We start from the raw sequence: 54,584 nt of genomic DNA on the forward strand, positions 1-54,584 counted from the left end.
GTTCGACAGCGGCGACAGGAACTGGTGCAGAAGATAGCCATGCGCGCCGTGCAGCTGGACCGCGTCGATGCCAAGTCGCGCGGCGCGTACCGCTGCAGCGGCGAAGGCATCCCGAACCCGCGCCAGTCCATCTCGATCGAGCGCATTCGGGGCATGCTCGCCCGTGGCGAAGGCCAGTGGCGAGGGGGCCACTGTCTGCCAGCCGTTGGCGTGCTCGGGAGCGAGCTGCGCGCCGCCCTTCCATGGCAGATCGGTGGAAGCCTTGCGGCCGGCATGCGCCAACTGGATCGCGATCGGCATGTCGGAGTGGCGGCGTATCGACTCGAGCACGCGCGCCATGGCCGCCTCGGTGCGATCGTCCCAGAGACCGACGTCGGCGTAGGTGATCCGTCCCTCAGGTACGACCGCGGTGGCTTCGATCGTCAGCAGCGCCGCGCCCGACAAAGCGAGCTGGCCGAGATGGATCAGGTGCCAATCGGTCATACAGCCGTCCTCGGCCGAATATTGGCACATTGGTGCGATGACGATCCGGTTGGGCAGCGACAATCCGCCTACCTCAAACCGCTGGAATAAGACGGGTCCGCTCACGCGACGCTCCTCGAATGGTGAGCCGGGGATACGCATCACCGTGGCGATGGTGCCACCTGGCGGGGAACAGAGAAAATTTACCCTGATGTGCGATTAACCACATCCATCACGACCACCTCCGGGACGACGAACGATGATCATCACGCTCGGCTATGCGCTCGGCGCCAGCTTTACGCTCGCGGCGGTGGCGCGCACCTGTTTGCGTCTGCGCCGCCGCCCGGCGCTGATCCTCGCCTGACACAGCAACGGCCGCGCCCCACATGCGAGGCGCGGCCGCGGCACTTATGTCTCGGGTGTGATCAGGCGCGACCGGTCGCGGCGCGATCGAGCATCGCGACTTCCACCGGGGTTAGACCGGCGCGCGGATCGTCGTTGAGGCGCTTGGTCGCGCTCGCTGCAGACTTGTTGCGAAACAGGCTCAGCGTCGTGGTCTTCATGGCTACCTCGAAACGGGACAGACCATCTGTCGTTCGTTGCGCATCGCACAACACGACAAATCCTGCTTTGTTCCCGCAGAGCCGTGCGGACGCTGGTCGGTTCAGCTCGGGTGCGCCTCGACCTCCTCGCTGTCGCTCGAGCGCTCGATCGGCATGTCGTCGCTCGCCGGTGAGGACGGCGTCGCCTCGGGCGTTTCCTGGAAGTTGCTCGGCTTGGGTTCGTTCGGCGTGTGATCGGTCATACGGGTTCTCCTGCGGATCGGTCGCGCAACGCACGACCACGCAGAACGACGCGCCGGCCGCGTCGCACGCCTGAACCTGGATTTTCTCGGCTGACCTCGCGCCAGGCGCAGAGGATGATTGGTCGGGGAAAGAGGATTCGAACCTCCGGCCCCTGCGTCCCGAACACAGTGCTCTACCAGGCTGAGCTATTCCCCGACCAGGGTGTCGACCAGCCGATCGGCCGGCGACAGGGCGCGGCTTATATCAGCGGTTCGCCGACGCGCAAGCGGCTAATCGCACCGCCGTGCCGATTGCGGCACGACGCGCCGCGCAAGCCTCTTGGCGGCGTTGCTCGAGCATGGCTAGACGGACGCCATGTCGCTGATCGAATGGATCGCCACCCTGCTTGGCATCGCCTGCGTCGCGCTTGCGGCACGGCGCAGCGTGTGGACGTTCCCTACCGCGATCGGATCGGTGACGCTGCTCGGCGCGGTGGTGTTCGCGGCACGACTCTATTCCGACGCCTTGCTCCAGCTCTTCTTCGTCGCAGCGAACGTCTATGGGTGGGTCACGTGGCAGCATGCGCGGTCACGCGATGGCGCGATCGCGGTCGAACAACTGGCCGGGCCTGTGCGATGGGCCTGGGCGGGGGCGATCGCCGCGGTAGCGATCCTGTGGGGCTCGGCGATGCACCGGCTCACCGACGCCGCCTTCCCCTGGTGGGATGCGGCCATCGCGGCCGCCAGCGTGGCGGCGCAGCTGCTGATGGCGCGTCGCAAGGTCGAGAATTGGTGGCTCTGGATTGCGGTCGATCTCGCCTCGATCCCGCTCTACCTCGTCAAGCAGCTCTACCTCTTCGCTGCGTTGTATCTCGTCTATCTCGCGCTCGCGGTGCTCGGCCTGCTGGAATGGCGGCGTGCGCTGATCCGGCCGAATCCGGCGGTGATGCCGGCATGACGCTGCGGACGATCTGCCTCCACGGGCCGGAGAGCACCGGCAAGTCGACCATGGCGCCGCGGCTCGCGCGCCACTTCGATACGACCTGTGTCGCGGAGTTCGGACGGACCTATTGCGAGCGCTACGGCACCGATCTGACGATGGCGGATCTGGTGGTGATCGCGCACACGCAGGACATGAAGGCGCGCAAGGCGGTCGATGCCGGTGCCCATCCCGTGATCCTCGACACAGACCCGCTGATGAGCGCGGTATGGGCGGACATGATGTTCGGCCGCCGCGATCCCTGGTTCGATCGCTGGAACAACGTCGCGGACCTGTACCTGCTGTTTGACATCGACCTGCCGTGGCAGTCCGATGGCACGCGCCTCTTCGGCAATCGCGAGGCGCGGCGCCGCTTCTTCGATCTGTCGCGGCTCGAGCTCGAGCGCCGCGGCGTGCGTTGGGTGCTGGTGAGCGGGCAGGGGAGCCGGCGCTACCTCAACGCGCTTGAAGCAATTCACCGCGCCGGCTGAGCGCCGCGACCCTGCCGCGAATGGCTGGCGCCACACGAGCGGCTGCGCTAGGCACCCGCGCATCATGGCCACCCCGCTCGACACGATCCGCAATTTCTCCATCATCGCCCATATCGATCACGGCAAGTCGACGCTCGCCGACCGCCTGATCCAGGCCACCGGCGGGCTCTCCGACCGCGAGATGAGCGAGCAGGTGCTCGACAATATGGAGATCGAGAAGGAGCGCGGGATAACGATCAAGGCGCAGACGGTGCGCCTATCTTATCAGGCGCAGGACGGGGCGACCTACACGCTCAACCTGATGGACACGCCCGGGCACGTCGATTTCGCCTATGAGGTAAGCCGCAGCCTCGCCGCGTGCGAAGGCGCGCTGCTGGTGGTCGATGCCGCGCAGGGGGTCGAGGCGCAGACGCTCGCCAACGTGTATCAGTCGATCGAGCACGACCATGAGATCGTGCCCGTGATCAACAAGATCGATCTTCCCGCCGCGGAGCCCGAGCAGGTGCGCCAAGAGATTGAGGACGTGATCGGTATCGACGCGTCGGAGGCGGTGCTCGCCAGCGCCAAGTCCGGCATCGGCATTGCCGACATCCTCGAGGCGATCGTGCGCAAGATCCCGCCACCCAAGGGCGACGCGGACGCACCGCTCAAGGCGATGCTGGTCGACAGCTGGTATGATCCGTATCTCGGCGTCGTGATCCTGGTGCGCGTGATCGACGGCACGCTGAGGAAGGGCCAGCAGGTTACCTTCATGCAAGCGGGAACGCAGCATCTGGTCGACCGGGTCGGCTGCTTCCGCCCCAAGATCGAGCAGCTGACCGATCTCGGCCCGGGCGAGATCGGCTTCATCACCGCGCAGATCAAGGACGTGGCGATGGCCCGCGTCGGCGACACGCTGACCGACGCCAAACGCCCCGCGGCCGAAGCGCTGCCCGGCTTCAAGGAGGTCCAGCCGGTCGTGTTCTGCGGCCTGTTTCCGGTCGACGCCAACGACTTCGAGAAGCTGCGGGAGAGCATCTCCAAGCTGCGGCTCAACGACGCCTCGTTCAGCTTCGAGATGGAGACCAGCGCGGCGCTCGGCTTTGGCTTCCGCTGCGGTTTCCTCGGGCTGCTCCACCTCGAGATCATCCAGGAGCGGCTGACGCGCGAGTATGACCTCGACCTGATCACCACCGCGCCCTCGGTGGTCTACCAGATCGAGCTCACCCATCCCGACCCGGCCGGCATCACGCAGATCGATCTGCACAACCCGGCCGACATGCCCGACGTGAACAAGATCAAGACGATCAGCGAGCCGTGGATCAACGCGACGATCTACGTGCCCGACGAATATCTCGGCTCGATCCTGAAGCTCTGTCAGGATCGCCGCGGCATCCAGAAGAACCTGACCTATGTCGGCGGTCGCGCGCAGGCGACCTACGAACTGCCGCTCAACGAGGTGGTGTTCGACTTCTACGATCGGCTCAAGTCGCTGTCGAAGGGCTATGCCAGCTTCGACTATACGCAGATCGGCTATCGCGAGGGCGATCTGGTCAAGATGAGCATCTTGGTCAACGAGGAGCCGGTCGACGCGCTGTCGATGATCGTCCACCGCGGCACCGCCGAGGTGCGCGGTCGCGGCATGGTCGAGCGGCTCAAGGAACTGATCCCCCGCCACCTGTTCAAGATCCCGATCCAGGCGGCGATCGGCGGTAAGGTGATCGCGCGCGAGACGATCAGCGCGATGCGCAAGGACGTCACGGCGAAATGCTATGGTGGTGATGCCACCCGTAAGCGCAAGCTGCTCGAGAAGCAGAAGAAGGGCAAAGCCAAGATGCGCGAATATGGCAGCGTCAGCATCCCGCAGGAGGCGTTCATCGCCGCGCTGCGGATGGGCGACGAGAACTGACGCTCAGGCGGCGTGCTCGTCGAGCGGGTAGCGTCGACGTCCGTCCGCCGGCGCGCATGCATAACGACCGCGGATCGCGTCATTGAAATAGGCCCCGGTCGAACGGGCGGTCACCAGCGCGTCATAAGCCGCCCGCGGCACGTCGCGGTAGAGGTACCGGCGCCCGCTGCGGAACGTGACCAGCAACGTGCGCGCGGCATCGTCGTAGACGATGCGGTCGATCAGCGACGAGGCGGGGCGGTGCGCGCGCATGCCACCGGAGCGCCCTGCGCGGCCCGGCGTTCCCGGCTACGCGGCAGGCCGAGTCGGTCGCGCGCCGGATCGAATCGTGCGGGCGCGATTGTATCCCGGCGGCGACGATGCGATGGCGCGGTCATGCGCTTCCTGTCTTCGTTGCTGCTGCTGTTGATCGCCGTGCCCGCGCTTGCGCAGGAGCGCGCCGCCCCGCTGGTGCTCGCCGCGGCGAGCCTGCAGGAGTCGATGACTGACGCCGCCGAGGCCTGGGCGCGTCGCGGTCACCCGCGACCCGTGCTGTCGTTCGCGGCCTCGTCGGCGCTGGCGCGGCAGATCGTCGCAGGAGGACGCGCGGACCTGTTCGCCTCCGCCGACGTCGACTGGATGGACGAGGTGGAGCGCCGCGGTCGCGTGGTGCCCGGCACGCGTGCGGTGCTCGCGCACAATCGCCTGGTGGTGGTGGCTCGCCCCGATGCGGCGGCGGTGAGCGCCACGCGCGGCGCTGTGCTCGCGCGCCGGCTCGGCGCCGCGCCGCTCGCGATGGCGGATCCGGACGCGGTGCCCGCGGGCAAATATGGCGAAGCGGCGCTACGCCGGCTCGGCGCCTGGGACCCGGTGAGCGTGCGTGTCGTGCGCGCGGAGAACGTCCGTGCCGCGCTGGCGTTGGTCGAGCGCGGTGCGGCGCCATACGGCATCGTCTATGCCACCGACGCGCAGGCGTCCTCCGCGGTGCGCATCGCCGGCGTCTTCCCGCAGGCGAGCCACGCCCCAATCGTCTACCCGATCGCGCGTCTCACCGACGGCGCCTCGCCCGGCGAGGCCGAGGGCTTTCGTCACTTCCTGCTGTCGCGCGCGGGCCAGGCGATCCTACGCCAACGCGGCTTTGTGCCGCGTTGAGCGACCTTGCCGCCATCGTCCGGCTGACATTGCTGGTCGGCGGCACAGCTACTTGTGCGGCGCTGCCGATCGCCTTTGCGCTCGCCTGGATGCTGGCGCGCTGGCGCTTCCCGGGCAAGGTGCTGCTGGACGGGCTGGTCCACCTGCCGCTCGTGGTGCCTCCTGTTGTGACCGGCTGGCTGCTGCTGCTCGTCTTTGCCCCCACCGGGCTTGCCGGCGCGTGGCTCGAGCGCTGGTTCGGCGCCACCGTGCTGTTCCGCTGGACCGGCGCGGCGATTGCAGCGGGGGTGATGGCGCTGCCGCTGATGGTGCGCGCCATCCGGCTGTCGCTCGAGGCGGTGGACCGCCGGCTCGAACAGGCGGCGCGGACGCTCGGCGCGGGGCGCTGGCGCACCTATGCGACGGTGACGCTGCCGCTCGCCGCGCCCGGGATCGCCGCCGCGGCGGTGCTCGGCTTTGCGCGCTCGATCGGCGAGTTCGGCGCCACAATCACCTTCGTCTCGAACGTCCCCGGCGAAACGCAGACGCTGCCGCTAGCCATCTATGCCGCGCTGCAACGCCCCGGCGGCGAGGCGGCCGTGTGGCGCCTGGCGGGCGCCTCGGTGGCGCTGTCGTTAATCGCGCTGATCGCGGCGGAGTGGCTGGTGCGACGCGCAGGGCGGGGCATCCGTGTCCTTTGACATCGACGTGAGCGTGGCGCGCGGCGACGCGCGGGTCACCGCCTGCTTCGCGGTCGGGGAAGGGCTCACCGCGCTGGTCGGGCCCTCGGGGATCGGCAAGACCAGTCTGCTCGACATGGTCGCCGGGTTGCTCCGCCCCGCGCGCGGTCACGTTCTCGTCGGAGGCCGAACACTTTATGATTCGGCGGCCGGGATCGATGTCCCGCCCGAGCGACGCCGCGCCGGATATGTGTTTCAGGACATGCGACTTTTCCCGCACCGCCGCGTGCGCGGCAACCTGTGCTACGCGGCGCGCGATGCCGCGCGGCTCGACGAAGTGGCCCGCATGCTCGACATCGCGCACCTGCTAAATCGCTGGCCGCGCTCGCTCTCCGGCGGCGAGGCACGGCGGGTAGCGATCGGGCGCGCCTTGCTCAGCGACCCCGCCTTCCTCCTGCTCGACGAGCCGCTGTCGTCGCTTGATCCCGCGCGACGCGAGGAGGCGAGCCGCGCGATCGAGCGCGTGCGGGATGCGCGCGCGGTTCCGATCCTGATGGTGACGCACGATCGCGGCGAGGCCGAGCGGCTCGGTAATCGCATCGTCGCGATCGGCTGAGCCGGGCGCGTCCCCAACGCGTCAGGCGGCGGCGGATTGTTCGTCGAGCAGCGCCAGCGTCGCGCGCAGCCGGTCGGCCATGTCCTGCAGCGTTACCGCATCGATATCGGCACGCGTCGGGCCGTCGACGCGGAGCAGGCTGACCACCGCGAGCTGGATCTGCGTGACATAGTCGATCCGCTGGATGCTCGCCATGTGGCGCCGCAGCGTCTCCCCGTTGCTGCCCAGATCGAAGGCGAGCTCGTTGAGCATGTTCGAGGCGACGACGAGTTCGTCGGCGAGCGCCAGCGCAAGCGTGCGCGGCAACGCTCCCTCGTCCGCGCTCACTTCGAGCACATCTTGAGCACGCCACCGACGAGCGCCTCGCCGGCTACCGGTTGGGACACCATGCCGCGCGTCAGCGTGTAGCCGCCGTCGGCCGGCGCGAAGGCATAGCCGCCCGCGGCGTTGAGCGCCTTGAGCCCGCCGGCGCCGTCCTCGTTCGAGTCGAGCAGCAGCACGCCCACCGCGTTGCTCGTCGCCGCCTTGGCGGCCGAGGCGAACAGCAGCGAGATCGACGGCCGCTCGCCCGCGACCGGATCGCGCGGGAGCAGTCGGAGCGTGCCGTCCGGCCAGCTGTCGATCACCAGATGCGCGTCGCCCGCGGGCGCGAGATAGATCGTGCCCTGCTCGGCCTTCATCCCGTCCGCCGCGACCACCACCTTGGGCGCGACCTGCTCGGCAAGCTTCGCGGCCATGCTCTCGACCAAACCAGGGCCGAGATGCTGCACCACCACGGTCGGCGGGCAATTGGCCGGGAAGCCCGAGAACAGGTCGAAGATCGTCTTGGTGCTCGATGCGTCGCCGCCGACCAGCAGCAGACGGCCGTTCCAGTCAATCGGCGGCGCCTTGGCGGTCTTGGGCGGGGCCTTGGGCTTGATGTCGGCCTTCTTGGCCGCCTTGAGCCGCTTGGCCAGTTTGGCGATAATCGCGTCCAGCTCCGCCGGGGCGGCGACGCGCGGCTTGGGGAAGCAATCGATCGCGCCGAGCCGCAGCGCCTCGATCGACTCCGCCGCACCGTCCTGGGTGCGGGTGGAGAACATGATCACCGGCATCGGCTTGGTGTCCATGATCTCGGCGAGATACTCGAGCCCGCTCATCCCGGGCATCTCGACGTCGAGCGTCATCACGTCGGGGCGCGAGGAGGCGACCAACTCCCGCGCCTCGGCCGCGCCGTCGGCCATGCCGACGACCTCCACGCCCGGGATCCGCTCCAACGCACCCGAGATCAGGGCACGCATGGTCAACGAATCGTCGACCACCAATACTTTCGTTCCAGCCATGTCCCCGTCCTAGGCGAAAATCGTAAACGTACCTTTTATTACATCGATCAGGCCGCGTCCGCCATCGCGCTGCGCTCCACCAGCCGCTCGAGCGCGAGCACCAGGATCAGACGCTGGTCGATCGTCGCCAGGCCGTCGAGGAACTGCGCCGCGGCAGCATCGCCCATGTCGGGCAGCGGCTGCATGTCCTCGGTCGAGACCGTCACGATGTCGTTCACCGCATCGACGATGATGCCCTGGAGCTGCTCGCCGATCCGCACGACGATGATCACGTGGCGGGCGGTCGGGTCGGTCACGCCCCAGCCGAGGCGGTGGCGCAGGTCGAGCACCGGCAGCACCACGCCGCGCAGGTTGACCACGCCGCGCACGTGGCTCGGCACGTTGGGCAGCGGGGTGGCCGGCGACCAGGCGCGGATCTCGCGGATCGCCATGATGTCGACGCCCAGATGCTGGTCGCCGAGCTGGAAGGTGATGAGCTGACGGGACATGGACTGGCTCCTCGGATACGCGGGGGATTAGTGCAGCACGCGACGGATCGCGGCGGCGAGTTTCTCGGGGTGGAACGGCTTGACGATCCATCCGGTGGCACCGGCGTCGCGCGCACGCTGCTTCTTCTCGTCGGAACTCTCGGTGGTGAGCACGAGAATCGGCAGCGAGCGGCGGCCGTCGGCGCGGACCTGCTCAATCAGGCCGAAGCCATCCATTCGCGGCATGTTGATATCGGTGATGAGGAGATCGGGCTCCTCATCCGGATCGAAGTTCTGCAGCGTCTCGAGCGCATGCACGCCGTCCTCGGCCTCGACGACGTTGTAGCCGAGATCGGTCAACGCCGCGCGCAGCAGCATCCGCATGCTGGGCGAATCGTCCACAGTCATGATCGTCTTGGTCACGGGAAACGGCTCCTGGGCAGATCGGGGGTCATTAGAAGAATTCGACGTTGCCGATGTCGGACACGGCAGCGGGGGCGACGGTAGGGATGGCGCGGATCACCGCGGGCGGGGCGCCCTCGGTCACGACGCGGCAGCGCGCGAGGCCTAGCGCGGGGCGGAACTCGACGCGCCGCGCGCCATTGCCACCGACATCCTCGCCGACGAGCGGGATCTTCTCGTCGCGCAGAAAGCGTCGTGCGAACACGATATTGTCGCCGCCGATGTCGCGGAAACCGGCGCGCATCGTCGCGCCGCCGAAGATCCGCGCCTTCAGCCGCGAGCGCGCCGCGCCCATCGAGAGCATGGCGTTGATCAGCACTTCCATGGCGTACACACCATAGCGCTGCATCGAGGCGGGATCCGAAACATTCCCCTCGGCTAACAGGTAATGGTTAAGACCTCCCACCTTCGCGATGGGATCGTAGAAGCAGGCGGCGACGCAGCTACCCAGAACGGTGGTTAGCACCACGTCTTCCTGATCGCTGACCTTGGTCTCGCCCTGGGCGACGGTGAGGCGACGAAAGCCGTCGCGCAGCATGATGCTCATGCACGACACTCCTGCAGCAGGCGCGCCGCGATCCGGCGCAGCGGCAGCTGCTGCACGACAGCGCCGATGCGATGCGCCACCGCGGGCATGCCGTAGACCACGCTGCTCGCTTCGTCCTGGCCGATCGTCACCGCGCCGGTGCCGCGCATCGCGAGCATGCCCTCCGCACCGTCGGCGCCCATGCCGGTGAGCAGCGCGCCGACCGCATCCGCGCCAGCGCAACGCGCCACCGAGTGGAACAAGGTGTCGACCGAGGGCTGGTGCCCGCTCACCTTGGGTCCCTGGATCAGGCGGCAGTGGCGCTTGCCATGGCTTCCCGCGATTTCGAGATGGCGGTCGCCGCCGGGGGCGAGATAGACCTTGCCCGGCAGCAGCGGCGCGCCGGCGCGCGCTTCCTCGACGCTCGGCTTGCACAGCCGGTCGAGCCGCGCGGCGAAGCTGGCGGTGAAACTCGCCGGCATATGCTGCACGATCACCGTCGGGGGGCAGTTGACCGGGAAACCCGAGAGCAGCTCGATCAGCGCCTCGACCCCACCGGTCGACGCGCCCACCGCGATCAGCGCCTGGTCGCGCGGGCGATAGTCGCCGTCCACCGACTCGGCCCGGGTCGGCACCGCCGCGGCGAGCCGCCGCCGCGTTCCCGACGCGGCGCGCACCAGCGCGGGCAGGCGGATCGCGTCACCTTCGCGACGCAGCGACAGCTTGTCGAAACATTCGAACGCGCCGAGTTCGAGCGCGGCGATGCTCGCCTCCGCTCCATCCGAGGTGAGCGTCGACAGCATCACCACCGGGGTGGGACGCAGCCGCATCAGGCGTTCGAGAAAGTCGAGCCCGTTCATGCCCGGCATCTCGATGTCGAGCGTGACCACGTCGGGATCGAGCTCCTTGATCTTGGCGCGTGCCTCTTCCGCGCTGGCAGCGGTGCCGACCACCTCGATCGCGGGATCCGCGGCGAGCGTACGCCGGATCAGCGCCTGCATGGTCAGCGAATCGTCGACGACGAGGGTCCGGACGCTCATGCCGCCACCTTCAGATAAGCGGTGCGACCCACGCTTTCGAAGCGGTGTGCCACCTCGTCGGCGAGCCGCTCGGAATGGCCGATGTACAGCATGCCCCCCGTCTCCAGATGATCGGCGAGCCGTGCCTGCAGCCGCGCCTTTGTTGGTTCGTCGAAATAGATCATGACGTTGCGGCAGCAGATCGCGTCGAAGCGACCACGCATCGGCCATGCCCCGAGCAGATTGAGCGGACGGAAGGCGATGGCCTCGCGCAGCATCGCGTCCACCGTCTGCCGCTCGCTCGGGCCGCTCAGCCAGGCGCTCCGCAGCGCGGTCGGTACCGTCCGCAGCGTCGCCGCGGGGTAGGTGCCCGCGCGCGCGGTCGCGAGCACGCTGGGCGACACGTCGGTAGCGAGCAGCTTGAAGTCGGCGCGGAGCACACGCTGCGCCAAGTTACGATCGGTGCCGAACGCGGCCATCAGCCAGCTATACGGTTCCTCGCCGCTGGAGCAGGCCGCCGACCATAGCCGCACCCGCCCGCCGCCCAGCACGCGCTGCGACAATTTGGGCCACAGCCGCTCGACAAAATCCTCGAAGTGATGCGCCTCGCGGAAGAAAGCGGTGTGATTGGTGGTGATGGCGTCGAACATGCGGAGCCGCTCGTCCGCGTCGTCCTCAATCAGCTTCACATAAGCGCCGACGCTGTCGAGCCCGCACGCGCGCACCCGCGGCGCGACGCGACCGTAGACGAGCTGCGCCTTGCCATCGGGCAGCAGGATGCCGAGTTCGTCATACACCAGCCGCGCGATCGCCTGATGGTCGGCGGGCACGAAGTGGAACTCGCGCTTGAGCGACGATTCCGCCGGAAGAGCGGGGGCGTTGCTCATGCCGCGTGCGCCAGCGCGGGCGCGCGCGCGGTGCGGACGCGCTGCGCCGTAAGCGCGTCGACGTCGATGATCAGCGCCACGCGCCCGTCACCCAGGATGGTCGCGCCGGCGAGCCCGTTGATGGCCTGATAATTGGCTTCCAGACTCTTCACCACGACCTGGCGCTGATCCTGGATCGAGTCGACCAGCAGCGCGGCCTGGCCATGATCAGCCTCCACCACGATCAGCACCGCATGAGCCGGATCGCGCTCGCCGCCGCCCAGCCCGAGCTGCTCCGCGACGGGGTAGATCGGCACATACGAGCCGCGCACGTCGAGCACCGCGCCATCGACGCCGATCGCGGTCACCGCGCCGTCCGTGGGGCGAAGGCTCTCGACGATGTGGCTGAGCGGGATCACGAAGGTCTGATCACCCACGGTGACGATCATCCCGTCGACCACTGCAAGCGTCAGCGGCAGGCTGAGCGAGAAGCTCGATCCCGAGCCGAACTTCGACTGGATGCCAATGCGTCCGCCGAGCGCCTGAACGTTCTTGCGCACCACGTCCATGCCGACGCCGCGACCCGAGATGTTCGACACCGTCGCCGCGGTGGAGAAGCCCGGAGCGAAGATGAGGTTGTCGATCTCCTCGTCGCTGAGCACCGCATCCGGCAGAATGATGCCGCGCTCCACTGCCTTGGCGCGCACCCGTGCGCGATCGATGCCACGTCCGTCGTCGCTGACGGTGATGACGATCCGGCCAGAGTGATGCGCCGCGGACAGCGTCACGACGCCCTCGGCCGGCTTGCCGGCCGCGAGGCGCTCCTCGGGCGTCTCCAGCCCGTGATCGACCGCATTGCGGATGAGATGGGTCAGCGGCTCGCCGATGCGCTCGACCACAGTCTTGTCGACCTCGGTCATCTCCCCCTCGATCTCGAGCCGGACGCGCTTGCCGGTCTCGCCCTCGAGCTCGCGGATGATGCGCGGCACGCGGCTGAACACCGTCTTCATCGGCTGCGCGCGGATCGCCATCGTCGATTCCTGCAGCTCGCGCGTCAGGTGATCGAGATCCGTCAGCTCCGAAATCCCGGCCATGTTGTTCTCGGACAGACGCTGCGCGAGCATCGCCTGCGTGATCACCAGCTCGCCGACGAGGTTGACCAGGCGATCGAGCTTGTCGAGGTCGACCCGGATCGTCTGCGCCACGGCGGTGGGTGCGGGAGCGGCGATCGGCGCCGGCGCGACGCGGGCGGGCGCGGGTGCTGGCGCGGCTTCCACGATGGCGACGGGTGGCGCGATGATTTCCGCTGCCGCGACGGGCGTCGGCGTGCTTGGCACGGGCGTCACGTCGGTCGGGGGAGCGAGCGGTGCGGCAGCGGCTGGCGCGTCAAGCGTCGGCGCGCCGCGCGAGAGCGTCACCGGGCACCCGTCGGTGAACTCGAACACCGAGCGGATATCATCCTCCTCGACGCTCGCCGGCACCGCGATCTCCCATGCGAGATAGGCGACTTCAGGGTCGATCGAGGCGAGCGGCGGCAGCGCGGACGTGTCGCACGACAGCACGCGGCCACCCATGCGCACCAGCTCACGCAGCAGCAGCAGCGGCTCGCCGCCATTGTCGAGCGCGTTGGGCGTGGGGCGGAACGTCACCAGCCAGTCTTGCGGCGCGTCCTGTGCCGGTTCCGCCGCCTCGGTCGGCGCGGGCGCGACATCGTCCAGCATCGCCATCAGATCGTCGAAGTCATTGGCCAGGTCGATCGGCGCGACGGTAAAGGTGATCTCGTCATCGCCAGCGGACGGCGCGGGTGCGGCCGTTGCGGGCGCGGCCGGAGGCGGCGTGGGAGCGGCGGGCGCCGCGGCCTCTTCACCGTTGGCCGCGGCGATCAGCCGCGCGAGCATCACCGCGTCGTCGGGCACCTCACCCGAGTCGCGCGCGGCGGCGACATGGTCGGCGAGCATGTCGAAAGCGGCGACGATCAGGTTGGTCAGCGCTGGAGTGAGCGTCAGCGCATTGCTGCGCAGCAGATCGAGCAGCGTCTCATATTGGTGAGTATAGGCCTGCAGCCGCTCATGGCCGAACGCGCCAGCGCCGCCCTTGATCGAGTGCACCGCGCGGAAGATGCCGTTGATCGTTTCGGCATCATATTGTTCGGACCGGAGCGCGGCGAACGCGCTCTCCATACCGGCCAATCCTTCTTCGCATTCCTGAAAGAAGATTTGCTGGATTGCGTCGAGATCCAAGGCTTCTGCTCCTGTGAACCGGGCGCGCGCGCTCAGGCGGCGGTGAGATCGATCGCGGCGAGCGCGACCGTGTCGGCGAGTGGCGCGCTGGCGACCGTCAGCGTGAACGGCAGCCCCTGCTGCGTTGCCGCCGTACGGGCCGCCACCAGCACCTGCAGGCACGCCTGTCCGGCCTGCTCCACCGCGCTGCCGTCGATCGCGAGCGGCTGCGACTGCTCGATCAGCTTCTTAAGCGCGAGCCGGAGCGGCGGCGCCGCGGCAGTGTCGAGACGGGAAGGGAGCACATACGCCATCGTCGAGTCCTGGTCAGTCGAACGGGCAGACGAATGACGCCATCGTCGCATCACCGCGACGCAGAGCCACAAACCTGTCCATCCCCTCATATAGGCGCGTTGCGCGGCCGGGTTCGCGAAGACCGGCAACGCAGCGCAGTCTCTCTCCTGAACCCGGCCCTCCTAAAATGACGTTAATCACCGATCGCGCTAATGCGATTGCACCGCCTTGCGAGAACTGGCACGGCGCGCCGCGGTAAGTTGGGCGGAAGCGTCGGCCAAGTCGCGTGGTAGCATTCACTCGCTACGCTGATGACGGCGTCCAAGGCCGTTGCTCAAGCGGATAGACTTCGGCGTGATTGATCAACTTGTTGAGTTAGATAGGGAGCGTGATGAGCTTCTGCGTCAGGCACGGATTGCTCGGACGATCGGCTCACCTTTCGTCGCCGCCGTGCTCGAAGCGGTGGCGCGGCACCTGAGTCGCGCGCCGCATACTGCTGGATTGCTCGCACATTGGCCGGGTGACCGCGCGGCTGCTGCGCTGGCGATGCGGCTCAATGCAGCGCTGCACGCGCTGGCGCGACGCGATACGCCGGCTCGGCTCGGCGCGCTGTACCGCGGCGAGCATGAGGATGTCGACGGTGCGGTGGCGGAGGCACTCGCCGAGCATGACGACTTCATCGCCGCGTGGATGCGCCACACGCCGCAGACCAATGAGGTGGGTCGGTCGGCCGCGATCATCGCGGCGCTCCATGTCACGCAGACGCGTTTCGACCGGCCGGTGGAGGTCCTCGAGATTGGCTCCAGCGCCGGGCTCAACCTCAACTTGCATCGTTACCGTCACGATCTCGGCGGCGTGATCCTGGGCGATCCGACCTCGCCCGTTCTCGTCGCGCCCGAATGGCGCGGCACGCCGCCGCCCGCCGCCAGGATCGACATTGCGGCGGCGTGTGGGGTCGACCTTTCGCCGCTGGACGCCACGGACCCCGCTACGTGTGAGCGGCTGATGGCCTATGTGTTCGCCGATCAACCCGCGCGCTCGCAGCGGCTCGAACGTGCGCTCGATCTGGCGCGGCGCCATCCGCCGGACGTGGCGCGAGGCGACGCGATCGACTGGCTGCGCGAGCGGCTCAATGCCGCTGAGCGCCCCCCGCGGTGCCGCGTCGTGGCGCACTCGATGGTGATCCAATATCTCGACGGGACCGCTCGTGCCCAGCTCGACTCGCTCGTGGCGGCGGCGGGAGCGGCGGCGACGATGGAACGGCCACTCGCGCGCATCGCTTTCGAGTGGACCGGGGATCGCGCCGAAGTGCAGCTGCGTCTCACCTGTTACCCGCCGGGCGAGACGCTGATCCTCGCCACGTGCCATCCCTACGGTGCCTGGGTCGATTGGCGCGGCGAATAGCCGCTGCGTCAGCGAGCGGGCGAGGTTGGCGTCCTTCCGCGCGGTCGTTGCTGAAGTGCGGCTGAGTGACGATCGATCTTATCGATTCATCGTGTTGCCAGGGCGCCCAATAGCAAAGTCTTGCTATAAAGGGCTTAGATGTGTCGGCAAGATTGAATTGGCAAAATGGGCCAAGTAATAGCGGGTGGAATGACCCTCTTCGATCATCGGACGGGCTAGGTTTGCTTGTCCGCCGCGCGGCGAAACAACGCTGCGCAGTTCTCGTGATCGGAGGAAAGCGTGAAGATAGTCAAGAGCTTGCTCGCAGGGACTGTGCTCTCGGCAGCGATCTGCCTCGGTGGCGCCGCGGTCGCGGCGCCCGGCGCCGATGTGGCCGCGGACAGCGATAACGTCAGCACGGGTGTCGCACGCGAGCGGGACCGGCTCGACAGCGCTACCTCCACCAGCGTCCTGCACGAGCGTGATGTCGAGCGGCTCGGCGCGCGGTCCGCGGCGGACCTGCTGCGCGACGTGCCAGGGCTGCGCTCGGACGCGGCGAGCGGTGACGGCAACGGCACGCTCACCGTGCGCGGTTTGCCCGCGGCTTCCAGCGGTGCGAAGTTCATTCAAGTGCAGGAAGACGGACTTCCGGTACTCGAGTTCGGGGACATCTTCGGCGTGGGAGCGCTGGACCTCGTTCGCACCGATCTCAACCTTTCGCAGGTCGAGGTGATCCGCGGGGGCTCGGCCTCCACCTTCGCGTCCAACTCGCCCGGCGGTGCGATCAACTTCCGTTCGAAGACGGGCGAGGTACAGGGCGGCGCAGTGGCGCTGAGCAACGGGCTCGACTATCGCTCGTCCCGCGAGGATTTTACCTACGGTGGCGCCGTCACCGACTCGCTCCGCTTCCAGGCGGGCGGCTTCGTCCGACAGGGTGAGGGGCCGCGCCGTACCGGCTATGATGCGCAGAAGGGTGGCCAATTTCGCTTCAACGTGACCCGCGACGTGAGCGGCGGCTATGTCCGACTGTACGGCAAGTATCTGAACGAGCGCACGCCTTACTACGACGTCGTGCCGTTCTTTTACGGCGGCACCGAGGCGAGACCGAACTTTGACCGCACCAAAGGCTTTGACGCGCTGCACGACGCGCTGGCGTCACGGTATTTACGCGATCTGCTCGTACTAGATCGTCACAACGGCGTGGCGGCGGGTGATCTGGGCAACGGTCAGCATCTGCTCGAGCGCTCGATTGGACTCGAAGCGCAGTTCGACGTCAGCGGCTGGCTGGTGCAGGAGCGGCTTCGCTACTCCGGCGTATCGGGCGTGCTCACCGTTCCGTTTGACAGCGCGTACAGCGAGATCAACGATGGCGTGCGCGAGATCGTCGGCGCGGGCGGCGTCGCCACCTATGCCAGCGGTCCGCGCGCCGGCCAAGCGCTGGTGTCCAGCCGTAAGAGCCCGCTCAACGGTAACGGGCTGAGCGCCGCGGTCGTCATGCTCGACCTGCCGATACACAGCTATGACGATATGACCAATGAAGTGCGCGTTAGTCGCGTGTTCGATCTGGGAGGTGGCGAGCTGACGACCACCGGCGGCGTTTACTCTGCGCGCCAGACGATCGACCGCGACTCGGCCTGGGTTACGGTGCTCACCGACCTGAACGGCAGCGGCGACACTGCGCTGATCGACTTCACCACAGCGACGAAGATCAAGGTCACCGACCATGGAGTGGTCACCTACGGCAACGGCTTCAACCATCGGCTGCGCCGCTCCGTGCAGACAGACAACGCGATCAACGCTCCCTTCGCCTCGCTCAACTATCACGCGGGCAAGGTCTCGATTGGCGGCAGCGTCCGCTACGACGACGGCAGCGTGGTGGGGCGCACCTGGGGACCTGCCGGCAGCGGCGCCCCGGTGCCAACCATCGCGCTCGACCTGAACCGCGACGGCGCCATCTCCATACCCGAGCAGAGTGTCGAGACCACGCCGTTCCAATCGCCTGAACCGGTGCACTACCACTACCATTATCTGTCATATTCCAGCGGGATCACCTATCGTGTGATTGAATCGCTGGCGCTGTTCGGCCGGTACAGCCGCGGTGCGCGCACGCCTGCCGATCGATTGTTGTTCCATGGGGAGCTGACCGCATCCGGCGCGCTGCGCGACAAGAACGCGGCGGTCGACTCCGTCCGTCAGGCGGAGGTCGGCGCTAAATTCCGGACGGACGATCTGTCGCTGAACCTCACTGGCTTCTGGGCGACCACGTTCGACAGCAACTATGACCCGATCCGTGAGCGGCCCATCCTCCGCGACTATTCGGCCAAGGGAATCGAGTTCGAGGGCGTCGCCCAATTTGGCGTGTTCGGGCTGCGCGGCGGAGCAACCTATACCGACCCGAAGATCGAAAAGGATTATCTCAACTCCAAGTTGACCGGCCACGCACCGCGCGCGCAGCCCAAGCTACTTTTCCAGGCGTCCCCCGACATCACCTTCTCGCACGTCGCCTTCGGGGCGACCTTCATCGGGCAAACAAAAAGCTTCGCGCAGGACGAGAACAAGCTGGTGATCCCGGCCTTCGTCACCACCAACGCCTTTATCGAGATCCGGCCCGCCGAACGGCTGCGGCTGATTGTCAACGCCAACAACCTGTTCAATCGCGTCGCCATGACCGGCCTTGATGCGCCGACGGAGCCCGACGCGAACAGTCAGGGTTCCGAGGGGACGCCGCTGATCGGCGCGCGCCCACTCACCGGTCGTACCGTGTCCGCAACGTTGCGGCTCGATTTCTAAGCGAGGCGGCCGCCACGCTTCACCGCCGTGGCGGCGCTTCATGACGTAGTGAAGGAATGAACAGTGAGCCATCGCGTACAACTCGGCACGGGGGCGGGCCGATGATCGCCCGATTGAGCATCCCCAGGAAGCTCGCGATGGCCTTCCTCGTGATGATCGTTACCGCGGCGATCACGCTGGCGGTCTTCTTCTCGAACATCTGGATGATCCGCGACGCCACCGAGGACAACAATCGCGCCCAAGCCATTTGTGCCGAGGTGCTGACACTCGAGACCTCGTTGCTGCGCGAGAACAGCCAGCTGCGCGGTTATCTGGTGACGGGCGACGCAAGCTATCTGAAATCCTACAACGAGGCGCGCGTGGCCTATGATCGCGCTGCCGGCACGTTGAGCCCGATGCTGACCGACCCGGCCGAACATCGACTGTTCGAGACCGCGCACGCGGAAGCCTTGAAGTGGCGCCGCACCTGGAGCGACCGTCTCGTGGCGATGGTGAAGGCGGGGCGGCGCGAAGCGGCCGAGCAGGTGGTGCGAGACGCCGGCAAGGCGGTGCTGACCAGCGCCGCGATCCTGCCTCTGCGTGACGTGCGCGATCGCGAGACCGAGGCGATGAAGCGCAACGCCGCCCGGCAGGCGGACGCACTCTCCCGCGCTACGGTTGGGCTGGTGATCGGCGGCCTGCTATTGATCGCGGTGGCGGTGTTGCTGGCGGTGGTGCTCAGCCGCAGCATCGCGCTGCCAATCGCGTCGCTGACCAGACGAATGGCGGATCTCGCCGCGGGCAAGCTCGACATCAGCGTTGCCGCGAATCGTGCGGATGAACTCGGCGACATGGCGCGGGCGGTAATCGTGTTCCGCGACGCCGCTCGCGCCAAGCTGATCGCGGATACCGAGCGCGAGCAGGCGATGCGCGCAATCGGCGAAGGGCTACGCCGGCTTGCGGATGCGGACCTGACGGTGCGGCTGACCAACGTGCCGCGCTCGTTCGAGCAGATCGCGCACGACTTCAACAACGCGGTCGGCAAATTGTCCGATCTGACCATGAACGTCCGCGGTAGCGTCCACACGATCAAGCGCAACGCGGACGAAATCAGCCAATCCGCACGGGCGCTGTCGGGGCGCAGCGAACAGCAGGCGGCGAGCCTGCGCCAGACCGCCGCGGCGATGGACGAAATCACCGCGACGGTGCGCACCGGCGCGGCGAATGCGGCCAGCGCCAACGGCGCGATGGCGGATGCACGGATCGAGGCGGAGCAGGGCGGTGCGGTGGTCCGCAAGTCGGTCGAGGCGATGAACGGTATTGACCAGGCCAGCCGCGAAATCGCTGACATCATCAGCGTGATCGACGGGATCTCGTTTCAGACCAATCTGCTGGCGCTCAATGCCGGGGTGGAGGCGGCGCGCGCCGGCGATGCCGGCAAGGGCTTCGCGGTGGTCGCCTCCGAGGTGCGCGCGCTGGCGCAGCGTTCGGCCGAGGCGGCGTCCGACGTCAAGACGCGGATCCTGTCAGCAATAGAGCATGTGCAATCCGGCGTCGAATTGGTGGATGCGACCGGAAAGGCGCTCGATCGGATCATCGAACGCGTGACCAGCGTCAGCGCGATCATGTCGATGATCGCACGCTCGGCCGACGATCAGGCGCAGAGCCTCGGGCAGGTCAATATCGCGATCGGCGAGATGGACTCGGTGACTCAACAGAATGCTGCCATGGTGGAGGAGTCCACCGCGGCCTCGCAGATGCTGGCGCACGAGGCGGAGCAACTCGCCGGCGCGGTCGCGATGTTCACGGTGGAGGCGAGCGCGGCGACTAATGCGGAGGCTGGCACGACCGCAAGTGCGGCACGTCGAAGCGGCGCAGTGGCGCCGACGCGCGCCGCCCGTGGCCCCATCCGGTTGGTCGGCAGGAGTGCAGCGGGACCGCGCGAGGAGGATTGGTCGTCCTTCTGATCGCGCCATCGCGCTGAGGGCAACAGGAATGACTGGCCGGCGGAAGATCACGCCGCGCCAGCCGGCAGTAGGGCGAGTCGCGGATCGCCTTTACTCTGCGTGGTCAATCGCTGGGCGCGCCGCTGCTCGATCCGCATGGGCCGCTGCCGACGATTATCGCACCTCGCTTCGTCGGCAGGAGCGCACCGGCATGAATTGTCGACGGCTACACCTAGAAGTCGCCCTTGAGCGCGAGGTTGCCGGCGACCAGCGCACGCGCAGGGCGACGTGCCTCCACTGCCGCCTGCTCGCGCCCGGCGCCGTGAGCCGCCTCAAGCCGAAAACTCGACACCCGGCGGGTGAGCGCCTCTGCCTCGTCGGCGAGGCTGCGCGCGGCGGCGGTGGCCTGCTCGACCATCGCCGCATTCTGCTGCGTCACGCCGTCCATCTCGGCGACCGCAAGATTGACCTGCTGCAACCCCCCCGCCTGCTGCTCCGCCGAGTCCGCGATGGTGCCGACCAGCGTGCTGATCTCACTGATACGGGCGATGATCCGCTCGAGCGCCTTGCCGGTGTCGCTGACCAGACCCACCCCAGCGTCGACCTGATCGGTGGAGGCGGTGATCTTCGTCTTCACGTCGCGCGCCGCATCGGCGGAGCGCTGCGCGAGCGCGCGTACCTCGGATGCGACCACCGCGAAGCCCTTGCCTGCCTCGCCGGCGCGCGCGGCCTCGACCCCGGCATTGAGTGCGAGCAGGTTGGTCTGGAAGGCGATACCGTCAATGACGCTGATGATCTCGCTGATTTCGTTCGACGAGCGCTCGATCCCGCCCATTGCCTCCACCGCGCGGCGCACGACCGCGCCTGATTGCTCCGCCTCGCTCCGCGTCTCACTCACCACCGCATTGGCGCGCGACGCGCCACTGGCGGTTTCGCGTACGGTGGCCGTGATCTGCTCCATCGCCGCCGCGGTCTCGCCCAGGCTCGCCGCCTGTTGTTCGGTGCGGCGCGACAGATCGTCGGATGCTGAATTGATCTCGCCCGAGCCAGTCGCGATCCGTGCCGCGGCGCCGGTCACCTCCGCAAGGGTGGCACAGACGCGACGTCGCATTTCCTCGAAATTGTTGGCGAGAGCGCGATAGTCGTCGGGCAGCGGCTCCAATGGCGTGGTGAAATCACCGCGCGCGAGCGCGTCGAGCGCGCGTCCGAGCTTGTCGGTGACGTCCTGCCGCGCGGCCTGCTCTGCGGCGAAATAGGCGGCGAGCGCGACGTCCATGTCGAGCAGCGCAGTGCGCACGAGCAGCGCCGCGGCCGCACGCCGGCGCGCGAACGGACGCAGCGGCGACCAGCGCATCACCCTCGGCATCAGATAGTCGAGCACGCGCGCGTAGCTGCTGATATACCAGGTCGGCGAGAGGCCGATCCGCGCGTGAACATGGCCGATCTGGGTAGCGCGCGCCTCGTAGCGCGCATCGGGCTCGCCCGAGAACAGCCCTTGCCAATGCTCGAGCTGTTTGGCGCGGGCATGGTCCATCATCGCGGTCGAGCCGAACATGGCCGCTGCCGCCGGCTCGGCCCGGATCCGCTGGTACAGCTGGTCCAGCGCGGTCGGCGCATGGGCATCGATCGCGCGGCGCAGTGTCGGGAAGCGGCGATAATCGCCCCGGGTGAAGCCAAACCGCGCGAGTTTATCAGCGAATGAAGGGGCGGGGGACGACATCACCGAATCTCCAGAGGGGCTTGGCGCACACCCTAGCCTCACAAGAGTAAACGCCTGATTAGCCTAGTCTTCGATTTAGATCTGCGCGGAGGGACGACGGGTCAGAACTCTGACCAATCGTCCTGCACCACCGCCAGCGCGGTGCCGCTGGTGCCGGTCACCCCGCGCCGCGCGGTGCGCGCGACCTCGCGACCGGCGGTGGCGGCGCGCGCCTGCAGTTCGCGCACGGGCGAGGCAGCGCTCGCGGCCTGCGGCTTGCTCAGCGAGAAGCGCGCCACCTGCGTCGCCAGCTGGCTCGCCTCGTCGGCAAGGCTGCGCGCCGCCGCGGTGGCCTCTTCCACCATCGCGGCATTCTGCTGGGTCACCCCGTCCATCTCGGAGACGGCGGTATTGATCTGCTGCAGCCCGGTCGCCTGATGCTTGGCCGAATCGGCGATGGTGGCCACCAGCGTGCTGATCTCGCCGATGCGGGCGATGATCCGCTCCAGCGCGCTGCCGGTCTCGCTCACCAGCCCGACCCCCGCGTCGACCTGCTCGGTGGAGGCGGTGATCTTCGCCTTCACGTCACGCGCCGCGTCTGCCGAGCGCTGCGCCAGCGCACGCACCTCGGAGGCGACCACCGCGAAGCCCTTGCCGGCATCGCCCGCGCGCGCCGCCTCGACGCCCGCGTTGAGCGCGAGCAGATTGGTCTGGAAGGCGATGCCGTCGATGACGCTGATGATCTCACTGATCTCGCCCGATGCGCGCTCGATCCCGCTCATCGCCTCGACAGCGCGACGCACCACCTTGCCGGAATGCTCGGCTTCTTCCCGCGCGCCGCTGACTTCGCGGTGCGCGCGCTGCGCACCGTCCGCGGTCTCGCGGACGGTGGAGGTGATCTGCTCCATCGCGGCGGCGGTCTCTTCCAGGCTGGCAGCCTGCTGCTCGGTCCGCTGCGACAGTTCGTCGGAGGCGCCGCGGATGTCGGCGGCGCCATTGTCGATGCCCTGGCTTGCTGCGGTGACCGCGCTGAGCACGTCCGACATCGCGTCCATCGCACGATTATAGTCGAGCCGAAGGCGGTCGTAATCGGCGTAGAAGGGCGTATCGATGCGGAAGGTGAGATCGTTGGCGGCGAGGCGCTCCAGCCCGGTGCCGAGCGAGGTGACGACGACGCGCTGTGCCGCCGACGATTCCTCGAGCGCGACGCCGTTCTTGCGGAACACGTCCATTGCCTTGGTCATGCGCCCGACGCAGTCGCCATGGTCGGTGTAGCGGATCGGCGTCGCGAAATCACCTTTGGCAAGCGCCTCCATCCGAACGACGGTGTCGACATAGGGGTCGCAGATGAGTTTGCGCGCGCCCAACGTGACGACGACAACGGCGAGAAGCGCGGCAACGGCCGCGCCGATCAGCGTGACGTCGGTCGTGGCGGCGGCGGTGGTCGCCACCGGCACCGCGGCGATTACGGTGTAGACGATCAACAAGGCGTTGAACTTGGTGCGGATCGGCGCCTGCCTCTTGATCCAGTGGATCATCCTGTCTTTCCTTCCACGCACACGCGGGTCCGCTGGACACGCGGCACAACCATGCGGGACGGGTACGGCAATTTGACTAAACATAGGTAAATCGCGCGTTGGGCCTGTCGTAGCGCTAAGTACAACGCGCAGTCATGAAGCGGATAGATGCTCGCGGGCGCAGGCGATCGCAGGTTCGAACAGGCGTCTTCACAAGAAGACCCGCAAAATCCATGTTATCGCGAGCTGACGGCCGTCTCTCATCATTGATTGAATTTGGTTAAGGCACATCAACCATACTAGTAGACTTATGATGTTAGGTTATGTTCGTGCCGCCGCTCGGGGCGAGTAGTGAAAGAGGGTGGCGCGCCCGGAGGGACTCGAACCCCCGACCAAGGAGGTAGAAGCTCCTTGCTCTATCCAGCTGAGCTACGGGCGCCCGCCGCAGCGCCTAGCGCGGATTGAAGCCGGAAGGAATGGCCGGCATGATCGCGCGCATGGCCGAGCCCTTGCGTACCCTGCCGCCGACCGACGCCGCGCGCGTCACGGCGACGCCTTTCCGCTACTATGACCTGGTGATGGCGGCCTTTGTCGCGATCCTGTTGCTCTCCAACGTGCTCGGCGCGGGCAAGGTCGCGCGGGTGGCGCTGCCCGGGATCGGCGATTGGCCGTTTGGCGCGGGAATCCTGTTCTTCCCGGTGAGCTATATCATCGGCGACGTGCTCACCGAGGTGTACGGCTATGCGCACGCGCGGCGCGTTATCTGGGTCGGCTTCGCGGCCACCGTCTTCATGGCGGCGATGGCCTGGGTGGTGGTGGCGCTGCCGCCCGCGCCCGACTGGGGCAACCAGGCCGCTTATGAGGCGGTGTTCGGCCAAGTCCCGCGGATCGTTTTCGCCAGCATGTGCGCCTTCTGGGCGGGCGAGTTCGTCAACTCCTACGTGCTCGCGCGCATGAAGGTGATGACGGAGGGACGCCACCTGTGGATGCGCACGATCGGCTCGACGATTGCGGGGCAGGGCGTGGACAGCCTCATCTTCTACCCGCTCGCCTTCCTTGGTGCGCCGGGCTGGACGCCGCATCTGGTGGTGGTCGTGCTGTTCACGCAATGGGGGCTGAAGACGAGCTGGGAGGCGGCGCTGACGCCGCTGACCTATCTGGTGGTCGGCTGGCTGAAGCGGGTCGAGGGCGTAGACGTCTATGACCGCGACACGAAGTTCACTCCGTTTCGCGCGCGGGTGTGAGCCGGCGCACGCTTCACCAAAAGCGCCGCTCAGGCGCCGACCGTCTCGATCAGTCCCTCGAACAGCCGCCGACCGTCGTCGCCGCCGTGCGCGGGCTCGACCCGCCGCTCGGGGTGCGGCATCAAACCGAGGACGTTGCCTCGCGCGCTCAGCACGCCCGCGATGTCGCGCGCGCTGCCGTTCACCGGCTCGGCGTAGCGGAACGCGACTCGGCCCTCGCCCTCGAGTCGGTCGAGCGTCTCCGCGTCGGCGACGTAATTGCCGTCATGATGCGCCACCGGGAACACCACCCGTTCGCCCGCGGCATAGCGGCTGGTGAAGGCGCTCTGCGCGTTGTCGACCGCCAGCGTCACGTCGCGGCAGACAAAGTTGAGCCCGGCGTTGCGCATCAGCGCGCCCGGCAGCAGCCCTGCCTCGGTCAGCACCTGGAAGCCGTTGCACACGCCCAGCACGGGCAGGCCCCGCTCGGCCCCGTTCGCCACCGCGCGCATGATCGGCGACCGCGCCGCCATCGCGCCGGAGCGCAGATAATCGCCGTAGGAGAAGCCTCCCGGCACCGCGACAAGGCCGACCGCCTCGGGCAACTCGGTGTCGCGATGCCACACCATTTCTGGCGCGCGCCCGGTCACCCGCTCGAGCGCGACCGCGATATCGCGATCGCAGTTGGAGCCCGGAAAGACGATGACCGCTGTCTTCACGCGCGCTCGATCCGGTAATTCTCGATCACGGTATTGGCGAGCAGCTGCCGGCACATCGCGTCAATGTCCGCGTCGGCGGTCCCCTCGGCGACGTCGAGCTCGATCAGCTTGCCGACGCGCGCGCCGGCCACGCCCTGGAAGCCGAGCCCGGCGAGCGCGTGCTCGATCGCCTTGCCCTGGGGGTCGAGCACGCCGGGCTTGAGCGTGACATAGATGCGGAGTTTCATGGTCGCGCGCTATGCCGCGCCGCGCCGCGCGGGGCAACCTCCCACCGCGGTGCGGACGCGATCACTTGCCGCGGCGCTTGCGATGGCTTTCCATGTCGAGCACCGCGGTCTCGCCGCCCTCGGGGAACAGGCCGAGCCGGCGCGCGACCTCCTGATAGGCCTCGACCTCGCCGCCCAGGTCGCGGCGGAAGCGATCCTTGTCGAGCTTCTCATTCGATTCCATGTCCCACAGTCGGCAGCCGTCGGGGCTGATCTCGTCCGCCAGGATGATGCGGCTGTAATCATTGTCCCAGATGCGGCCGAACTCGAGCTTGAAGTCGACCAGCCGGATGCCAACGCCGGCGAACAGGCCGCTGAGGAAGTCGTTCACGCGGATCGCCAGGTCGGCGATGTCGTGCATCTCGTCCTGGCTGGCCCAGCCGAAGGCGGCGATATGCTCGTCCGAGATCATCGGATCGCCGAGCGCGTCATCCTTGTAATAATATTCGAGGATCGTGCGGGGCAGCTTGACGCCTTCCTCGATGCCGAGCCGCTTCGACAGCGAGCCTGCGGCGACGTTGCGCACCACCACCTCAATCGGGACGATCTCGACCTGGCGGATCAGCTGCTCGCGCATGTTGAGGCGGCGGATGAAGTGCGTCGGCACGCCGATATGGTCGAGCAAAGTAAAGATATGCTCGCTGATGCGGTTGTTGAGCACGCCCTTGCCGTTGATCGTGCCCTTCTTCTGCGCGTTGAAGGCGGTGGCGTCGTCCTTGAAATATTGGATCAACGTGCCGGGCTCGGGACCCTCGTAGAGGATTTTCGCCTTGCCCTCGTAGATCTGCCGCCGCCGTGCCATCGCTCACCCTCGAAAAGGAACGCCCCGGCGGAGCAGATCGCACAGCCGGGGCGGGAATCATCCGGCCTATAGGGTAACGGGTGGGGCGCTGCAAATCGCCTTAGCGCGCGAAGGCCCGTGCCAGCAGGCGCTTGGTCTCAGCCCAGGCGGCGCTCTCGGGTGCGATCAGCTCGACATGGCCCGTCGCCGGCACGGTGTGGAGCGTCACCCGGTCGCCCGCGGTTCGCGCCCGCGCGACGTAATCGGTGGCGAGACGATAGGGGATGATGCGATCCTCGCGCCCGTTGACGAGGTCCTGCGACACATCGAGCGGCAGGAGTCGGGTGACCGACGTGTCGGCATAGGGATCGGCGCGGCCGCCCTCGACCAGCCGCCCCACCACCGCGGTGCCGCAGCCGTTGTCGGGACTGGCGCCGGTCGCCTCCAGGTCCGGCAGGCCGCCGAGGCTGATGACGTGCGCGATCGGCAACGGGTCGGCGCGGCGCAGCGTGCTATCGGCCGGCAGCCGCGCGCGCCCTGCCAGCCACAAGGCGAGATGGCCGCCGGCGGAATGGCCGACCGCAACGACGCGGTTGAGGTCGAGACCGAGTGCCGGTCCTTCCGCGCGCAACAGGTCGGTTGCGGCGGCGGCGTCCGCGAACGTGCCGGGGTAGCCGCCGCCGGCGCGGTCGACGCCGCGATAGTCGATGTTCCACACCGCGTAGCCCGCCCCGCGCAGGTCGTCGGCGACCCAGTTCATCAGCTTCCGGTCGGCGATCTCGGTCTGCCAGCAGCCGCCGTGAACCATGATCACGGTGCGATAGGGCCGAGCGCCGCGCGGCAGCCACACGTCCACCTTCTGCATCGAGTCGCTGCCGTAGGAGAAGGTGCGGTCGGGCGACGGGCGCGGGCGCGCGGTCAGGTCGGCCCAGGTCAACGGTCGGTGCGGCGCGCTCGGGGCTGTCATCGTCGACGAGCATGACGCGAGCAGCAGCGCGGCGGCAAGTGCCGCGCGGCTCACGAGCGCGCCTCGCTCGGCAAGCGCTGGGGCTCGGCGGCGGCGGGCCTGCCGCGCTCGCGCCAGAGCGCGGGCAGGGTCAGCAGCGCCACGCCAACCACCGCGGCCAGCGTCCGCGCCCACACGGGAAAAGGGCCGTACAGCTGGTCGACATAGTAGACGCCGTACACGATCGCGACGTGCCAGACGTAGACGTAAAGCGAGTGGCGTCCGAGCAGGCGGAGGAAGGGCAGCGAGAACAGCCCGCGCACCGCACCGGCGACCTGCCGCACCCAGGCGCGCGCATGGTCCGGGCCGGCAATCACCAGCCATGCCAACCCGATCGCCACCGCGATGAAATTGACGAGATAGACCAGGCTGAAGTCGGCGCGGACCTCAAGTACCTCGATCCGCTTGATCGCCACGTCCGGCAGGATGCCGCGCGCGGTGAGCAGGCGGACGGGCAAGAAGAACAGGCACACTGCGAGAGCGATTTTGGCCGCCCCGCTCGCCTCGGGACGGAACAGCCGGTACCAGTCGATCCGCCCGGACGCTGTCAGCGCCCCCGCGATCATCCCGGAAAAGAAGACGATCTGCCAGCCAAGCAGGTTGAAGCCGGCGCGTAGTCCCTGGCCGTCCGAGGCGGTGAACCAGCGCCCGAGCGGATCGGTCAGCGCGTGCTGGAAGCCGAGCTGCCCGGCGAGCCATAGCAGCCCCGAGACGGTGGCCACCAGCGCGACCCGCCCGTCGAGGCACAGCTTCAGCACCGAGGGCGCGACCAGCATGTACAGGACATATTGTGGCAGAATGTCCATCACGGTGGGCTGGAACACGAAGGTGGCGATCGCGAAGAGTCGCAGCGGCTCGCCGGTGAGGCTGGTATGACCAAGCCAATTGCCCCACAGCCGCGCCGCGTCAGGCAGCACCAGCCGCGCGAGCAGCACCGCCATGACGATCCCGATGGCATAGCGATACAGCTCGAACGCGCGCGCCCACACCAGCCGGCTCGCCGCGGGCGCGCCCAGCCTAAGCATCTTGCGACCGTAGACCAGCCCGATCATCAGCCCGGACAGGAAGACGAAGCCCTGCGCATCCTCGACATAGGCGAATTGATTGTGATTGACGCGCTGCAGCCAGAGCTCGCCCTGGAAGACGAGATGGTTGATCAGCATGAACACGAGGAAGAAGCCGCGCAGTCCGTCGATCATCCCGTAACGTGGCAAACAGCGGCTCCCGTGCGTGGCGTGATGCGCGGCGGCCCGAGGCGCACCGGCGCACCGGCGTGTAGCGCACGATCCGCGCTGATCGATCCCGCCGCGCCTCCGCTCGTCCCGGAAAGCGCGGCGGTGATCGCTCAGCGCATCCGCCGCGGCGCCGCCCGCCAGGGTGCGGCGAAGCGCCGGCGCTGCAGCGCCGTGATGCCCGCGAGCAATGTCTCGACGAAAGTGTGGATACCGCCCGACAGCGTTTCATGATGGCGGGCAAAAGCTTCGCTCTCGAAATCCATGTTCATGATGACCTCCATCGCTGGAGCCTAGTAGGTGCGCCTCGCGGCCGAGGCGCGCCAACAAAGAGCTGTTCACCGTCGATAAGCCACGCTTATGATGAAGGGATGCGTCAGCTCCCGCCGCTCGCCGCCGTTCGTGTGTTCGAGGCCGCCGCGCGCCACGAGAATTTCACCGCGGCCGCGGGCGAGCTGGGGATGACCCAAGCAGCGGTGAGCTATCAGATCCGGCTACTCGAGCAGCGGCTTGGCGTTCCGCTTTTCCGCCGTGACCGACGCCGCGTAACGCTCACCGAGGCAGGGCGCCGCGCCAGCGCGCAGCTGACCGCCGCGTTCGACTCGATCGATGCCGCCTTTGCCGGGCTGCGCGCCGAGGACGAGGCGGTGCTGACCGTCTCGGTCACCAACACCTTCGCCAACACGTGGCTGGCGTGGCGACTCGGCGGCTTCCACCTCGCGCACCCGTCCACCGCGGTGCGCTTGTGGACCAGCAACGCGCTCGCCGATTTCGCCGCCGATGAGGTGGACGTGGCGATCCGCTCGGGGCCGGGCGGCTGGGCCGGGCTGGCCCAGCATGAGCTCCTGCCGCTCGATTTCACGCCGATGTGCTCGCCCGACTTCCTGGCGGCGCACGGCGGCCGGCTGACCGCCGCCGACTTGCTCCACCTCCCACTGATCAGCGCGCAGGACCCGTGGTGGGCGCATTGGCTGCGCGAAGCGGGGCTGGACGTGGTCGAGGCGAAGCGCACCGGGATGCGGCTCGACTCGCAGGCGCACGAAGGTCATGCCGCCATCGCCGGACAGGGCGTGGCGATGCTGACGCCGTTCTTCTGGCATAACGACCTGACTAGGGGGCGCCTGGTGCGCCCGTTCGCGCAAGTGTCGTCGATGCGCGAGGCCTATTGGCTGGTCTATCCGGAGGCACGTGCCAAAGTGCTCAAGATCCGCCGGTTCCGTGAGTGGCTGACGGAAGCGCTGGCGCGTGATCGGGTCACCGCCGCGGGTTGACGCGCGCGCGGAACGGTTGTGGAACGCCGCCTCGCGCTGCTAGCAGCGGGAGCCATGGCGACCGACGCAACCGCTCTCCCTCCCGACAACCCGCCGGTCGGCGTGTTTGACGCACCGTTCGACAGCGCGCTGTCGGAGCGTTATCTCGTCTACGCGCTGTCGACGATCACGGCGCGATCGCTGCCGGACGTGCGTGACGGACTCAAGCCGGTGCATCGTCGATTGCTGTGGGCGATGCGGCTGCTGCGTCTCGATCCCGCTGCAGGCTACAAGAAATGCGCGCGCGTCGTCGGCGACGTGATCGGTAAGTATCACCCGCACGGCGACCAGTCGGTCTATGACGCGATGGTGCGGCTCGCGCAGGATTTCGCGCTGCGCTATCCGCTGGTCGATGGCCAGGGCAATTTCGGCAACATCGACGGCGATAACGCCGCCGCCTATCGCTATACCGAGGCGCGGCTGACGCAGGTCGCGATCGACCTGATGGACGGGCTCGACGAGGACGCCGCCGAGTTCCGCCCGACCTATAACGGCGAGGAGCAGGAGCCCGAGCTGTTTCCCGGCGCTTTCCCCAATCTGCTCGCCAACGGCGCGGCGGGGATCGCGGTGGGCATGGCGACCAGCGTGCCGCCGCACAACGCTGCCGAGCTGCTCGAGGCCGCGATCCTGCTGGTTGACAAGCCCGACGCAGACGACGCCGCCATCCTCGCGCATGTCCGCGGCCCCGACTTTCCCACCGGCGGTCTGTTGGTGGACGCGCCTGCGATCATCGCCGAGGCCTATGCCACCGGGCGCGGCGCCTTCCGCGTTCGCGCGCGCTGGGCAGTCGAGCGCGAGAAGGGCGGCGGCTGGACGATCGTCGTCAGCGAGATCCCGTACGGCGTGCAGAAGGGCAAGCTGATCGAGCAGATCGCCGCGCTGATCAACGATCGCAAGCTGCCGATCCTCGCCGACGTGCGTGACGAGAGCGATGCCGAGATCCGGCTGGTGCTCGAGCCGCGCAGCCGCACCGTCGATGCGCAGGTGCTGATGGACGGGCTGTTCCGGCTCTCCGACCTGGAGACGCGGATCCCGCTCAACCTCAACGTGCTCGACAAAGATCGCACGCCACGCGTGATGTCGCTGCGCGAGGCGCTCGCCGCTTGGGTCGAGCATCAGTTCGTCGTGCTGCGCCGGCGCACCGAGCACCGGCTCGGCAAGATCGCCGACCGGCTCGAGCTGCTCGGCGGCTATATCATCGCCTTCCTCAACCTCGACCGCGTGATCGAGATCATCCGCACCGAAGAGGAGCCCAAGTCGGTGATGATGGCGGAGTTCGAGCTCACCGATCGCCAGGCCGAGGCGATCCTCAACATGCGGCTGCGCTCGCTGCGCCGGCTGGAGGAGATGGAGCTGCGCCGCGAGCGTGATGCGCTGACCAAGGAGCAGGAGACGCTCACCCAGCTGCTCGGTTCGGAGGCGCGCCAGCGCACGCGACTGAAGCGCGACTTCGCCAAGGTGCGCGATCGCTACGGCGCGGAGACCAAGCTGGGTGCGCGTCGCACCACGATCGAGGAGCAGGCGGCAGCGCGCGAGATCCCGCTGGAGGCGATGATCGAGCGCGAGCCGATCTCAGTGATCATGTCCGAGCGCGGCTGGATCCGCGCGATGAAGGGGCATGTCGATCTCTCCGCGCCCGAGACGATGAAATTCAAGGAAGGCGACGGCCCGGCCTATGCCTTTCACGCGCACACCACCGACAAGCTGCTGCTGGCTGCGGCGAACGGGCGATTCTTCACCTTGTCGGCGGACAAGCTGCCGGGCGGTCGCGGCTTCGGTGAACCGGTGCGCGCCTCGATCGATCTCGACGGCAGCGTGCCCGTGGTGGCGCTGCTGCGCGCCGGCGCGGCGGAGCGGCTGCTGATCGCCGCGAGCGACGGGCGCGGGTTCATCGTGCCGAGTGCGGAGGTGATCGCCGAGACGCGCAAGGGCAAGACGGTGATGACGCCGAAGCCGGGCGCACGGCTAATCGTGGTGCGTCCGGTGTCACCGGGCGACGATTTCGTCGCGGTGATCGGCGACAATCGCAAGCTCGCGCTCTTCCCGATCGTCGACCTGCCTGAGATGACGCGCGGGCAGGGGGTGCAGCTACAGCGTTATCGCGAAGGCGGGCTCGCCGACGCGCGGACCCTGGTGTTCGCCGAGGGGCTCAGCTGGGCGATGGGCGGCGGCAGCGGCCGCATCCGCACCGAGCCAGACCTTTCTGCTTGGCGCACCGCGCGCGGGGCGGCGGGCCGGATGCCGCCCACCGGATTTCCGCGCGACAATCGCTTCTGAGCGAGGCGCCGGCGACGTCGCTCTCGGATCGTGTCTCGTCCTGGGACGCGGCATGTCGCGTGGCGTTTGCTTGGGCGGGCGTCGATCGGTCGCCGTAAGCTGGCCTTAACCGTTGCGATCTAAGGCAGAACGCGATGGCAACGCGTTCTCCCCTGCTGGCGACGGAACCCGATTCGGGCTCCGTCGTGTACAGCCTTGCCGCGACCACGCCCGGTTCAGGGCTGAGCGTCGCGCAGGGGGCGCTTGAGCTCGTGCCGATCCCGCTCGTGGTTGCGCGGCTCCGCGCGGGACGACTCGATTACGAGAACAGCAACCGGGCGTTCACGCGCGCCGGTCTGCAACATGAGCGCGCGATCGATCCTCTGATCCTCTCCTTCCTGCGCACCGGGCACGATCGCGCCGATGTGAACTGGTCCACCGGCGAGGCCGTTGAGCGCCGTCACTATCGGCTGAGCTTCGCGCTGATCCCGAACCGTCCCGAGCCCACTGCGGTGGTGTCATTCGTCGACCAGACCGCCGAGGTGCGGACCGAGGAGACGCTGCGGCGTGAGATGACGACCGACAGCCTCACCGGGCTGCCCAACCGCGGCGGTTTCACTGACGCGCTGGAGGCCATGATCGGCGAGGGTGCCCCGCGCTGGGCGGTGCTGATGGTGGATCTCGAGCGCTTCAGCCGCTTCAACGCCTGCCTCGGTTCGTTGACTGGGGACGAGCTGCTGATCACCGTGGCGCGCCGGATCAAGGGCGCGCTGCGCGGTCGCGACGTGCTGGCACGCACCGGTGGCGATGAGTTCGGCGTGCTGCTGACGCTCGACCAGAACGACCATGAGGCCGATCATGTCGCGCGCCGCATCCGCGAGGCGCTGGCCACGCCGTTCCGGCTGAGCGACTTTGAGCTGCGCGTTTCGTGCGCGATCGGTATCGCCTTTGGTTACCCGGCGATCGGCGACGCCGAGGACGTGATCCGGCATGCCCAGGTGGCGATGAAGCGCTCCAAGTCGACCAAGAGCGCGGAAGCCTATCAGACCCGTGCGCTCGACAGCGCGCGCGAGGAATTTGCGATGGAGACCGCGCTGCGGCGCGCGATCGAGAACGAGCAGCTCCACCTCGTCTACCAGCCGATCCTCGATCTCGCGACCGGACGCGTGAGCGGCTTCGAGGCACTGGCGCGCTGGACCGACGAGCAGGGCGCGAGCTGTCCCCCGGTGCGCTTCATCCCGGTGGCGGAGGAATCAGGTCTGATCGTACCGCTCGGACGATGGGCGCTGGATCGCGCGATGCAGACGCTCGCCGGATGGGACCGGCAGTCGGGCGGGCACTGCGGGGTGTCAGTGGCGGTCAACGTGTCGCCAATCCAGTTCCAGCGCGACTCGATCCCGGGCATGGTCGAGCGCGCGCTTGCGGCGGCGGGTCTGGGCGGCGGCCGACTCAAGCTCGAGCTGACCGAAAGCGCGATCGTCGCCGACCCGGACCGGATCGCGGGCGTGCTGATGGCGCTCAAAGAACTCGGCACCGTCATCGCCATGGACGATTTCGGCACCGGCTTTTCCAATCTCGCTTCGCTCCACTCGCTGCCAATTGATCTGCTCAAGATCGATCGCAGCTTCGTCACCGGCATGCTGACCGACCGTGACCAGCTCGCGATCGTGCGTGCGATCCTCGGCCTGTCCAAGGCACTGGGGATGGACACGGTGGCGGAGGGCATCGAGACGGTGGAGCTCGGCCAGACGCTCGGGGCGCTCGGCTGCACCTATGGGCAGGGCTATGCCTATGCGCGACCCCTCGACGCGGACGCCGCTTATGCGTTCCTGGTGGCGCGCAACGCCTGAGCGACCTCCGCGTCGGCGATGGCGTCGACGCGGGCGTCGTCCGGGAAGCCTTCCGCGATCCAGCGATCCTCGATCCGCTTGAGCACGCGTGCCACGTCGGGACCGCGGGTCAGCCCGCGCGCGACCAGCGCACCCCCGCCGAGCGGAAGCCGCGGCGGCGACCAGTCACGCAGCGCGCTTACGTCCGCGCCGGCGAGCAGCAGGCGATCGAGCGCCATCGCCGTGCCGACGCGATAGCCGAGCGCGCGCGCGCCCTCGTCGCCGGCACCCGTGCCGGCTTGGACCAGCCGTTTGCGATCCACGTTCGAGAGCTTGAGCCGCGCGCCGACCGAGTCGGCTGCGCTCGCCGGCAGCAACGCGGCGAGGCGCCGGATCGCGTCCGGCGCCACGTCGGCGGCGCGCTCGCGCTCCGCCAGCGCGTCGAGACGCGCCACCCCGGCAGCGTCGATCTCGGGCAGCACCGGGCGGAAGATCCCGTGTTCGTGCATCAGCCGGACCACGGCGACCGCACCCGGCGCCACCAGCAGCTTGAGCAATTCTGCGGCGACCCGCTCGCGGCTCAGCGCCATGAGATCGTTGGCGCGCTCGACACAGGCGGCGAGCCCGTCCGCGTCGACCGCCTCGCCGAAGCGCGCATGGAAGCGGAAGAAGCGCAGGATGCGGAGGTGATCCTCGGCGATGCGCCGGTGTGGGTCGCCGATGAAGCGGACGCGTCGAGCCGCCAGGTCCGCCAGCCCGTCGAAATAGTCGAACACCGCGCCGGTGCGCGGGTCGGCGTAGAGCGCGTTGATCGTGAAATCGCGCCGCGCCGCGTCCTCGCGCCAGTCCTGCGCAAAGGCGACGACGGCGTGGCGCCCGTCGGTGGCGACGTCGCGGCGCAGCGTGGTAACCTCTACCACGGTGCCCTCGCTGATCGCGGTGATCGTGCCATGTGCGATTCCCGTCGGGACAGCACGGATTGCCGCCGCCTCCAGCCGTCGCACCACCTCGTCTGGGTGAAACGGCGTTGCGAGATCGACATCCGCGACTTCCAGGCCCAGCAGCGTGTCGCGCACCGCGCCGCCCACGTACCGCGCGTGCCCGCCGGCTGCGTCGAGCGCGTCGGTGAGTCGCGCCAGTCCGGCGCGCGCGCGCCACGGTGCGGCGGGCAGCGTCACGCTGCCCATCGCAGCCGCCGCGAAAGGTTGACGATCATCCCGGCGGTGGCGCCCCAGATCCGGCGCTCGCCCCACAGCAGCTCGTAATAGGCGCGCTCGCGGCCCTGCCAGGTCGCGGTGCGCGGCTGGTGGTTGGTGCGGTCGAGCAGGAAGTCGAGCGGGACCTCGAACACGTCCGCCACTTCCGCCTCGCTCGGCACCAGCGGGAGATCGGGCGGTACGACCCCGACGATCGGGGTAACGTCGAAGCCGGTGCCGGTGCGATACCGATCCGAGGCGCCGATCACCTCCACCACGGTGCGCGGCAGCGCGATCTCCTCCTCGGCCTCGCGTAGCGCGGCGGTGACCGCATCCTCGCCGGGATCGAGCCGACCACCGGGGAAGGCGATCTGTCCGGCATGGCGCCGCAGCGTCTCGGTCCGCTGCGTGAGCAGCACGCCTGGTCGCGCGCGATCGGTCACCGCCACCAGCACCGCCGCCGCGGTGAGCGCGACGCCGTTCGACAGGTCGCCGTCGTCGCCCGCGATGAGCGCGGTCTGCTCGTCGGAGACGAGCGCGGCGGCGAGCCGCTCGGCCAAGGTCGTCATTGCGGTTCGAGCGCGAAGAAGGCGCCCGCACTCCACACGCCCGGCGGCGTCGCGTCGCTGGCGAGCGCGCGTTCGGCCAGCTCGTAATAGATTGGGCGCGCCACCAGCGCCTCGAGCCCGGCGCGCACCAGCAAATACGGCCGCGGACCATCCGCGCGCTCGACGAAACGGAGCGGGTGTGCCGCCGAGGCGGTCACCACGTCGCCCGTGTTGAGCCGAAATGCGAGTGCAGTGTCGCGCCCCTCGCCCTCGGCCTTGAGCTCGACCGCGACGAACGGCGCATCCTCCACGGCGATATCGAGCTTCTCCACCGGCGTGACGAGGACGTAGCCGCCGTCGGGCTCGCGCCGCAAGATGCGACTGAACGCACGCACCATCGCGGGGCGGGTGATCGGGCTGCCTTGGTGATACCAGGTGCCATCGCGCGCGATCCGCATCTCGCTGTCGCCGCAATGCGCGGGGTCCCAGCGCTCTACCGGCGGCAGCTGATCGCTCTCCACCAGCCGGGCGATGTCGGCAACGGAGAGGCTGCTGAAGTCAGGAGGGGGTGCCAGGGGCATGCGCGCCAGTTAGGGCGCGCGGGCGCGGCGGTAAAGGTTGCGCGGGCTCGGTTCAGGCCGCGGCAGAAACGCGCGGCGCGATCACGCCGGGGGCGTGTGGCACGCCGGCCCCGCGCGCGAGCAGGCGACGGCGCTCGAACGGACCCGGAAGCCGCCACCCGGCGGTCGCCTCCGCGCTGAAGCCGAAAAAGCGGCCGTAATATTCGGGGTCACCGATCAGCATGAGGTCGAGACCGCGTGCATCCGCGGCGGTGAGCGCCGCGGCGGTGAGGCGACGGCCGAGACCACGCTGCTGCTGTTCGGGCGCCACTGCGACGGGACCGACCAGCACCAGCGGGACCTCCGCACCATCGTCACCGACGAATCGCACCGGCCAGCATTGGATTGTACCGAGCAGCGAATCATGCTCCACCAGCGCGAAGCTGAGCGCGCCGAGTGCCTCGGTGCCGGCGCGGAGCCTATACGCGGTGCGCGCGTGGCGATCGCTCCCGAAGGCGCGGTCGAGCAGCGACTCGACCGCGGCTGCCGGCACCGTGTCGATCGCCACCAAGTCGGTCACCGTATGTTCCCTCGATACCGGCCAGCGCGCCCGGCCGGGCGCTTTAGCGGGACGACGGCCGAACGCAATCGCGATGATGGCGCCGCGACGCTGGACAAGCCCGCGACCGCGCGCCACCTGCGGGCGCGATGCGGCCGGGTGCGGGAGCTTGAGGATGGACGACGATACGCTCGAACTCGAGGTGCATGACCTCGAGGTGCAGGTGCTCACCGGCATCTATTCGGAGGAGACCCACCTGCCGCAGCCGCTGCGCATCTCGCTCACCGTGCTGCTCGACGCCCCGGCGCGCTTCGCGCCGGACACGCCGCTGTCCGCATCCAAGAACTACCTCGACTTGCGTCATGCCGCGACCGACGCGCTCGCCACCGCGGGTCACTTTACCCTGATCGAAGCCGTCGCCGATCATATCGCCGAGACGCTGTTCCTCCAGGATCGGCGCGTCCGGCGCGTGAAAGTGGCCATCGTCAAACTCGCCATCGCCGAGGCCGGCGAATCGATCGGAATCACCTTGGTCCGGCATCGCCGTTGATCGAGGTCATTCCTGTATCATTTCGGCACGGGCCGAGCTGGTCGATGACATAGCGATAGTCGGCCCGGGCCTGAGCGGCATCGGCCGGCTCCAGCGCCGCCGTGGTGCGGTCGGGCAGGGTGGCGGGCAGGGCGCAGGCGAGCCGGTACCATAGCAAAGTGTTCCGCTGCGGCGCGGCGGCGGCATCGTCGATGATCTCGCTGAGCGCCACCGACCAGCGCGGCTGCTCGCCGGGGCGGCGCAGGATCGACAGTGCGGCAGGGCGATTGTCCTTCGTGGCCAAAAAGATTTGCGTTTCACCCTCGCCGGGCAGTGCGCCGGGCACGTGGAACGCGCTCCGGATGTCGGTGATCACCGGCGGCGCGTCGGGTGAACTCGCCTCGCGCGCGATCTGTCGCGCAAGCGCATCGAGCGCGGGCGACCAGTCGCGCTGCGCGTCTGGGGTCACGAGCTGGACTTGATCGGCCCGCCCCGTGACCGGGCGCGCGAAGGCCAAAACGCGTCGCTTCTTGAGGTTGGGCGCACGGCCGCGCCAGTCGGGTGCCGCATCGACGACCCAGCCAACGCGCTGCGGGATGGCGGTGCTGCCGCGCACCAGCGTGCCGACGTCCGCTTCGACATAAAAGCGTGTATGTCCCGGTGCGAGACCATTCGTCTCGGCCCCTTTGATCTTGGCGGCGGAGCGAATCGACGCGTCGATGATCAACGGGCTCTGCACGACGAGGTCAGCGAGTGCGGCATAGTCGATCACCGGCGCCGCTGCGGCAGGCGGTGCGTTCTGCGCGGCCAGCGGTGTCGGCACGAGCGGCGCCGCGGCCATTGCGAGGAGAGCCAAAGGGGCTCGCGTCTTGGTCCGAATCTGGCGTAGGATCATGCGCGCTGGGTACGTGAACTCGCCTGAACGATACAGAAATAAATCTGTCGTCGTTCGTTTGTACGTTTGTTGCGCCTGACAAAGCGTTTGCGTCGCCAAAACGGGCGCGATAGGAATCGGCGGTCTGTGGCCTGCCCTTGGGGATGCTACGGAACGGTTAACAACCCCGGCCGGATCCGATCCGGCCACCAAAGGGCCGCAGGATGAGGGAGTTTCGTTGCTGAATGGCCTATTCTGACCAGAAGATGAGCGGAGGGAAGATCGGCGCGCTGGTGATCGTCGCGCTGATCCACGTCGCTCTCGGCTATGCCTTCGTTACCGGCCTCGCGACAAATTTCGTCAAGAAGCAGGTTGAGAAGCTGAACACGTTTGACGTCGAGGAGCCACCGCCCCCGCCGCCGGACGAGCCGCCGCCCCCGCCGCCCGACGTGCCGATGACGCCGCCGCCGGTGGTGTCGCCGCCGCCGATCGTGCAGAACCCGAACCCGCCGCCTGTCGCGATCGCGACGGTTCCGACCCCGCCGCCGGTCTATGTGCCGACGCCGACGGTCGCACCGCCTGCGCCCCCGGCACCGCCTGCGCCCCCGGCGCCAGCGGTGAGCAAGGCAGCCGGTCTGAAGGGTAACCCGGGCCAGTATTTCGGCGCCGACAATTACCCGCCCTCGGCGATCCGCGCCGGTGAGCAGGGGCGTGTCGTCGCCAAGCTGACTGTGGGCACGGACGGTCGGGTGACCGACTGTACGGTGACGACGTCGAGCAATTCCTCGGCGCTCGACCAGGCGACCTGCCGCATTGCCAAGGCCCGCGTGCGTTTCTCGCCCGCGCAAGATGCTGCCGGCAACCCGATCGCGTCCAGCTACACCCTTCCGGTGCGCTGGGTGCTTCCGGAGAATTGATCCGCGTGAACATGGCGGCGCGGACGCGTCTGCCGACAACATTTTGGCTTAAGGAAGACGAAGAATGATCATCAACATCCTCGCCGCGGGTGGGACCGCGGCAGCCGAGAACCAGTTCGGCCTGCAGCAGGCGCTCAAGGAAGGCGGCATCATCTCGCAGTCGGTGTTCACCATCCTGGTGATCATGTCGGTGGTGTCGTTCTACATCCTGTTCTCGAAGCTGTTCGAGCAGCAGAAGATCATCAACCAGGCGAAGCGCGTGCGCTCGAACTTCTGGACCAGCAACTCGCTGCGCGAGGGTTCGGCCAAGCTCGACAAGAACTCGGCCTACAAGCAGCTGGTCGACGACGGTCTGGCGGCGCAGGAGCAGCACTCGAAGCTGACCGATCCGGTCGAGGCGCATGACTGGCTGCACGGTTCGCTGGCGCGCTCGGAGTCGGCGATCAACTCGAAGCTGGGCGGTGGTCTCGCCTTCCTCGCGACCGTCGGCGCGACCGCGCCGTTCATCGGTCTGTTCGGCACCGTGGTCGGCATCTACCGCGCGCTGATCAAGATCGGCGCGTCGGGCGATCCCTCGATCGACAAGGTCGCCGGCCCGGTCGGTGAGGCGCTCATCATGACCGCGCTCGGCCTCGTCGTCGCGGTCCCCGCGGTGCTGGCGTACAACTGGCTGCAGCGCCGCAACAAGTCGATCGCGGAGGACCTGTCGGCCTTCTCGAACGACGTGCTCGGCTTCCTCGCCTCGAACGGCGCGGTGCGTCCGTCGCTCGGCACTGCCCCGGCGAAGGCGCCGGTGAAGCCCGCGACGGCGACCACGACCGCCGGCCAGACCGGTGGCGTGCAGACCCGCTCGTAAGGCAAAGGGGTATGCGGGGCCGCCGGTGCGGCGGCTCCGCCGATCACCTGCCGCCGTACCGGCGCTTCGATACGGAGCCTGGCGCGGCGGGACGAAGGAATAGGAAAGCCTGATCCATGGCGATGAGCGTTGGCGGTGACTCCGCTGCTGAAAAACCGATGTCGGACATCAACACGACGCCCCTCGTGGACGTCATGCTGGTGCTCCTCATCATCTTCCTGATCGCGGTTCCGGTCGCCATCCAGACGGTCAAGGGCATCACGCTCCCGAACGTCCGGTTCGACCCGACCACGACCAAGCCAGAGAACGTCTCGCTGTCGGTCACCTCGGCAGGCGACGGCAACTGCCAAGTCTACTGGGGTGTCACCCCGGTGACCCACCAGGAGTTGCTCGATCGCGCCGTGGCCAAGCTGAAGACCGAGATCGATCGGCAGGGCGGTGCGGGCAATCCCGACCTCGAGCTGCCCGAGGCGCATGTGCGCGCCGACGTCAACACGCCGTGGCGCTGCGTGGCGGGGACGATCTACAACATGCAGATGGCCGGCTTTGCGAAGGTCGGATTCATCTCGCAGCCGAAAACCGGCGACGCCGGCTAAGGCGAAGGACAGGAGTAGCTGACATGGCAATGAGTGGTGGCCGCGATGACGGCGAGCCGATGATGGAAATGAACACGACGCCGTTGATCGACGTCATGCTCGTTCTCCTCATCATGTTCATCATCACCCTGCCGGTGCCGACGCACGCGGTGAAGGTCGATCTGCCGGTCAACGATCCCAATGCGCGCAAGCCGCCGGTCGATCCGATCAAGAACAAGATCGCGATCGACGCCGCGGGTACCATCACCTGGAATGGTACGCCGGTGAATTCGACGGTGCTGCGCCAGTACCTCGATCAGTCGGCGGCGATGACGCCCGAGCCGGAGCTGCAGTTCCAGCCCGATCCGGCGACGCGCTACTCGGTGGTCGATCAGACGCTGGCCGACATCAAGCGCTCGAACATCACCAAGCTGGGGTTCGTCGGCAACGAGCAGTTCTACAAGGAATTCTGATCATCTGATCGGAGGTTCCAATGGTGGAGGGCGGTCCCGTGAGGGGCCGCCCTTCCCGTTTGGGCTCGCTGCGCTGGCCGCTTTGGATCGCCTAGCAAGCAAGGGGATCCCGGCATCAGGCCGGCGTGGCCGGCATCCGCATCCGGTTCGCCCGACGCCGCGGCAGACTCACCTGATCGACGACGAACGACGGACGTCGATCAGCTCGCGCGCGGGGGAGGTGGGTAGCTCCGCGATCCGGAACCGCTCGACCTGCTCGGTCATGGTCCGCACGAGGTCGTCGAGGCGGCGCGCCGCCTCGGTCGCCTCCTGCACCATTGCGACATTATCCTGCGTCGATCCGTCCATCTGCGCGACCGCGTCGTTGACCTGTTGCAGGCCGATGGATTGTTCGCGCGCAGCGTGGTTGATCGCGGCGACCAGCTCGGCGGCTTCGATCACGCGCGCCTTGATACGCTCCAGTGCGGCGCTGGCATCGGCCACCAGATCGACCCCGACCTTCACCTGCTGCACCGAAGCGGTGATCCGCACCTTGACATCGTGCGCCGCCTCTCCGGACCGCTGCGCGAGCGCCCGAACCTCGCTCGCGACCACGGCGAATCCCAGCCCGGCGTCGCCCGCCCGCGCTGCCTCGATCCCGGCGTTGAGCGCCAGCAGGCTGGTCTGAAAGGCAAAGCCGTCGATGACGCTGATGATCTCGTTGATCTCGGTGGACGAGTGCTCGATCCTCCCCATCGCCTCGGTGGCGCGACGGACTGTCTCGCTCAAGCGATCCGCATCGGCACGGGCGGCTCCTACGGAAGCGTCGGCGAGACTGGCCGTATCGGCAGTTTCCTGCACTGTCTGCGTGATCTCATGCATCGCCGCCGCGGTCTGCGCGAGCGAGGCGGCCTGGCGCTCCGTCCGCTGCGAGAGGTCGTCGGACGCGGCGCGTATGCCATTGGCGCTCGCGGCAAGCTCGCCGGCGCTCGTGCGCACCGTTGCGAGTGCCCCCGCCACCGCCAGCATCGCGGTGTTGAGGTCGGCGCCCAGCTTCGCGAACTCGCCCGCGATCTCGCCTTCCACCCGCGCGGTGAGATCGCCACGCGCGAGCGAGTCGAGCGCGCGGCCGATCTGCTCGACAACCTGACACGCCTGCGCGCGTTTCTGCGCCTCCGCGTGCGCCAGCTGCCGCTGCAGGTCGGCGAGCGATGTGGCCATCTGGCCGATCTCGTCGGATCGGGCGAAGTGCGGCACGGTGACCGCCGTGCCGTTGGCGGCGAGATCGTGCATGATCGAGCGTAGCTGTTGCAGCGGCAAGATCACGCTGCGCCGCGTGACGATCAGCCCAGTGGCGAGCCCGGTCGCGGTGAGCAGCAGCACCGCGACGACCAGCCCGCGCCCGGCTGTCGTTTCCATCGTATCGGCGGTACCGCGCAGCGCCGTTCCGGCGGCGCCGAGCCGAAGGATCTCCGCGTCCGCCACCTTCGAAGCGGCGCGCTCCGGGGGGCGAACATCGCGGTGGAAGCGCAGCAGCGCGCTGCGGCGGTCACCACTTTCGGCCTGATGCGCGACCCGTTCGAGCGCGTCGATGACACGGTAGGAAAGCGGGAGATAGGCCGCTGGCAAGGCGACCGGTGCACCGTCGCGCTTCAACGACGCCAGATCGTCACGCATCTGGCGAGAGCGTGCGGCAAATTTTGCCGCGATCGTCTGCCGCTCCGCCGGGTCGTCCTCCGTGACGAGGTTGAGCGCGTCTCGCTGCAACGAGCGGCTGAGTGAGCGGATCTCGCTAAGCATCAAGACGCGGTCCTGCATCGCCGCCGCGGCGCTGCTGGCGTCATGGATCTCGTTCGCGGCGTAGGAGGTCAGGCCGGCGAGGAGCCACAGCAGCGCGAGCGCGCCGAGCAGTGGAGTGAGCAGGCGGGCCGCAACGCTCCGCTTCAGCAGATGGTCACGACGGCCATCAGTCGACCCAGCATGGTCGGTCAGAAAGGCGGGTGCAAGCATGATAGTCCTGATAGAAAAGGTGATTTCACCGCAAGGACGCGCTGCGTCAGTCAGAGCCTGAATCTGATCCGATCCCGCGCTCATCCAGTAACTTTGGGACTAGAGCTATAATCCTGATCCTGCATGAGTCCGTATCATCGCGCGTCATACTTTCTTATGGTTGCGCGCAAGTGACAGCAACATCTCGCGAGATCTATCACTAAGCTTCTGATTTTCCCGCGCGAGCCCTCTGGGCACAGGAACGACAATCAGCATTCCTCATGTGCGTATCGGACAGCCACGCAATGGATGAGCACCGCTTGTGCCTTGTTCGGCTGTCAAAAAAGTGACATCATCATGTCACAAAACCGTAACCCGATCGTTGGTGCGGAAAGTGACAGGAGACGGATGATGGACATCGGTCGTGTTGCGCTGGTCGGAATGGCGCTGATGATGGTTGCCGGGCCAGCGGCCGCGCGGGATCGCGTCGGCTATCAGGCTATTTCCGCGGGCAGCCTCGCGAAGGCGGAACAGACCATCAACGCCGAGCGGGCGATCTTCCCGGAACGCCCGGAGTTGAAGCTCAACCTCGCCGCGGTCTACGCCCGCACGGGTCGTGCCGCACAGGCGCGGGCACTCTACGGTGAGGTGCTCGGTGATGCACCGGTCGCGATGGACCTGCCGGACGGTAGCATTTTGTCCTCGCACCTGCTGGCGCAGCGCGGTCTGGCACGTCTCGGCGCTACGATCGCGTCGCGCTAAGACGGCGCCGCTACGGTCGGGCGTCGGCGCGAACCCGTAGTGGCGCACAGCGTGCGTCGTTCGGCCTGGCGGTCACAGCGGCACGGCGGGGTCGGCGAGCGTGGCCGCGTCGCCGGTGGCGCCGGCGAGCACGAGCGCACGGCCGCGTACGAAGTCGCGCGCCGCATTGACGCAGTCCAAGGCGATGACCCGACCTGCGCGACGATAGATCACGCTGAACCGCCGGTCCTCGGGTGCGCCGCGGACGATCGCCTCGTCATGCCCCGCGGCGAGACCGATGGTCTGCAGCTTCAGGTCATATTGGGTCGACCAGAACCAAGGCACCGCGGCATAAGGCTCGTCGGTGCCGGTGAGATGCTTGGCCAAGGTGGTTGCCTGGTCGGCGGCATTCTGGACCGACTCAAGCCGGATGATTGCTCCGTTCGCGAACACGTTCGGATGCGCCGCGCAGTCGCCGATCGCATAGATGTCGGGCAGGCTGGTGTGGCAGAGCGCATCGATGATGACGCCGTCCGTGCCGTCCGCCCCCGCGGCGACGAGCGGAGCGACCGCCGGGATGATGCCGATTCCGACGATGACCATCTCCGCGGCGATCGTCTCGCCGCCAGCGAGGCGGACGCCGGTGGCCACGCCAGCGGCGCCGGTGATCGCGGTGACCTGCGCGTCGAGACGCAGCGCTACCCCATGCGTGCGATGCACATTGGCGTAGAAATCGGCGAGCGTGGTGCCCGCGACGCGCGCAAGAAGCCGTGGCTGCGCCTCGATGACGGTGACCTGCTTGCCGATTGCGGTGAGCACCGCTGCCGTCTCCAGGCCGATATAGCCGCCGCCGACCACAGCGACCCGCGTAACCCGTGGTAGCTCGGCGATCATGCGGTCGACGTCAGCGCGGCAGCGTACCGTGTGCACTCCGGCGAGATCATGGCCCTCGCAGGCGAGCCGACGCGCGCGGCCGCCCGCCGCCCAGATCAGGCGGCCGTAGCCGATCGCGGTGCCGTCCTCGAGCGCGACGCGATGCGCGGCCGCATCCACCGCAACGACGCGCTGCCCGAGCCGCATCGTCACCGCGCGGTCTGACCAGAAGCCCGGCGGGCGGATCAGCAGCCGCTCGCTCGCGCGCGCGCCGGCGAGATAGTCCTTGGAGAGGGGTGGGCGTTCATAAGGCAGATCGGGCTCGTCCCCGATCAGTGCGAGGCTGCCCGTGAAGCCGCGCTGCCGCAGCGCCGCCGCCGCCGCCGCGCCGCTATGCCCGGCTCCGACGATAACCGCGTCGAACCGTTCGCTTTCGTCCACGCATCGTCTCCCGGCGGCGGCCATCGATGCGCCGCGCTTGTCCGCATGCGCGATGCGGCGCACGGCTGGCAAGCACGCGCGTTGCATGCGGCGAGGCAAGCGACTAGCGCGGCGTCGTGACGACGAGCGCTTGTCCCTCTCCATCGCCGCCCACCGCGCGTACGCAGCGGCTGCGCGCCGCCACGAGCGCGGCCCACCAGCGGCTCGACGACGCAGTAATGGCGCTCGATCCTTTTGCCGATCGCACGCGATACGCGCTGCTGCTGACGGTGCATCGCGATTTCCACTCGCTGGTCGCGCCACTCTATGCCGATCCGACGCTTGCCGCGCTGATCCCCGACCTGCGCGAGCGGTCACGCCTGGCCGCGATCGAACAGGATGCGGACGATCTCCAGGTGCCGCTCGCCACGCCGCCTGAACCGCGGTTCGCGCCCGGTGCAACGCCCGATCGCGCGACCGCGCTCGGCTGGCTCTATGTGGCGGAGGGATCGAGCCTCGGTGCGGCGATCCTGCTCAAGGCGGCGGCCACTCTGGGGCTTGGCCCAAGCTATGGTGCGCGTCATCTCGCCGGCCATGCCGACGGTCGCGCGCGCCATTGGCGCACGTTCACCGCCGCGCTCGACGCGGCGGATCTCGCGGCGGACGAGGAAGCGCGCGCGACGGCGGGCGCGGTCGAGGCCTTTGCTGCGGTAGCACGGCTCGTGCAGCGGGTCGCTCCGGCCCGGGGCTGATCGCGACCGCGTCGCGCTTCGGCGCCCCCGCTTGTGGCTGCCCGGTCGCACCGCCACCTAAGGCGCGAGCGGGCCCTCCCGCTATGGGGTGATGGTGATGAAGAAGATTGGGTTTCTGTCGTTCGGCCATTGGTCGCCGACGCCGTCGTCGGCAACGCGATCGGCCGCGGACGTTTTGTTGCAGTCGATCGAGCTCGCCGAGGCAGCGGAACAGCTCGGCGTGGACGGAGCCTATTACCGCGTCCATCATTTCGCGCGCCAGCTCGCCTCGCCGTTCCCGCTACTCGCCGCGGTGGGAGCGCGCACGCGCCGTATCGAGATCGGCACCGGCGTCATCGACATGCGCTACGAGAACCCTTTTTACATGACGGAGGACGCCGGCGCGGCGGACCTGATCGCGGGAGGACGGCTGCAGCTCGGGATCAGTCGCGGCTCGCCCGAGCAGGTGATCGAGGGCTGGCGATATTTCGGCTATGCCCCGGCGGAGGGCGAAAGCGACGCCGATATGGGCCGGCGCCACGCCGAATTGTTCCTCGGGCTGCTGGAGGGCGAAGGCTTCGCGCAGCCCAATCCGCGTCCGATGTTTCCCAATCCCCCAGGATTGCTGCGGCTCGAGCCGCACGCACCGGGGCTGCGGCGGCGCATATGGTGGGGATCGGCGTCGGATGCGACCGCGGTCTGGGCGGCGCAGCGGGGCATGAACCTGCAGAGTTCGACGCTCAAGAAAGACGAGGGCGGCGAACCCTTCCACGTCCAGCAGGCGCGGCAGATCCGCGCCTATCGCCAGGCCTGGGCCGAGGCCGGGCACGCGTGGAGCCCACGCGTGTCCGTGTCGCGCTCGATCTTCGCGCTCGTCGATGATCGCGATCGCGCCTTTTTCGGCCAGGCGGAGGGAAGCGATCAGGTCGGCGTGATCGACGCAATGCGGGCGGTGTTCGGGCGGTCCTATGCCGCCGCACCCGATCGGTTGATCGAACAGCTGCGCGGCGACGAGGCGATCGCCGAGGCGGATACGTTGCTGTTGACCGTGCCCAATCAGCTCGGCGTCGAGTATAACGTGCATGTTCTGGAGGCGATCATGACGCACGTTGCACCGGCGCTGGGCTGGCGTTGACCCGCGCTGGTGGTTCCATCGCCGCCCGGCTTGATCCTCGATGGGCCAAGCAGAATAGTGGCGCGCAGGATAGCTCCGCCTGCCGCGCTGCCGACGTTTCGGACCGGAGCCTGGTGCGGTCGCGTCATGGCAGGACGAACGAGGCAGTGATCCACGCGGGTCGCCGTGAACGAGGCCGGGCGTGACCGGCCGGGGAGAGCGCGTGCAGACCGATCCCGCCTTGGCGCCGCTCGACCGCGGTGCGGCACGTTTAATCAGCGTGGCCGAATTGTTCACCATCGGGGTCGGCCCGTCCAGTTCGCACACGGTCGGACCGATGCGCGCGGCGCATGATTTCGCGCACCGGGCAGTCGCGCACGCCGCCGAGCTCAGCAACCTGCGCTGCGAGCTGTTCGGCTCGCTCGCGCTCACCGGCCGAGGCCACGCCACTGACACCGCGGTGATCCTCGGCCTTGCCGGCTGGCTGCCCGAGCGCATCGACCCCGACACGGCACCCGCGATCGTCGCCGCGGTGCGATCAAGTCAGGCAATTACATTGGCGGGTGTACGTAAGGTGCGCTTCGACTCGCAGGCCGACCTCATCTTCCATCCGCGCACGTTCCTGCCGCAACATCCCAACGGCGTGCGCTTCCATGCCGTCTATGCCGACGGGAGCACGCTCGAGGAGACCTATTTTTCGATCGGCGGCGGTGCGATTCTCCGGCTCGGCGCGCCGGTGGCATCGCACAATCTCGCGGTGGCGCATCCCTTCGCGTCAAGCGCGGAGTTGCTCGGACGCTGCGCTGAGACCGGGCTGAACATCGGTGCGCTGGTGCGCGCCAATGAGGAGGCGTGGCGGACCGCGTCGGAGAGCGACGCCTTCATCGACTCGGTGCGCGATGCGATGATGGCGTGCATCGATCGGGGCATGACGCAGGAGGGCGTCCTTCCCGGCGGGTTGCGCGTGCGCCGGCGCGCGCGGGCGTTGCACGAGGCCTTGTCGGCTGCGGCGCCGGAGCATAGCCCCGCGGCAGTATTTGAGTGGGTCAGCCTCTGGGCCGTCGCGGTCAACGAGGAGAATGCCGCGGGCGGGCGCGTGGTGACCGCGCCGACCAACGGCGCCGCGGGCGTGCTCCCCGCGGTGTTGCGCTTCTACGAGACGCTGGTGCCGGGCGCGACGCGGGCAGGGGCACGCCACTTCCTCTACACCGCCGCCGCGATCGGTATGTTGTACAAGAAGCGCGCGTCGATCTCCGCGGCGGAGATGGGGTGCCAGGGCGAGGTCGGGGTGGCCTGCTCGATGGCGGCGGGCGCCCTCGCCGCGGTGCTCGGCGGCAGCGACCGACAGGTCGAGAATGCCGCGGAGATCGGGATGGAACACAACCTCGGGCTCACCTGCGATCCGATCGGTGGCCTCGTCCAGATCCCGTGTATCGAGCGCAACACGATGGGCGCGGTGAAGGCGATCAATGCCGCCTATCTCGCGCTCCGCGGCGACGGCAGCCATGTCGTCAGCCTTGACGCTGTGATCGAGACGATGCGTCAGACCGGTGAGGATATGCGCAGCCAGTATAAGGAGACCAGCCTCGGCGGCCTCGCGGTGAACGTCGTCGAGTGCTGAACCGGCCGGGCGTCGCCTGTGTCAGCGCGCGTGATCGCCCTCACCGGTCGCGATGGGTCGGCGGCGCCGGCCGGAGTAGCGTACCTGAGATGGTGGCATGATGCGCGCTATCGCAAGGCAGGCGGTAGGCTGAGGAGGGAAGCGGATATCGTGACAGGTGCAGTGTCAGCATGGTGTCGCGCTTATAGGTCGTGATCGTGGTCTGTGGTGCTGCTTCAGCAAAGCTCACGGCCGACTTAAGTTCGTCCAAGCATCCGATCGCGGCGCACGCCTAAGCATTCCTGAGAGGATGCGCGCTGGCGACGCGCCGTCGACCCGGCGCGGTCCGTGCCTGCAAGCCGGGCAGGACCGTGCCTGTGCGCAGAAGCCGCGCCCACCTCAATCGATGAGCGCGGGTGCTCGTTCACTTGGCGCTAACAGCCTCGGCGCTGTCAATCGATAGCAGCGCATCGAGCGGATAATTGGTGCCGTCGACGCTGACGATCGCGCGACCGTCCAGCATCATCGCCGAAGTGATCGTCCCCGACGCGGTGATCGCGCCATTGATCGTCGCGCCGTTGATGTCCTTCGCCTCCAACGCCAGCGTGTAATTGCCCGCGGGCATCTTGCCGCCGACATCGCTGGCGCCGTCCCACACGACCTTGCCCTGGAGCGCGGGAGTCACCGCCATGGTCCGCACGACGGCGCCCTTGTCGTCCTTGATGTGAGCGATCAGCGAGCTCGGCTGCTGCGTATATTGGAACGACCAGTCGGCCGGCCGACCGTCACCGAGCCCGGCGACCGGCGTGTCGAAGCGAGCGTGACGACCGATGTAGGACGAGGCCTGCGACATTTCCTGGGCGGTCAGCTTGGCCAAGATGAACACGACCGCCTTCAAGCGGCAGCGCCCGGAGTTCGAGGACCTGCTCTATGAGCAGGTGAGCCGTCCCGGTGCGGCCACCAGCGCGGACGGCACGCGCGTGCCCGCGGGCATCCAGCTCGGCAGCGGCGTGCGCGCCGCGGGCGTGTACCGCGTGCTCGAGCAGGGCGCGACCACCGAGAGCAAGAGCAAGTTGGACATCGCGATCCAAGGTCAGGGCTATTTCCGTATCGCGTTGCCCAACGGCGAGACCGCGTACACGCGTGCGGGTGCGTTCAAGCTCTCCGATCAGGGCGAGGTGGTGACGACCGACGGCTATCGGCTGCAGCCGGACCTTACGATCCCCAACGGCGCCACCGACGTGACGATCAGCCAGACCGGGCTGGTCCAGGTCAAACTCGCCGACCAGACGCAGCTGCAGGACGTCGGCCAGCTCGATCTTGCCACCTTCGTCAACGAGGCGGGGCTGGAAGCGATGGGTTCCAACCTGTTTCAGGAAACCGAGGCGTCGGGCCAGCCGACCGTTGCCAATCCGGGCCAGCCCGGCTTCGGCACGCTTCGCCAAGGCTATCTCGAAGCATCGAACGTCAACCCGGTGGCCGAGATCACCGCATTGATCAGCGCGCAGCGCGCCTATGAAATGAACAGCCGTATCGTAAAGACGGCGGACGAGATGCTCGCGACCACTACCCAGCTGCGGTGAGGGTGGTGACGAAGGCACGATGCACGGGCGTGCTGGTCGCTTGGATGGCCGCGACCATCGCGGGCGCGGCAGCAAGCCAGTCGCGTCCGCCGGCCGTGGCGTCCGCGGTCGTGCTGGCGCAGCCGGTCGTCACCGGCACGGTGATCGGCGCGGACGACCTGCGTGCCTGGACGCCGGGAGACCCGCCGCCGATGCGCGGCGCGCTCTCGCCGTCTAATATCATCGGCCGCGCCGCGGTCCGGCGCCTCGCCGCGGGCGCGGTGGTGCGCGAGGGTGATCTGCGCGCGCCCCAGGTTATCCAGCGCGGCGAACCGGTGACGATCGTGCTGCGCAGCGGGACGCTGACGATCAGCACGCAGGGGCAGGCACTCAACGCCGCGGGTCTGGGCGAGCCGGTACGCGTGATGAGCGACTCCACACGGCGGACGCTGTCGGGGCGCGCCGAGGCCCCCGGCCGCGTCGTGGTCAGCGGGTAAGACAAGGAAGACGTGATGAAACTGGTGCCCTACCGCAACGCGATGCTGCTCGCCGCGATCGTGCCGCTGCTCGCGGGCTGCGGCGCGGTCGGCCGGCTCAAGCAGGTCGGCAAGCCGCCGCGCATCGATCCCGCGGAGGCCCCGATCGCGCCGACGGTCACGCCGTCGCTGGGCGACCAGGCACGGGACGGGCGTGACCCCGCCACGATGGTCGAGCCGGGCGGCAGCGCGTCGCTGTTCAGGACCGGCGCGGGCGCCTTTTTCCACGACCAGCGCGCGGCACAGGTCGGCGACATTCTGACGGTGCGGATCAGTATCGCCGACAGCGCGACGCTCGATAACAAGTCGAGCCGGGCGCGCAGCGGGAGCGAAAACGTCGGCCTGCCCAGCTTCCTCGGGCTCGAGGGCACGCTCAAGAAGGTGTTGCCGTCGGGAGCCAATCCGGCGTCGCTGGTGGATGCCAAAAACGCCTCGGGTAGCACCGGATCGGGCAACACGTCGCGTAGCGAGCAGATCAACACCGTGGTCGCTGCCACGGTGGTCGGCGTCCTGCCCAACGGCAATCTGGTGATCCGCGGTCATCAGGAGGTGCGCGTCAATTTCGAGCTGCGCCAGCTGCTGGTCAGCGGCGTCGTGCGGCCGCAGGACATCGCGCGCGACAACAGCATCCTCAGCAGCCAGATCGCAGACGCGCGGATCAGCTATGGCGGACGCGGTCAGATCACCGACGTCCAGCAGCCGCGCTGGGGACAGCAGGTGTTTGACGCGGTGTTCCCGTTCTGAAGTGAGCCGGCCAACGTTAACGCGCCGGCCGCTCCGCCTCCCGCTCGCCTTGCAAGGGAGGCGTCAGCTTGCAGCATGCGAAGCTGCTACTCATCAAAATTGCCTGAGAGCCTCGAGACATAGGTGTGCGCGCTTCAATGGAGGGCTTCTCTCATCTGTAGCGCGACAGCGTAGCGGTGACGGTCGGCGGCATCGATCCACCGCGTCGCGTAGCGCATCGCAGCGGATCGCGGCCCCGATCCCATTCCCGCGCCGCGACCGACTCGTGTCGCACGGAATTCGTGACGACGCGCCAGTCGTGGCGAGCCGCGGCCGCGACGTCACTCCGCGTCCGGCATTGTCGACGACAACGCGGCGACGATCACGAGACGTTCAGGGCATGTGCGCGACAAAGGCAGGTAGCGCGGCGGCGCGGAGCGACAGTGCCGCCAGGGCGGGCGCCTGCTGCACGCCGACGATGCCCGGCTCGACCGACTGTGCGAACTGCCAGGCGATCGCCGCGCTGATATCGGCCTGTTGTGGGCGAGGGCCGATCAGCCACTCGGGCGTCCCCGCGTAAGCGGCGTCGAGGAGAGTGAGCGATGCGCGCAGCTGCGCGTGGACGCGATCGAGCCATGGCTGATGCTGCTTCTCGGCCGGGCGAAGCCGGCGCTCGTACGCGATCTGCACCGCCTTCTCACAGGCAGCAAGCGCGATGCCGATCACATGCTGCGAGGCGGCGAACGCACTCAACGCGCTGGGCATCAGCCGGCGGTCGACCGCCGCACGGCGCTCGGCATAGTCCAGGATCAGCGTCGAATCGATCAGCAGCGTCCCATCGTCAAGGACCAGCGTCGGGGCTTTGACGATCGGATTGATCGCGGCGAACGCGTCCAGGTCGGTGAACACCGACAAGGGTTCCAGCGTGAAGCCGATCTCCATCAGCGTCAGCGACACCGCCACCCGGCGGACATAGGGGGAATCCAGTTTGCCGATGAGCCGCATCACCGTCCTCCGCGCCACCCTCGTTCGAGCCGTTCGAACCACATCGGGTGATCATCGAACTAGATTTTAGATCCGGCGCGGTCACCCCGTGTCGCGACCCGCCACGGCTATGCGCAGCTCGCTTGGATGGCGCCCGCGTATGCCGCAGCACGTGAGGGGAGACTGACGCGCCCGCGCGACGGGCGATCAGCGTCGCGGCCAGCGCCGGGCGAGCAATACCAGCAGCAGCCCCGCCACCGCGAGCGCACTGCCATAATCTGCCCACGGCCGCTGATCGAGCATGAAGCTCGACCGCGGCCAGTGAACGTAGCCCAGCCCCTGGCCGATCCAGAGCAATCCCATCAGCGTCATTGCGACGCCGATGACGATCAGGAGCGGCCGGAGCCGGCGCATCCAGTCAGCGCTGCGTCAGCGGAACGTAGCTGCGCTGCGTCGGCCCGGTGTAGAGCTGGCGCGGCCGACCGATCTTCTGGTCGGGATCGGTGATCATCTCGTTCCACTGCGCGACCCAGCCGACCGTGCGCGCGAGCGCGAACAGCGCGGTGAACATGCTGGTCGGGAAGCCGATCGCCGAGAGGATCACCCCCGAGTAGAAGTCCACGTTGGGGAACAGCTTCTTTTCGACGAAATAGCTGTCGTTCAACGCGATCTCCTCGAGCCGCAGCGCGGTCTCGAACACCGGGTCGCTGACGTTGAGCGCCTCGAACACCTCGCGCACGGTCTTGCGCATCACCGTCGCGCGCGGGTCGTAGTTCTTATAGACGCGGTGGCCGAAGCCCATCAGGCGGAACGGATCGTTCTTGTCCTTGGCGCGTGCGATGAACTCGGGGATACGCTCGGGCGTGCCGATCTCGTGCAGCATGTTGAGCGCCGCTTCGTTGGCGCCTCCGTGCGCGGGGCCCCACAGGCAGGCAATGCCCGCCGCGATGCACGCGAACGGATTGGCACCCGACGAACCGGCGAGCCGGACGGTCGAAGTCGATGCATTCTGTTCGTGATCGGCGTGGAGGATGAAGATGCGATCCATCGCGCGCTCGACCGCCGGGTTCACCTCATAGGGCTCGGCCGGCACGCCGAACGTCATGCGAAGGAAATTGCCGGTGTAGCTCAGCGAGTTGTCCGGATAGAGGAACGGCTGCCCGACGCTGTACTTATAGGCCATCGCTGCGATCGTCGGCATCTTGGCGATCAACCGGTGCGACGCGATCATGCGCTGCTGCGGATCGTGGATGTCGGTCGAGTCGTGGTAGAAAGCGCTCAGCGCGCCGACCACCCCGCACATGATCGCCATCGGATGCGCATCGCGACGGAAGCCGCGGAAGAACTGCGCGAGCTGCTCGTGCACCATCGTGTGGCGCGTGATCGTGCGAGTGAAATGGCCCAGCTCGTCGCCATTGGGCAGCTCGCCGTTGAGCAGGAGATAGCAGACCTCCATGAAGCTCGACTGCTCGGCCAGCTCCCCGATCGGATAGCCGCGGTGGAGCAGCACGCCCTCGTCGCCGTCGATATAGGTCAGCTTGGACTGGCACGAGGCGGTCGAGGTGAAGCCGGGATCATAGGTGAAGGCGCCGGTCTGCGCATAGAGCTTGCGGATATCGACCACGTCGGGGCCGACCGAGCCCGACAGTACCGGATATTCGAGCTCCTTGCCCGACAGGGCGAACTGGGCTGCTTCGGTCATGGATGGTCTCCTGTCAGGCTTTGTGGTCCGCGATCCGAGCGAGGCTCTCGTCGCGTCCTAGAAGGACGAGTACGTCGAAGATCCCGGGCGAGGTCTTGCGGCCGGTGAGCGCGACGCGCAGCGGCTGGGCGACCTGCCCCAGTTTGACGCCGGCGTCCTCGGCCACCTGCCGCACCGCGGCTTCGGTGGTCTCCGTATCCCAGTGGTGCAGCGCGTCAAGCGCGGCGTGCAGCCGGGCCAGCAGCGCCGCCGCGTCGCCGTCGAGCAGCGGCGCCGCGACGTTGTCGACCGCTAGCGGGCGCGTCGCGAAAAGGAAGGCGGTGCCATCGGCCAGCTCGTTGAGATTGGCTGCGCGCGGCTTCAGCGCGGGCATCGCGGCGGCCAGCACGGCGCGACGCGTGTCGTCGTGATCGAAGTCGAGC

General features: G+C 68.0%; 57 protein-coding genes, 2 tRNA genes and 1 pseudogene (2 of these 60 only partly in view). 25 read left to right on the forward strand and 35 right to left on the reverse strand.

Annotated features, from left to right (window positions below):
* The 4 genes from ACMGDM_RS10715 to ACMGDM_RS10730 all read right to left on the reverse strand — a co-directional run.
* Positions 1-588, reverse strand: partial view of an NADH:flavin oxidoreductase/NADH oxidase gene (locus ACMGDM_RS10715; RefSeq protein ID WP_436804108.1) — the 5' portion only. The gene continues 534 nt to the left of window position 1, outside the view; only the first 588 of its 1,122 coding nucleotides appear in the window; it begins with the start codon at positions 586-588; its stop codon lies off the left edge, out of view.
* A 299-nt stretch (positions 589-887) separates the two neighbouring features.
* Positions 888-1,025 (reverse strand): hypothetical protein, encoded by a 138-nt coding sequence (locus tag ACMGDM_RS10720; RefSeq protein WP_436804109.1) that lies wholly within the window; start codon positions 1,023-1,025, stop codon positions 888-890.
* A 101-nt stretch (positions 1,026-1,126) separates the two neighbouring features.
* Positions 1,127-1,267 carry a hypothetical protein gene (locus tag ACMGDM_RS10725; RefSeq protein WP_436804110.1) on the reverse strand — a complete coding sequence of 47 codons (141 nt, stop codon included), beginning with the start codon at positions 1,265-1,267 and terminating at the stop codon, positions 1,127-1,129.
* Positions 1,268-1,386: 119 nt separating this feature from the next.
* Positions 1,387-1,463, reverse strand: a tRNA-Pro gene (locus ACMGDM_RS10730).
* 159 nt (positions 1,464-1,622) lie between these two features.
* On the opposite strand from ACMGDM_RS10730, the gene pnuC reads away from it, so the two are divergent.
* The 3 genes from pnuC to lepA all read left to right on the forward strand — a co-directional run bounded on the left by pnuC (position 1,623) and on the right by lepA (position 4,604).
* On the forward strand, positions 1,623-2,204 hold the full coding sequence (gene pnuC / locus ACMGDM_RS10735; protein WP_436804111.1) for a nicotinamide riboside transporter PnuC: 582 nt from the start codon (positions 1,623-1,625) through the stop codon (positions 2,202-2,204).
* On the forward strand, positions 2,201-2,716 hold the full coding sequence (locus ACMGDM_RS10740) for an AAA family ATPase (RefSeq protein WP_436804112.1): 516 nt from the start codon (positions 2,201-2,203) through the stop codon (positions 2,714-2,716). The genes pnuC and ACMGDM_RS10740 overlap by 4 nt, the downstream gene beginning before the upstream one ends.
* Before the next feature lie 64 nt (positions 2,717-2,780).
* Positions 2,781-4,604: a translation elongation factor 4 gene (lepA, locus tag ACMGDM_RS10745; RefSeq protein ID WP_436804269.1), complete on the forward strand. Its 1,824-nt coding sequence runs from the start codon at positions 2,781-2,783 to the stop codon at positions 4,602-4,604.
* Between the two features lie 3 nt (positions 4,605-4,607).
* Here the strand turns inward: lepA and ACMGDM_RS10750 are convergent, their stop codons facing one another.
* Entirely contained in the window at positions 4,608-4,856 is a 249-nt protein-coding gene (locus tag ACMGDM_RS10750) for a KTSC domain-containing protein (RefSeq protein ID WP_436804113.1), read from the reverse strand.
* Positions 4,857-4,979: 123 nt separating this feature from the next.
* Between ACMGDM_RS10750 and modA the strand changes: the two genes are divergently transcribed.
* Genes modA through ACMGDM_RS10765 form a run of 3 tightly spaced genes read left to right on the forward strand, consistent with a single transcriptional unit; the run spans position 4,980 to position 7,010 of the window.
* Positions 4,980-5,735 (forward strand): molybdate ABC transporter substrate-binding protein, encoded by a 756-nt coding sequence (gene modA, locus ACMGDM_RS10755; protein WP_436804114.1) that lies wholly within the window; start codon positions 4,980-4,982, stop codon positions 5,733-5,735.
* Complete coding sequence (gene modB, locus ACMGDM_RS10760; protein WP_436804115.1) at positions 5,732-6,415, forward strand: molybdate ABC transporter permease subunit; 684 nt, start codon at positions 5,732-5,734, stop codon at positions 6,413-6,415. The genes modA and modB overlap by 4 nt, the downstream gene beginning before the upstream one ends.
* The gene (locus tag ACMGDM_RS10765) at positions 6,405-7,010 is read left to right on the forward strand and encodes an ATP-binding cassette domain-containing protein (RefSeq protein WP_436804116.1); all 606 of its coding nucleotides are present in this window, start codon (positions 6,405-6,407) and stop codon (positions 7,008-7,010) included. The genes modB and ACMGDM_RS10765 overlap by 11 nt, the downstream gene beginning before the upstream one ends.
* A 21-nt stretch (positions 7,011-7,031) precedes the next feature.
* Here ACMGDM_RS10765 and ACMGDM_RS10770 read toward each other — a convergent pair whose 3' ends face one another.
* Genes ACMGDM_RS10770 through ACMGDM_RS10810 form a run of 9 tightly spaced genes read right to left on the reverse strand, consistent with a single transcriptional unit; the run spans position 7,032 to position 14,295 of the window.
* The gene (locus ACMGDM_RS10770; protein WP_436804117.1) at positions 7,032-7,316 is read right to left on the reverse strand and encodes a hypothetical protein; all 285 of its coding nucleotides are present in this window, start codon (positions 7,314-7,316) and stop codon (positions 7,032-7,034) included.
* 17 nt (positions 7,317-7,333) lie between these two features.
* Complete coding sequence (locus tag ACMGDM_RS10775) at positions 7,334-8,332, reverse strand: chemotaxis protein CheB (RefSeq protein WP_436804118.1); 999 nt, start codon at positions 8,330-8,332, stop codon at positions 7,334-7,336.
* A 47-nt stretch (positions 8,333-8,379) separates the two neighbouring features.
* The gene (locus ACMGDM_RS10780) at positions 8,380-8,820 is read right to left on the reverse strand and encodes a chemotaxis protein CheW (protein WP_436804119.1); all 441 of its coding nucleotides are present in this window, start codon (positions 8,818-8,820) and stop codon (positions 8,380-8,382) included.
* Positions 8,821-8,847: 27 nt separating this feature from the next.
* A complete protein-coding gene (locus ACMGDM_RS10785) occupies positions 8,848-9,222 on the reverse strand; it encodes a response regulator (protein ID WP_436804120.1) in 375 nt (124 codons plus the stop codon).
* A gap of 31 nt (positions 9,223-9,253) precedes the next feature.
* Positions 9,254-9,799 carry a chemotaxis protein CheD gene (locus ACMGDM_RS10790; RefSeq protein WP_436804121.1) on the reverse strand — a complete coding sequence of 182 codons (546 nt, stop codon included), beginning with the start codon at positions 9,797-9,799 and terminating at the stop codon, positions 9,254-9,256.
* Between the two features lie 5 nt (positions 9,800-9,804).
* A complete protein-coding gene (locus tag ACMGDM_RS10795; RefSeq protein ID WP_436804122.1) occupies positions 9,805-10,827 on the reverse strand; it encodes a protein-glutamate methylesterase/protein-glutamine glutaminase in 1,023 nt (340 codons plus the stop codon).
* On the reverse strand, positions 10,824-11,693 hold the full coding sequence (locus ACMGDM_RS10800) for a CheR family methyltransferase (protein ID WP_436804123.1): 870 nt from the start codon (positions 11,691-11,693) through the stop codon (positions 10,824-10,826). The genes ACMGDM_RS10795 and ACMGDM_RS10800 overlap by 4 nt, the downstream gene beginning before the upstream one ends.
* Positions 11,690-13,912, reverse strand: coding sequence for a chemotaxis protein CheA (locus tag ACMGDM_RS10805; RefSeq protein ID WP_436804124.1), 2,223 nt, complete (start codon positions 13,910-13,912; stop codon positions 11,690-11,692). Before ACMGDM_RS10805 ends, ACMGDM_RS10800 begins: the two co-directional genes overlap by 4 nt.
* A 32-nt stretch (positions 13,913-13,944) precedes the next feature.
* The gene (locus ACMGDM_RS10810; protein WP_436804125.1) at positions 13,945-14,295 is read right to left on the reverse strand and encodes an STAS domain-containing protein; all 351 of its coding nucleotides are present in this window, start codon (positions 14,293-14,295) and stop codon (positions 13,945-13,947) included.
* 244 nt (positions 14,296-14,539) lie between these two features.
* On the opposite strand from ACMGDM_RS10810, the gene ACMGDM_RS10815 reads away from it, so the two are divergent.
* From ACMGDM_RS10815 to ACMGDM_RS10825, 3 genes are all read left to right on the forward strand, one after another.
* Positions 14,540-15,589, forward strand: a complete 1,050-nt coding sequence (locus ACMGDM_RS10815; RefSeq protein WP_436804126.1) for a DUF2332 domain-containing protein — start codon at positions 14,540-14,542, stop codon at positions 15,587-15,589.
* Between the two features lie 279 nt (positions 15,590-15,868).
* Entirely contained in the window at positions 15,869-18,358 is a 2,490-nt protein-coding gene (locus tag ACMGDM_RS10820) for a TonB-dependent receptor domain-containing protein (RefSeq protein ID WP_436804127.1), read from the forward strand.
* Between the two features lie 137 nt (positions 18,359-18,495).
* Positions 18,496-20,304 (forward strand): methyl-accepting chemotaxis protein, encoded by a 1,809-nt coding sequence (locus tag ACMGDM_RS10825; RefSeq protein WP_436804128.1) that lies wholly within the window; start codon positions 18,496-18,498, stop codon positions 20,302-20,304.
* A 211-nt stretch (positions 20,305-20,515) separates the two neighbouring features.
* Here the strand turns inward: ACMGDM_RS10825 and ACMGDM_RS10830 are convergent, their stop codons facing one another.
* The 3 genes from ACMGDM_RS10830 to ACMGDM_RS10840 form a co-directional block, all read right to left on the reverse strand.
* Positions 20,516-22,003, reverse strand: coding sequence for a methyl-accepting chemotaxis protein (locus ACMGDM_RS10830; RefSeq protein WP_436804129.1), 1,488 nt, complete (start codon positions 22,001-22,003; stop codon positions 20,516-20,518).
* Positions 22,004-22,104: 101 nt separating this feature from the next.
* Entirely contained in the window at positions 22,105-23,520 is a 1,416-nt protein-coding gene (locus ACMGDM_RS10835) for a methyl-accepting chemotaxis protein (RefSeq protein WP_436804130.1), read from the reverse strand.
* A gap of 341 nt (positions 23,521-23,861) precedes the next feature.
* Positions 23,862-23,938 (reverse strand) — tRNA-Arg (locus ACMGDM_RS10840).
* A 58-nt stretch (positions 23,939-23,996) separates the two neighbouring features.
* On the opposite strand from ACMGDM_RS10840, the gene ACMGDM_RS10845 reads away from it, so the two are divergent.
* Complete coding sequence (locus tag ACMGDM_RS10845) at positions 23,997-24,743, forward strand: queuosine precursor transporter (RefSeq protein ID WP_436804270.1); 747 nt, start codon at positions 23,997-23,999, stop codon at positions 24,741-24,743.
* A 29-nt stretch (positions 24,744-24,772) separates the two neighbouring features.
* Here ACMGDM_RS10845 and purQ read toward each other — a convergent pair whose 3' ends face one another.
* The 6 genes from purQ to ACMGDM_RS10875 form a co-directional block, all read right to left on the reverse strand.
* On the reverse strand, positions 24,773-25,441 hold the full coding sequence (gene purQ / locus ACMGDM_RS10850) for a phosphoribosylformylglycinamidine synthase subunit PurQ (RefSeq protein ID WP_436804131.1): 669 nt from the start codon (positions 25,439-25,441) through the stop codon (positions 24,773-24,775).
* Positions 25,438-25,668 carry a phosphoribosylformylglycinamidine synthase subunit PurS gene (purS, locus tag ACMGDM_RS10855; RefSeq protein WP_436804132.1) on the reverse strand — a complete coding sequence of 77 codons (231 nt, stop codon included), beginning with the start codon at positions 25,666-25,668 and terminating at the stop codon, positions 25,438-25,440. Before purS ends, purQ begins: the two co-directional genes overlap by 4 nt.
* Before the next feature lie 61 nt (positions 25,669-25,729).
* Entirely contained in the window at positions 25,730-26,509 is a 780-nt protein-coding gene (gene purC / locus ACMGDM_RS10860; protein WP_132907417.1) for a phosphoribosylaminoimidazolesuccinocarboxamide synthase, read from the reverse strand.
* Positions 26,510-26,609: 100 nt separating this feature from the next.
* Positions 26,610-27,509 (reverse strand): alpha/beta hydrolase, encoded by a 900-nt coding sequence (locus ACMGDM_RS10865; protein WP_436804133.1) that lies wholly within the window; start codon positions 27,507-27,509, stop codon positions 26,610-26,612.
* A complete protein-coding gene (locus ACMGDM_RS10870; protein WP_436804134.1) occupies positions 27,506-28,708 on the reverse strand; it encodes an OpgC family protein in 1,203 nt (400 codons plus the stop codon). The genes ACMGDM_RS10865 and ACMGDM_RS10870 overlap by 4 nt, the downstream gene beginning before the upstream one ends.
* A 131-nt stretch (positions 28,709-28,839) precedes the next feature.
* Positions 28,840-28,998, reverse strand: coding sequence for a hypothetical protein (locus ACMGDM_RS10875; RefSeq protein ID WP_436804135.1), 159 nt, complete (start codon positions 28,996-28,998; stop codon positions 28,840-28,842).
* Positions 28,999-29,097: 99 nt separating this feature from the next.
* Between ACMGDM_RS10875 and gcvA the strand changes: the two genes are divergently transcribed.
* From gcvA to ACMGDM_RS10890, 3 genes are all read left to right on the forward strand, one after another.
* A complete protein-coding gene (gcvA, locus tag ACMGDM_RS10880) occupies positions 29,098-29,997 on the forward strand; it encodes a transcriptional regulator GcvA (protein WP_436804136.1) in 900 nt (299 codons plus the stop codon).
* Between the two features lie 54 nt (positions 29,998-30,051).
* On the forward strand, positions 30,052-32,313 hold the full coding sequence (parC, locus tag ACMGDM_RS10885) for a DNA topoisomerase IV subunit A (protein ID WP_436804137.1): 2,262 nt from the start codon (positions 30,052-30,054) through the stop codon (positions 32,311-32,313).
* Between the two features lie 134 nt (positions 32,314-32,447).
* Positions 32,448-34,142: a putative bifunctional diguanylate cyclase/phosphodiesterase gene (locus ACMGDM_RS10890; RefSeq protein ID WP_436804138.1), complete on the forward strand. Its 1,695-nt coding sequence runs from the start codon at positions 32,448-32,450 to the stop codon at positions 34,140-34,142.
* Here the strand turns inward: ACMGDM_RS10890 and ACMGDM_RS10895 are convergent.
* Genes ACMGDM_RS10895 through ACMGDM_RS10910 form a run of 4 tightly spaced genes read right to left on the reverse strand, consistent with a single transcriptional unit; the run spans position 34,112 to position 37,005 of the window.
* The gene (locus ACMGDM_RS10895; RefSeq protein ID WP_436804139.1) at positions 34,112-35,308 is read right to left on the reverse strand and encodes a CCA tRNA nucleotidyltransferase; all 1,197 of its coding nucleotides are present in this window, start codon (positions 35,306-35,308) and stop codon (positions 34,112-34,114) included. The genes ACMGDM_RS10890 and ACMGDM_RS10895 overlap by 31 nt on opposite strands.
* The gene (locus tag ACMGDM_RS10900; RefSeq protein WP_436804140.1) at positions 35,296-35,886 is read right to left on the reverse strand and encodes a CoA pyrophosphatase; all 591 of its coding nucleotides are present in this window, start codon (positions 35,884-35,886) and stop codon (positions 35,296-35,298) included. The genes ACMGDM_RS10895 and ACMGDM_RS10900 overlap by 13 nt, the downstream gene beginning before the upstream one ends.
* Positions 35,883-36,446 (reverse strand): DUF1285 domain-containing protein, encoded by a 564-nt coding sequence (locus tag ACMGDM_RS10905; RefSeq protein ID WP_436804141.1) that lies wholly within the window; start codon positions 36,444-36,446, stop codon positions 35,883-35,885. Before ACMGDM_RS10905 ends, ACMGDM_RS10900 begins: the two co-directional genes overlap by 4 nt.
* A 52-nt stretch (positions 36,447-36,498) precedes the next feature.
* Entirely contained in the window at positions 36,499-37,005 is a 507-nt protein-coding gene (locus ACMGDM_RS10910) for a GNAT family N-acetyltransferase (protein WP_436804142.1), read from the reverse strand.
* A gap of 154 nt (positions 37,006-37,159) precedes the next feature.
* Here ACMGDM_RS10910 and ACMGDM_RS10915 point away from each other — a divergent pair, with 154 nt between their 5' ends.
* Complete coding sequence (locus ACMGDM_RS10915; RefSeq protein ID WP_436804271.1) at positions 37,160-37,534, forward strand: dihydroneopterin aldolase; 375 nt, start codon at positions 37,160-37,162, stop codon at positions 37,532-37,534.
* Here the strand turns inward: ACMGDM_RS10915 and ACMGDM_RS10920 are convergent.
* On the reverse strand, positions 37,509-38,507 hold the full coding sequence (locus tag ACMGDM_RS10920) for a hypothetical protein (RefSeq protein WP_436804143.1): 999 nt from the start codon (positions 38,505-38,507) through the stop codon (positions 37,509-37,511). The two genes, ACMGDM_RS10915 and ACMGDM_RS10920, sit on opposite strands and share 26 nt — an antisense overlap.
* Before the next feature lie 125 nt (positions 38,508-38,632).
* On the opposite strand from ACMGDM_RS10920, the gene ACMGDM_RS10925 reads away from it, so the two are divergent.
* The 4 genes from ACMGDM_RS10925 to ACMGDM_RS10940 all read left to right on the forward strand — a co-directional run bounded on the left by ACMGDM_RS10925 (position 38,633) and on the right by ACMGDM_RS10940 (position 41,208).
* Positions 38,633-39,304: an energy transducer TonB gene (locus ACMGDM_RS10925; RefSeq protein ID WP_436804144.1), complete on the forward strand. Its 672-nt coding sequence runs from the start codon at positions 38,633-38,635 to the stop codon at positions 39,302-39,304.
* 64 nt (positions 39,305-39,368) lie between these two features.
* The gene (locus ACMGDM_RS10930) at positions 39,369-40,160 is read left to right on the forward strand and encodes a MotA/TolQ/ExbB proton channel family protein (RefSeq protein WP_436804145.1); all 792 of its coding nucleotides are present in this window, start codon (positions 39,369-39,371) and stop codon (positions 40,158-40,160) included.
* A 116-nt stretch (positions 40,161-40,276) separates the two neighbouring features.
* The gene (locus ACMGDM_RS10935; protein WP_436804146.1) at positions 40,277-40,756 is read left to right on the forward strand and encodes an ExbD/TolR family protein; all 480 of its coding nucleotides are present in this window, start codon (positions 40,277-40,279) and stop codon (positions 40,754-40,756) included.
* 23 nt (positions 40,757-40,779) lie between these two features.
* Positions 40,780-41,208: an ExbD/TolR family protein gene (locus ACMGDM_RS10940; RefSeq protein ID WP_436804147.1), complete on the forward strand. Its 429-nt coding sequence runs from the start codon at positions 40,780-40,782 to the stop codon at positions 41,206-41,208.
* A gap of 168 nt (positions 41,209-41,376) precedes the next feature.
* On the opposite strand, the gene ACMGDM_RS10945 is transcribed toward ACMGDM_RS10940, so the two are convergent.
* Complete coding sequence (locus ACMGDM_RS10945; RefSeq protein WP_436804148.1) at positions 41,377-43,197, reverse strand: methyl-accepting chemotaxis protein; 1,821 nt, start codon at positions 43,195-43,197, stop codon at positions 41,377-41,379.
* A gap of 288 nt (positions 43,198-43,485) precedes the next feature.
* Between ACMGDM_RS10945 and ACMGDM_RS10950 the strand changes: the two genes are divergently transcribed.
* Complete coding sequence (locus tag ACMGDM_RS10950; protein WP_436804149.1) at positions 43,486-43,938, forward strand: tetratricopeptide repeat protein; 453 nt, start codon at positions 43,486-43,488, stop codon at positions 43,936-43,938.
* A 72-nt stretch (positions 43,939-44,010) separates the two neighbouring features.
* Here ACMGDM_RS10950 and ACMGDM_RS10955 read toward each other — a convergent pair whose 3' ends face one another.
* Positions 44,011-45,255 carry an NAD(P)/FAD-dependent oxidoreductase gene (locus ACMGDM_RS10955; protein WP_436804150.1) on the reverse strand — a complete coding sequence of 415 codons (1,245 nt, stop codon included), beginning with the start codon at positions 45,253-45,255 and terminating at the stop codon, positions 44,011-44,013.
* Between the two features lie 92 nt (positions 45,256-45,347).
* Here ACMGDM_RS10955 and ACMGDM_RS10960 point away from each other — a divergent pair, with 92 nt between their 5' ends.
* The 3 genes from ACMGDM_RS10960 to ACMGDM_RS10970 all read left to right on the forward strand — a co-directional run bounded on the left by ACMGDM_RS10960 (position 45,348) and on the right by ACMGDM_RS10970 (position 48,676).
* Positions 45,348-45,962 carry a biliverdin-producing heme oxygenase gene (locus tag ACMGDM_RS10960; RefSeq protein WP_436804151.1) on the forward strand — a complete coding sequence of 205 codons (615 nt, stop codon included), beginning with the start codon at positions 45,348-45,350 and terminating at the stop codon, positions 45,960-45,962.
* A 97-nt stretch (positions 45,963-46,059) separates the two neighbouring features.
* A complete protein-coding gene (locus ACMGDM_RS10965; protein WP_436804152.1) occupies positions 46,060-47,076 on the forward strand; it encodes an LLM class flavin-dependent oxidoreductase in 1,017 nt (338 codons plus the stop codon).
* A 259-nt stretch (positions 47,077-47,335) separates the two neighbouring features.
* Positions 47,336-48,676 carry an L-serine ammonia-lyase gene (locus ACMGDM_RS10970; RefSeq protein WP_436804272.1) on the forward strand — a complete coding sequence of 447 codons (1,341 nt, stop codon included), beginning with the start codon at positions 47,336-47,338 and terminating at the stop codon, positions 48,674-48,676.
* A gap of 403 nt (positions 48,677-49,079) precedes the next feature.
* Here ACMGDM_RS10970 and ACMGDM_RS10975 read toward each other — a convergent pair whose 3' ends face one another.
* Positions 49,080-49,508, reverse strand: a complete 429-nt coding sequence (locus ACMGDM_RS10975; protein WP_436804273.1) for a flagellar hook assembly protein FlgD — start codon at positions 49,506-49,508, stop codon at positions 49,080-49,082.
* Between the two features lie 13 nt (positions 49,509-49,521).
* Here ACMGDM_RS10975 and flgG point away from each other — a divergent pair.
* The 3 genes and pseudogenes from flgG to flgH form a co-directional block, all read left to right on the forward strand.
* Positions 49,522-50,238 (forward strand): annotated as a pseudogene (flgG, locus tag ACMGDM_RS10980) (flagellar basal-body rod protein FlgG); the annotation flags it as partial.
* Between the two features lie 5 nt (positions 50,239-50,243).
* A complete protein-coding gene (gene flgA, locus ACMGDM_RS10985; RefSeq protein ID WP_436804153.1) occupies positions 50,244-50,714 on the forward strand; it encodes a flagellar basal body P-ring formation chaperone FlgA in 471 nt (156 codons plus the stop codon).
* 15 nt (positions 50,715-50,729) lie between these two features.
* The gene (flgH, locus tag ACMGDM_RS10990) at positions 50,730-51,497 is read left to right on the forward strand and encodes a flagellar basal body L-ring protein FlgH (RefSeq protein WP_436804154.1); all 768 of its coding nucleotides are present in this window, start codon (positions 50,730-50,732) and stop codon (positions 51,495-51,497) included.
* 372 nt (positions 51,498-51,869) lie between these two features.
* Here flgH and ACMGDM_RS10995 read toward each other — a convergent pair whose 3' ends face one another.
* From ACMGDM_RS10995 to gltX, 4 genes are all read right to left on the reverse strand, one after another.
* Entirely contained in the window at positions 51,870-52,481 is a 612-nt protein-coding gene (locus ACMGDM_RS10995; RefSeq protein WP_436804155.1) for a glutathione S-transferase family protein, read from the reverse strand.
* A 186-nt stretch (positions 52,482-52,667) separates the two neighbouring features.
* On the reverse strand, positions 52,668-52,874 hold the full coding sequence (locus tag ACMGDM_RS11000) for a hypothetical protein (protein WP_436804156.1): 207 nt from the start codon (positions 52,872-52,874) through the stop codon (positions 52,668-52,670).
* A 4-nt stretch (positions 52,875-52,878) separates the two neighbouring features.
* A complete protein-coding gene (gltA, locus tag ACMGDM_RS11005) occupies positions 52,879-54,162 on the reverse strand; it encodes a citrate synthase (RefSeq protein ID WP_436804157.1) in 1,284 nt (427 codons plus the stop codon).
* Positions 54,163-54,175: 13 nt separating this feature from the next.
* Positions 54,176-54,584, reverse strand: the 3' portion of a protein-coding gene (gltX, locus tag ACMGDM_RS11010; protein WP_436804158.1) for a glutamate--tRNA ligase. It continues 1,016 nt past the right edge of the window; the window shows 409 of its 1,425 coding nt (coding positions 1,017-1,425); its start codon lies beyond the right edge, outside the window; it ends in the stop codon at positions 54,176-54,178.

The organism is Sphingomonas larreae, from assembly GCF_051400595.1.
Classification (GTDB): domain Bacteria; phylum Pseudomonadota; class Alphaproteobacteria; order Sphingomonadales; family Sphingomonadaceae; genus Sphingomonas.

What these genes read in the sequence shown, in the direction of transcription:
- ACMGDM_RS10720 (WP_436804109.1), bottom strand. Translation starts at nt 1,025, where the DNA reads ATGAAGACCACGACGCTGAGCCTGTTTCGCAACAAGTCTGCAGCGAGC.
- ACMGDM_RS10725 (WP_436804110.1), bottom strand. Translation starts at nt 1,267, where the DNA reads ATGACCGATCACACGCCGAACGAACCCAAGCCGAGCAACTTCCAGGAA.
- pnuC (WP_436804111.1), top strand. Translation starts at nt 1,623, where the DNA reads ATGTCGCTGATCGAATGGATCGCCACCCTGCTTGGCATCGCCTGCGTC.
- ACMGDM_RS10740 (WP_436804112.1), top strand. Translation starts at nt 2,201, where the DNA reads ATGACGCTGCGGACGATCTGCCTCCACGGGCCGGAGAGCACCGGCAAG.
- lepA (WP_436804269.1), top strand. Translation starts at nt 2,781, where the DNA reads ATGGCCACCCCGCTCGACACGATCCGCAATTTCTCCATCATCGCCCAT.
- ACMGDM_RS10750 (WP_436804113.1), bottom strand. Translation starts at nt 4,856, where the DNA reads ATGCGCGCGCACCGCCCCGCCTCGTCGCTGATCGACCGCATCGTCTAC.
- modA (WP_436804114.1), top strand. Translation starts at nt 4,980, where the DNA reads ATGCGCTTCCTGTCTTCGTTGCTGCTGCTGTTGATCGCCGTGCCCGCG.
- ACMGDM_RS10775 (WP_436804118.1), bottom strand. Translation starts at nt 8,332, where the DNA reads ATGGCTGGAACGAAAGTATTGGTGGTCGACGATTCGTTGACCATGCGT.
- ACMGDM_RS10780 (WP_436804119.1), bottom strand. Translation starts at nt 8,820, where the DNA reads ATGTCCCGTCAGCTCATCACCTTCCAGCTCGGCGACCAGCATCTGGGC.
- ACMGDM_RS10790 (WP_436804121.1), bottom strand. Translation starts at nt 9,799, where the DNA reads ATGCTGCGCGACGGCTTTCGTCGCCTCACCGTCGCCCAGGGCGAGACC.
- ACMGDM_RS10795 (WP_436804122.1), bottom strand. Translation starts at nt 10,827, where the DNA reads ATGAGCGTCCGGACCCTCGTCGTCGACGATTCGCTGACCATGCAGGCG.
- ACMGDM_RS10800 (WP_436804123.1), bottom strand. Translation starts at nt 11,693, where the DNA reads ATGAGCAACGCCCCCGCTCTTCCGGCGGAATCGTCGCTCAAGCGCGAG.
- ACMGDM_RS10810 (WP_436804125.1), bottom strand. Translation starts at nt 14,295, where the DNA reads ATGAGGGGATGGACAGGTTTGTGGCTCTGCGTCGCGGTGATGCGACGA.
- ACMGDM_RS10825 (WP_436804128.1), top strand. Translation starts at nt 18,496, where the DNA reads ATGGCCTTCCTCGTGATGATCGTTACCGCGGCGATCACGCTGGCGGTC.
- ACMGDM_RS10830 (WP_436804129.1), bottom strand. Translation starts at nt 22,003, where the DNA reads ATGTCGTCCCCCGCCCCTTCATTCGCTGATAAACTCGCGCGGTTTGGC.
- ACMGDM_RS10835 (WP_436804130.1), bottom strand. Translation starts at nt 23,520, where the DNA reads ATGATCCACTGGATCAAGAGGCAGGCGCCGATCCGCACCAAGTTCAAC.
- ACMGDM_RS10845 (WP_436804270.1), top strand. Translation starts at nt 23,997, where the DNA reads ATGGCCGAGCCCTTGCGTACCCTGCCGCCGACCGACGCCGCGCGCGTC.
- purS (WP_436804132.1), bottom strand. Translation starts at nt 25,668, where the DNA reads ATGAAACTCCGCATCTATGTCACGCTCAAGCCCGGCGTGCTCGACCCC.
- purC (WP_132907417.1), bottom strand. Translation starts at nt 26,509, where the DNA reads ATGGCACGGCGGCGGCAGATCTACGAGGGCAAGGCGAAAATCCTCTAC.
- ACMGDM_RS10875 (WP_436804135.1), bottom strand. Translation starts at nt 28,998, where the DNA reads ATGAACATGGATTTCGAGAGCGAAGCTTTTGCCCGCCATCATGAAACG.
- gcvA (WP_436804136.1), top strand. Translation starts at nt 29,098, where the DNA reads ATGCGTCAGCTCCCGCCGCTCGCCGCCGTTCGTGTGTTCGAGGCCGCC.
- parC (WP_436804137.1), top strand. Translation starts at nt 30,052, where the DNA reads ATGGCGACCGACGCAACCGCTCTCCCTCCCGACAACCCGCCGGTCGGC.
- ACMGDM_RS10890 (WP_436804138.1), top strand. Translation starts at nt 32,448, where the DNA reads ATGGCAACGCGTTCTCCCCTGCTGGCGACGGAACCCGATTCGGGCTCC.
- ACMGDM_RS10895 (WP_436804139.1), bottom strand. Translation starts at nt 35,308, where the DNA reads ATGGGCAGCGTGACGCTGCCCGCCGCACCGTGGCGCGCGCGCGCCGGA.
- ACMGDM_RS10900 (WP_436804140.1), bottom strand. Translation starts at nt 35,886, where the DNA reads ATGACGACCTTGGCCGAGCGGCTCGCCGCCGCGCTCGTCTCCGACGAG.
- ACMGDM_RS10905 (WP_436804141.1), bottom strand. Translation starts at nt 36,446, where the DNA reads ATGCCCCTGGCACCCCCTCCTGACTTCAGCAGCCTCTCCGTTGCCGAC.
- ACMGDM_RS10915 (WP_436804271.1), top strand. Translation starts at nt 37,160, where the DNA reads ATGGACGACGATACGCTCGAACTCGAGGTGCATGACCTCGAGGTGCAG.
- ACMGDM_RS10925 (WP_436804144.1), top strand. Translation starts at nt 38,633, where the DNA reads ATGGCCTATTCTGACCAGAAGATGAGCGGAGGGAAGATCGGCGCGCTG.
- ACMGDM_RS10930 (WP_436804145.1), top strand. Translation starts at nt 39,369, where the DNA reads ATGATCATCAACATCCTCGCCGCGGGTGGGACCGCGGCAGCCGAGAAC.
- ACMGDM_RS10935 (WP_436804146.1), top strand. Translation starts at nt 40,277, where the DNA reads ATGGCGATGAGCGTTGGCGGTGACTCCGCTGCTGAAAAACCGATGTCG.
- ACMGDM_RS10940 (WP_436804147.1), top strand. Translation starts at nt 40,780, where the DNA reads ATGGCAATGAGTGGTGGCCGCGATGACGGCGAGCCGATGATGGAAATG.
- ACMGDM_RS10945 (WP_436804148.1), bottom strand. Translation starts at nt 43,197, where the DNA reads ATGCTTGCACCCGCCTTTCTGACCGACCATGCTGGGTCGACTGATGGC.
- ACMGDM_RS10950 (WP_436804149.1), top strand. Translation starts at nt 43,486, where the DNA reads ATGAGCACCGCTTGTGCCTTGTTCGGCTGTCAAAAAAGTGACATCATC.
- ACMGDM_RS10955 (WP_436804150.1), bottom strand. Translation starts at nt 45,255, where the DNA reads ATGGCCGCCGCCGGGAGACGATGCGTGGACGAAAGCGAACGGTTCGAC.
- ACMGDM_RS10965 (WP_436804152.1), top strand. Translation starts at nt 46,060, where the DNA reads ATGAAGAAGATTGGGTTTCTGTCGTTCGGCCATTGGTCGCCGACGCCG.
- ACMGDM_RS10975 (WP_436804273.1), bottom strand. Translation starts at nt 49,508, where the DNA reads ATGTCGCAGGCCTCGTCCTACATCGGTCGTCACGCTCGCTTCGACACG.
- flgH (WP_436804154.1), top strand. Translation starts at nt 50,730, where the DNA reads ATGAAACTGGTGCCCTACCGCAACGCGATGCTGCTCGCCGCGATCGTG.
- ACMGDM_RS10995 (WP_436804155.1), bottom strand. Translation starts at nt 52,481, where the DNA reads ATGCGGCTCATCGGCAAACTGGATTCCCCCTATGTCCGCCGGGTGGCG.
- ACMGDM_RS11000 (WP_436804156.1), bottom strand. Translation starts at nt 52,874, where the DNA reads ATGCGCCGGCTCCGGCCGCTCCTGATCGTCATCGGCGTCGCAATGACG.
- gltA (WP_436804157.1), bottom strand. Translation starts at nt 54,162, where the DNA reads ATGACCGAAGCAGCCCAGTTCGCCCTGTCGGGCAAGGAGCTCGAATAT.